The following is a 42,885-nucleotide window of genomic DNA, read 5'->3' as shown; positions in this document are numbered from 1 at the left end:
TCATCACCCACCGCATCGGCATCGACGAGTTCCGCGACGGCTTCGAGGCCATGCGCTCCGGCAACTCCGGCAAGGTCGTCATGGACTGGTAAGCGGGACGCTTCGGCGCAGTGCCGGAAACCACCAGGCCGCGCGTTCCACGGATGCGCGGCTTTTTCGTCAGCGTTTCCCGTTTAGACGGAATCGCAGAAACGCTATATCTCTTTGTTTTTGCGCATTTCCTGACGGAAAACCGCTGCGCACTTCTCCTGGAAATGCTCTAGTTGGCAAGGCCGAACTGGATCTCGATCTCGTGGTAGCGGGCGCCCGGGCCGGCCCAGCGATGATAAATCTCGCGGCTCTCGCCGGAGAAATTGTGTCTGCTCATCTCGATCTTTTCCACCAGCGGCGCATAGCCCTGGGTGAAGAGGCTTCGCATCGGGCCTTGATGCAGGGTCGAGGCTACCATGATCGGCTCGAGCTCGATCATATCCAGCGCGCCGCGATAGCCCTCGCCACGCTCGACGGGTCGGCAGATGCGCCAGTCAAAGACGGTTCTGGCGTTCTTCGGCAGGTTCTGCGCAATGAAGATCCAAGGCCCTGCGGGCTTGCGCCCCGCCCGGCCGATCTCCGCCTCGATCAGCGGTGCCAGCTCGGCGGCTGCATGCCTGACGTCCGGGATTGTGATCCTGCGCGCAATGCTGATGACGCGCATGGCGTCGGTTTCCTTGATGTTCATTCTGGCCTCCGTTTCCTGCAGCGCCGCGCGTCTTTTCAGACGCGCAAAGGTCGCTGTAGCGCTTTGAATTGCCGCATGTTTTTGTCCATAAATCGGGTACGATTTAAGGAAACATGCAGTAGGGCGGAAGGTCTTTCGAGATCGGGTCGCGGGCAAGCGAAAAACCGGAATAATGTTGCGAACTCTAAGACGAAGTCCGCCGTTTCAGGAATTGTTTTGCGTCTTGTTGATCCGGCTTGTTCGTCGGCTGCGGTGCACTATCTTTGCCGACGCTGCCGATGTCTGCGATCAGCGGTTGAGACGATCAGAGGAGCCCGTGCATGCGCTATGAGGGAAGCTGTCATTGTGGAAAGATTGCCTTCGAAGTTGAGGGGAACTTCGCCGAGGCGATCGATTGCAATTGTTCGATGTGTCGCCGGCGTGGCGGATTGCTGGCCTTCGTTTCGCGCGACAGTCTGAGGCTGAAGACGCCGGAAGCTGATCTCTCGACCTATGAATTCAACAGGCATGTCATCAAGCATCATTTCTGCAACCATTGTGGCATCGCACCCTTCGGCGAAGGGGCCGGTCCGAACGGACCCATGGCGGCCGTCAACCTGCGCTGTCTGCCGGAGTTCGACATTGAGGCAGTGAAGATCGTCAAATATGACGGGCTTTCGGTGTGAGGGTGCCAACGCGTATAGTCATGGTTGCGCCGTTGGCCAAGGCACAACGGAGCCTTGCCGATAAGCGGTATCGACCCTTGTCTTTTGACGGGCAGCGCCTACATGTTCAGCGGACGCTGATAAACACCAAAAAACATGAACTGAGGCGATTTTTGCCGAATCGGGCGGTTTTTCAGCGGAAATGCTTGACGGGATCGAAAATTCTGGGAATCACCATTTCCAAGCAAGAAATGGCGAAATGACACGGCGGTTAGGATATCATGCCAGTAGTGCTTCAGTGGCAGGACTGTCGGAGCTTGCCCGCTTTGCCACGATCGCTATCGTGGTTAATCAGGAATTAAACATCATCCCGTTACGTCAGGGGAAATGATTCGGTGGCGGGTGCGCGGCGCACCCGGACCTTCGAGCGGCATTTGCACCGGGCTCACGCCGGTTGCGACAAGGAAAGCGACGAACTAAATGGCAACCAAAGTCAAAGAAAACGAAGAAGCTGACGTTGAACGCGAAGGCGCTCCGGACGGCCCGCTTCTCGATCTTTCCGATGACGCTGTCAAGAAGATGATCAAGGCCGCCAAGAAGCGCGGCTATGTGACGATGGACGAATTGAACTCCGTCCTGCCGTCCGAAGAAGTCACCTCCGAGCAGATCGAAGACACGATGGCGATGCTCTCCGACATGGGCATCAACGTCATCGAAGACGAGGAAGCTGAGGAAGCCGCCGGCGGCAGCAGCGACGACGAAAGCAGCGACGACGACAACGACGGCGAAGGCGGCGAACTGGCCCCTTCCGGCGGCACGGCGCTTGCGGCGACGAAGAAGAAAGAGCCGACCGACAGAACCGATGACCCGGTGCGCATGTATCTGCGCGAAATGGGTTCGGTAGAGCTTCTGTCGCGCGAGGGCGAAATCGCGATTGCCAAGCGCATCGAGGCTGGCCGCGAGACGATGATCGCTGGTCTCTGTGAGAGCCCGTTGACGTTCCAGGCGCTGATCATCTGGCGCGACGAACTCAACGAAGGCCAGACGCTGCTGCGCGAGATCATCGATCTCGAAACCACCTATTCCGGTCCCGAGGCAAAGGCTGCTCCGCAGTTCCAGAGCCCGGAAAAGATCGAGGCTGACCGCAAGGCTGCCGAGGAAAAGGAAAAGACCCGCAAGGTTCGCGCCGCCAACGACGACGACATCACCAATGTCGGCGGCGATGTCATGCCGAGCGAGGAGGAAGAGGAAGACGACGACGAGTCGAACCTCTCGCTCGCCGCCATGGAAGCGGAACTGCGCCCGCAGGTCATGGAAACCCTCGACATCATCGCCGAGACCTACAAGAAGCTGCGCAAGCTGCAGGACCAGCAGGTGGAAGCCCGCCTGGCTGCCACTGGCACGCTGTCGCCTGCCCAGGAGCGCCGCTACAAGGAGCTCAAGGACGAGCTGATCAAGGCGGTCAAGTCGCTGTCGCTCAACCAGAACCGCGTCGACAGCCTCGTCGAGCAGCTCTACGACATCTCCAAGCGCCTGATGCAGAACGAAGGCCGCCTGTTGCGCCTGGCCGAATCCTACGGCGTCAAGCGTGACTCGTTCCTCGAGCAGTATTCCGGCGCCGAACTCGACCCGAACTGGATGAAGTCGATCAGCAACCTGGCCGGCAAGGGCTGGAAGGAATTCGCCAAGAGCGAAAACCAGACGATCCGCGACATCCGCCAGGAGATCCAGAACCTTGCGACCGAAACCGGCATCTCGATCGCCGAATTCCGCCGCATCGTCTCGATGGTGCAGAAGGGCGAGCGCGAAGCGCGCATCGCCAAGAAGGAAATGGTCGAAGCGAACCTGCGCCTCGTCATCTCCATCGCCAAGAAGTACACCAACCGCGGCCTGCAGTTCCTCGATCTCATTCAGGAAGGCAACATCGGCCTGATGAAGGCGGTCGACAAGTTCGAATACCGTCGCGGTTACAAGTTCTCGACCTATGCGACCTGGTGGATCCGTCAGGCGATCACCCGTTCGATCGCCGACCAGGCCCGCACGATCCGCATTCCGGTGCACATGATCGAAACGATCAACAAGATCGTTCGCACGTCGCGCCAGATGCTGCATGAAATCGGTCGCGAACCGACGCCGGAAGAATTGGCCGAGAAGCTCGCCATGCCGCTCGAAAAGGTCCGCAAGGTCCTGAAGATCGCCAAGGAGCCGATCTCGCTCGAAACCCCGGTGGGCGACGAAGAGGATTCGCATCTCGGCGATTTCATCGAGGACAAGAATGCGCTGCTGCCGATCGATGCCGCCATCCAGGCGAACCTGCGCGAAACGACGACCCGCGTTCTTGCCTCGCTGACGCCGCGCGAAGAGCGCGTCCTGCGCATGCGCTTCGGCATCGGCATGAACACCGACCATACGCTCGAAGAAGTCGGCCAGCAGTTCTCGGTTACCCGCGAACGTATCCGTCAGATCGAGGCGAAGGCGCTGCGCAAGCTCAAGCATCCGAGCCGCTCGCGCAAGCTGCGCTCGTTCCTCGACAGCTAAGCGGTCGAAGGTCGAACCATCAAGAAGCCGGGCGCTCAGCCCGGCTTTTTTGTTGTTCCGATGCTTTCTTGTAGGTGTCTCCGCACAGGACTATACTTCCCCTTTCGGAGCAATTGGGGCACCCGGCTTGAAGCACGGGCAGTCGCACCGTGGGCGTGAAGCGTGCCCTCATGGAGGTGTGAAATGACCACTTATGTCGTGCTCCTCAACTGGACAGAGCAGGGCGTTAAGAACGTGCGCGAGTCTCCCAAGCGGCTCGACGCGGCCAAGAAGATGCTCGCCGACATGGGCGGCTCCTTCAAACATTTCTTTCTGACCATGGGCGAGTACGACATGGTGGCTATCTGCGAGGCGCCTGACGATGCGGTGGCGGCGCGCTTTGCCATGACGCTCGGCATGGGTGGCAATGTGCGCACGCGGACGCTCAAGGCCTTCCCGGAAGCCGCCTATCGCGAGTTGGTCGCGTCCCTGGGCTGAGATCAGCAGGCGCTGAGCGCAACAATCGGCAATACGATGCTTATCTACGGCGCGCCGTTGCCGGAGAGTATGCGCGCGGCGCCGCGCATGGCATCCCGAAAGGCCTCGTCGAAGCTGACGCCGCGGATCTGCCAGCGATACTCCCTGCCGTTTTCGGTGATGCGCCAGTCGGCGATCCAGCCGCGGGCGGCATCGGACCATACGAGGGTGCCGGCGAGGGGCACTTCCGCGCCGATATCCGTTGCGAGCTGTTTGAGCTCGGCCGGCCGCTGGCGCGATAGATGGACGAAATCAAGGTCTTTGCTTGTAAGCGTTGCAGCATCGGGCAGCCGCACCGAGAGCGCCAGCGGTACTGCCGCGACGGCAAGCGAATCCGCCATATACGGGCTCTCGCTGCCGTCGCGCGTCAGCACGAAGCGGCGCCTCTGATCGTGAACGGCAAGCAGCACGGCGATTGTCGGCCGCGGCGACAGCCACGGCTTGCGCCCGAGCTTTGCCAGGAGCGGATCGATGGTGGTGGGATCGAAACGGCAGGTAAGGTCATGCGGGCGGTCATGCGTTCCCTGCTCGTCATGAATCGGGACGCCTTCCAGCCGGTCGCGGTAGGAGAACGAGGCGACGAACTCTGCGGCTTGCACCTGCAGGGCGGCAAGTGCCGTGCTCCCCGTGAGCGTGAAATCGCCGGAGACCTTGACGAGAACCTCGCTCAGGCATTCGCGAAAGCCGATCTGCCGGTTCTGCTCGCCGGTGCCTGTGACGATCGCATCGCTGACATAGAGCGCCGTCCGGTCGGCGGCTTGCGCGCCGGTCCACAACAGCCCGATGATCGCTGCGGTCATCACAAGCGTTTTGGCTAGCCTGCCCATCAGCCCGTCAGTTTACCGGCGGCAGCGGGCAGCTGAGGTCGCCTTCCTGACAGCTGAGATAGCCCTTGAAATCCTTGACGCGGTTCTGGGTCAGGTTATCGCGGCACAGAAGGACGATCATCGGATAGGCGGTGCCGCCCGTAACCCCGGCGGCGGAAAAATCGCATTCGGCATCACGGAAGGCGATCCATGCCTTTTGTGCGGCAATGAGCAGCTTGGTGGTGTCCTGGTCGTCCTTCAGGCGCGCCTCGATCTGCTTGTAGAGGGTGTTGAGTTCGGTGTCGGAGGCCTTGAGGGATTTATCAGCGCATTCGTTCATCGTCGCCTGGTCGCTGGCATTGGCGCAATCGTCGGCCCATGCGGCGGGTGCAAGGCCCACCAGTCCGACAAGGGTTGCAAACATCAAAGCAGGAAACCGCATGTCTTCGCTCTCCTCGTTTCGCGCCTGCCGCCGTCGACGCGCGCTCGCATGATCTTCGGAAACCTGCGGACGCGCAAAGGACGCCGTAGCACTTTGAACCTGCTGCATAATTTATCCTTAAATCGGATCCGACTTCAGGACGTATGCGGTAGCCCCGCAATCAATCGTATTCGATTCAAAACCGATCCTTAACGTTTACGTTTTATCAATCTCTCGGAAACGAGAGGTTCGAAGATGCGTTGCGTTTTTGTCGTCGTCCTCCTGTTGCTGGCCGGTTGCGCAACGGTGCCGAGAGACACCCGGAACGCGTGCGCGGTTTTCGAGCAGCGAGATGGCCTTTTCAACAATTGGCGCCGCGCCGCCTATCAGGCGGAGCGCGAATATGGCGTGCCCGTTCCGGTGCTGATGGCGACGATCTATACGGAATCCGGCTTCCGCCATAATGCCAAGCCGCCGCGCACAAAACTCTTCGGCTTCATTCCCTGGACGCGCGTTTCATCGGCCTATGGCTATTCGCAGGCGCTCGACGGCACCTGGGCGCGCTACCAGAGCGAAACCGGCCGCTGGACGGCGCGGCGTTCGGATTTCGGCGACGCCATCCGCTTCATTGCCTGGTATCACCGCGAAAGCAGCCAGAAGAACGGCATCGCGCTCAACGACGCCTATCGGCTCTACATCGCCTATTATCACGGGCATGCCGGTTATGCCCGCGGCAACTGGAGCGACACGGCCAAGACCGGCGCCAAACGCGCCTCTGGCATGGCCTCGCTCTATAGCCGCCAACTCAACGGTTGCGGAAGCTGATGTCATATCAGCAGCTGGCATAGGGCTCAGCCGGCGGCGGCCTTTTCAAGCCCGGCGACGTCGATCTTGACCATGCCCATCATCGCCTGCTGGGCGCGGCCGGCGCGGGCCGGATCAGGATCGCTCAGGTGCTGCATCAGCGCATCCGGTATGATCTGCCAGGCAAGGCCGAAGCGGTCCTTCAGCCAGCCGCAGTGCTGCGGCGTGCCGCCGTCGAGCAGGCGCTCCCAATAATAGTCGACCTCCGCCTGATCGGCACAGCGCACGAAGAACGAGACGGCTTCGGAAAACTTGAAATGCGGCCCGCCGTTGAGCCCCATGAACGCCTGTCCCTCAAGCTCGAACGAGGCGGTGAACGCCTTACCGTCAGGCCCTTTCTTGACGTCGGTGACGCGGGAATTGCGGAAGATGGAGGTATAGAACTGGATGGCGTCTTCGAGCTGGTTGTCGAACCAGAGAAAGGGCGTGATCTTCTGCATGACTGTTGCTCCCTTGGGCGGTGGTCTTCCCAAGGACGAACGAAAAGCGGATGTGCCGACAGGCGACCCGGATTTTTTCTCAAAGCCTTGAGTGGCCGCAACAGGCCGGCCGGCAAAGGCGGCGAGGGCACCCAAGCATTCATCATCTGAAAAAATCGCTGGTTTTGTCGGAACCTTTCCATCCCGTTCGTCCTTTGTTGGTCGAAGCAACCGAGGAGGATATCGACATGAGTTACGTGGATGGTTTCATCGTTGCCGTGCCCAAGGGCAATATCGAGGCCTACAAGGACATGGCGCGGCAGGCGGGCGATGTGTGGATGGAGCATGGCGCACTCTCCTATGCCGAATGCCTCGGCGACGACGTGCCCTATGGCGAGGTGACGTCCTTTCCCCGCGCCGTGCAGGCCAAGGACGACGAGACCGTGGTCTTTTCCTGGATCGTCTACAAGTCGCGCGCCGACCGTGACGCGATCGTTGCCAAGGTGATGGCGGATCCGCGGCTGCAAGGCGATGCCTGGAAGGATGTGTTCGATGGCAAGCGCATGATCTATGGCGGATTCGAGGCTTTTCTCGAGAAATAGACTTGGCGGGAGGCCTACAGCGCCGCGCGTCTTATTAAACGCGCAAAGGTCGCTGTAGCCCTTTGAATTGCTGCATGTTTTATCCTTAAATCGAATAGGATTTAAGGAGACCTGCAGTGGGCTTGACTTGGCAGCGGCTTTTGCCAAACCCGTTCAGGTGGCGGCGCGCTTGCCGCCGCCAGCCGAGGAGAACCAACGCCGATGCCGCAGACCACGATCGTCATTTCCACCCGCGGCCAGGGGCTCTACGAGTTCACCGACGAGGCGGCAGACTTCGTCAGCGCCAACGGCGCGGGCGAGGGGCTTTTGACCCTGTTCGTCCGCCACACCTCCTGCTCGCTGTTGATCCAGGAAAACGCCGATCCCGACGTGAAGCGGGACCTCCGCGAGTTCTTCGCCCGGCTGGTGCCGCCATCCTCCGATCCGTCGATGCGCTGGGTGGTGCACACGCAGGAGGGGCCAGACGATATGCCCGCTCACATCAAGGCGGCGCTGACGCAGGTGTCGATCGGCGTGCCCGTCAATGCGGGCCGCATGGCGCTCGGCACCTGGCAGGGGCTCTATCTCTTCGAACACCGCGACCGGCCGCACCGCCGCGAGATCGTGCTGCATCTGGGGCCATGACATCTGCCGATTGACCGCGGCAACGTCTTGAAGGGGACTGTCACCCCTCCATATTGGTTAGGGAACGGGGTGCGAACGAAATTTGCCGGCGCGTTCGTTCGATCGTCGTTTCCTCGTCTGCCGTCCGAAAGGCATGGCCATACGCAATCAGCATCGAGGTAGATATGACCGACGCGCAGACCATTGCCAGCCGCTTCATCGAGGCGCTCAACGACCGCGATTTCCACGCCTTGGCGCGGCTTGTCGACGAGGACGTGGCGCTTGATTCGCTGACCGGCCAGCGCACCGTCGGCGTCGAGCCGCTGCGGGCAAGCATCATGACCTATCTCCGGCATTTCGACGAAACCTATGGCGACATCGTGCTGATGCGCGACAATTTCGGCCAGCGGATTGCCGCCGATGTGACGGCGCGCGGCACCTATCGTGAGACGCTGGAGGGCTTTCCCGCCGCATCCGGCCAAACCTATTCGATCCCCACCGTCTTCGTATTCGAGATCGAGGACCAGTCGATCACCCGGCTCAGCCATTATCGCAACATGCGGGCTTTCGAAGCCGAACTTGCCGGCTGATCGGCAGCGACGCATCACGGCCGCCTCAAGGAAATCGTGGCGATCTTTTTATGCCGCCCGTCGCGCGCGGTATCGCAATCCTGCGTGCCGGGGATTCCATTAATCAACTGATATTTCTAGCGAAAATCCGGTTCTGGTGCGGCGGCACCGCGCCGTTGCGGCTCGCTTAAAAGTCGAACGAATCTTTGTCTCCCGCCGGTTTTCGTCAGGTGCCCGCAATCTGAACCCCGCATGAATGTGCAGTTCCGCTAGCGTTCAGTTTGGCGCCGCTATTGTCCGATCAATCGCTTGGGACGGTGATTGCAGATTGAACCCTTCAAGCCCTCGGAGAAAGACCATGAAGAATACCCTCATCAACGCAGCCGCCGCCGTCGTCATCGGTTTGACCGGCCTCGTGGGCGCCGCTTCCACCGCTTCCGCAGAAACCGTCGAATTCGGCTTCGGCTCGGGCGGTGGCGTCCAGGTCCAGTATCGCGACTACGACGGTGGTTATGGTGACGAGCGCGACTGGGGTCGCGAGCGCCGCGGTCCGGACCGTGGCTGGGATGGCGGTGGCCGCCGTAGCCGTTGCGCCCCCTGGATGGCCGTCGACAAGGCCCGTGACCATGGCCTGCGCCGCGCCCATGTCGCCGATGTCTCGCACCGCCGCGTCGTCGTCGAAGGCAGCCGCCGCGGCTATCGCCAGACGATCGCGTTCGCCAACGTTCGCGGCTGCCCCTTTATCGGCCGCTGGTAATCCAAGCCTTTTCCGTCCTGTCTCCCCCGGCCGGCGGAAATGCGCCCCCTCACGCCCCAGGCGTGAGGGGTTTTTCTTTGTCTGAGACACATCGCAGAAGAGCAGGGCTGGGCCGCACGCCACAAGTCTCTGGTCCACCTGGCGCTGTTGCGAAGCCGCGACCCACTTTGCGTTGTTTGGCGGGAGGGCTGCCTCAGTGGCCGGGCAAAGCGTGGCTCTGCCAATCAAAGCGCGCAGCAATTCCAAGTGCTACAGCGACTTTGCGCGTCTGATACGACGCGCGGCGCTGTCGTGCGTGGGACCGTATGCGCTCCATCCGGTGAGCAGCATACCGCAGAGCGATGCCTTGGCATCGGCCGCGACGCTGGTTAGCCGACAGAGGGTCCACCCGGAGGGGGTCGGTGCTTCTGGCCTCCAGACGGGGTCGATAATCCTCAGCGGCCGGGTTCTCTTGTTTTACCCATGTCGTTATCGCAAGCCTGCGGCACACTTTCGCGACATGCTTCAATCTCAAGCCGGACAGAAAAAGCCCCGCGCGGTTGTAACCGCACGGGGCTTTGCTATGCGACTGATGCCCGCCTAAGCGAAGCGTCGTACCGAGCCAACTGCAGGCCCGCAAAACCCGCCCGCACTTTCCGCGGGACGGGCCTCAGCGGTCGGTCTTACTGCTTGATCGCGAAGGTGACGTTGACGGTCACGTTGTAGCTGTTTTCGCCCGTTGCCATCGGCACGGAGTCGGCTGCGTATTCCTTGGCCATGCCGGCGCGCATCATCGGCACCGGCTCCGGGCGGAAGCCCTGTTCGGTGATCTCGACGATGTTGCCGAGCGAGACGCCGGCAGCTTCGGCCAGAACCTTGGCCTTCTCGATGGCGTCGGCAACGGCTGCCTTGCGCGCTTCGGTGATGGTGCCTTCCGGCTTGTCGTTGGTGAACTGGATGCCGCCGCCCTGGTTGACGCCCAATGTCACCGATTTGTCGACGATGTCACCGAGCTTGGCGAGGTCGCGCACGCGCACGCTGACGCCGTTGGCCACCTGGTAGCCGATCAGCTCCGGCGGGCGGTTGCCGCCGTCATTGTTGGGCGGGTAGTTGTATTGCGGGTTGACCGAAAAGCCGCTCGTCTGCAGGTCGCGCTCGGCAATGCCGCCGTCCTTCAGCGCAGCCAGAACCTCGGCCATCGTCTTGTTGTTGGCGTCGAGCGCCTCGCGGGCGGTCTTGGCGTCCTTGACGACGCTCAGCTGCAGGATGGCCATGTCAGGCGCGATCGATGAGCGGCCTTCGCCGGCCACGGTGATGATCGCTTCGCGCTTTTTGGCGGGATCTTGCGCGTGCGCGCCGGCAGCGGCAATACCCGCAAAGGCGGCGGCCAAGGCAGCAATGGAAAGCGTGCGGGCAGTGCGTGTGGAAGTCATGGTTCGTGTCTCTCCGGTTGTTTCTGTCCCTGCTGCTTTCATGCTTAGCGATTGTGTGGGCATTGCGGCAATGACTTGTCGTCAAAAAGGTTTTCGGCTAGAGCCATTGCCGATCACGAACTGCCATTGGTTCGCTGAGTCCCGGATCTTTGATCCGGCGTGGGCCTGTAGCTCAATGGTTAGAGCCGGCGGCTCATAACCGCTTGGTTGGGGGTTCGAGTCCCTCCGGGCCCACCATCCCATTCTTAGAGCGTTGTTTTCGCATCGCTTTTTCCTGTTTTTGTCTCATTTTGTTTTTTCGACTTCGAAAGTGAGACACTTTTGCGGTTCCGGTATTCGTCGAGGCGCGTGAAAGCGTTGTCCGCCATCTTCCGTTTTTGGGCTTTGCGGATGTAGGTTTCGGCAGTCTCAAGCTTCGACCATCCGAAGATTGCGCACAGTTCCGGGGCGGTCGCGCCGCTCTCCGCGAGCATTACGGCGGCCGCTTTTCTGAGGCCGTGCGCAGAGCAATGCGGCAGTCCTGCAGCATCACACCACTCACGCATCCGGTTACCGAGGCCATTGATTGTGAAGGCGGCGCCGTATTCCGACACCAGGTAAGTCAAATCGCCAGTCTCGGTCGCGCGGAGAGCCGATGTCAGATCTGATGTCATACGCACCTCAATGACGGTCGGGTGCTTGTTACGGTTCTTAAATGCGGTGAACCTCAACCAACCAGCGCTCTCATGCTGCCGGCCGATGCGAGAGGCGTCGGATAGGCGAGCGCCGATATTGAGCATGATTTCCAATGCCAGCCGGGGATTGGTCCCCAGCTTGTGGTGCGCACGATACCGCTCGACTTCCTCGACCGTCCAAGTGTGAAAGCCCTCGCTGCCGGCGTTGAGCTTCTCAATGGCAACGGCGGGGTTCGATGAGGCGAGCGGCGGACTTTGATTGATCGCCCAGTTAAACAGCGCGCGAATCACCTTGACCAGCTTATCAGCGGCCCCAGGCGTCGACTTGCGCTTGAGCTGGCTCGCCTCCATGTCCTGCCGACGGTACTTCCGGTAGGGCAGGGAGCCGGCGGTCTCACAGAAACGCGTCAGAACACTTCGCTTGTCGCGCTGTGTCGCTGCGTCGAATTTCTGAAATTTGGCTGACCGGAAATACTGGTCAACGAGCCAATCGAAGGTATCCTCGCGCGGCGTCTGTTTTTTCGGTTTTGCAGCAGCCTTATCCATAAGCTCCAAGGCCGCCCAATAGGCGGCCATGAAATCTTTGGTGATGTTGCCTTGCGCATCCTCGAATTTCTCGTGGATGCGGATCTTTTTGCGGCCATTCTTCCTGACATAGTAGCGATCGTTGCCACGCGGGTCCGGGTCATAAACGCAATATCGCAACCGGGTTTTGATCATGCCACCACCCTGTCATAGGGGTTATCGTCATCGTCAAGCTCGCCGTCTTCGTTGAGCCGGCTCCAAGCATGCCTCACAGCCTCGGTATCCCAAAGCATCACGCCGCCGATTTTTCGGCCCTTCGGCATGCGTCCTTCCTTGATCCAGATATCGAACAACGAAGGCGAGATCGCGAGCGAGGCGGCAGCCTCGTCGCGACGAAGGGCAAAGCGGGGCAGGGAAAGCTCTCGCAATGTTGCTCCCATCTCAGCCACCGCTCTTGTCCCGTTTCTCAAGATGACGTTTCAGATCGATGGAACGCATTTTGATGGGCGATGCGCCATCACCGATCCGAAAGGTCTTCAACTTACCGCTTGCGTGGTAGCGCCGCACTGTTTTGGTGCTGCAACCGAGTTCGTGGGCGATTTCCTTGATGCCCAACGGCCTGTCTTTTTTCATGTGGCGGAACCCTTGCGTTCGAGATCGTCGAGCGCATCGCCAACACGATCGAGGGCGATGCGCAGCCCGTTCTTGAGACGGGTAATCGCAGCGGCATCAGTGCCGCCGAAGCGTTTGCGTAGTTCGTCGCAGGTCTCGATTGCAGCCTGAAGTAGCTTCTGGGCGTCGCTAAGATCGGTTGCCGCGAGCGGGTGAGAAGATGAGATCATCAGCTACTAACGCCCCGCTTGGGAACAAACTGCCCTATGACAATCATGAGGTCACGCTTTGCGCTATCGAGGTTCTCGATAGCAGCATTGCACACACGGCCCATTGGCGACTGGTAATCTGTGTCCAGATCGGCGCAGGCCATCGACGCTACCTTGATGAAATCATAGGCAGTGGCCAAGCTGTCATAGGCCTCTATCAGAGCATCATGGTGGATGAGGCTTGTGTTCGTCGCCGCTACTGATGTAGGTTGCGTCTGCATTTCATTGTCCCTCTTTGGATGATGAGTTTCCGAAAGGGCGAAGCTGGTTTCCTAGGCCGTGGCTTCGCCTTTTTCGTTTTCAGCAAGTTCGGCAGCCAATGCTCTTTCGATCAGAAGCCTGACAGCGCTTGAACGTGTCCTGATTTTCTTTGAGAAACCCCATTCATCAATACGCTCGACTAAGTGCGGTCCCATCATGACCGGCATGCGAATTGTCTTTTTGTCCATCCTAACTCTCCATTAACGATACATGCTGCATCACATGTGCCGATTTCATGGACCATTGATCTTTTGCTCTGGTTAGTCAATAGATCTGTGCATCACATGTGCCGTTTTTTAGGATAGAGATATGGTCAAGCCGCGTGAAAACCGTATTCACATGTACCTGTCGGAAGACGAAGTCACCGCAATCGACGATTGGCGCTTCGCCAATCGGATACCAACGCGCTCCGACGCGATTAGGAGGCTGTGCAAAGTCGGTTTGATCACCGATGCCAAAGTGAGCCCATTGGCGGCGGATCTTGCGGCACATACAAAGGCCATCGAAGAAACCAACAGCGCGCTCTTCGAGTATTTTGGGGAACGAACGGAAGGCAAGGAACCTGATGCACGCAGGCTCGTCACGGGCGTTACATCAACACTGAAAACACTGATGAAGCTTGCCTATTCGATGCGCGAGCTTAATGGACAAACACACAATTTACGAGAAAGCAGAGACACCGGCGCGGTCATGGCCGATGTTGAAGAGGTTGCCCAGACGTTCCAGTCGCTTCTCAAGAAGATCGACACCTTGACGACCACGGATGACGATGCCGGTACTCCGAGCTAGCCAAACATTCGATCGAAGACCTCGGCAGTGATGACGCGTGGCCGATCGAACATGCGGTCAAACATCTCAGGCGTCAGGTAAATGACGTTGGCAACCGGGCGGCGTTTCCCTTCCCGGCAGTCCACAGAGCAATAGGTGACCCCTTTGCGGTGCGGCCTGAAGGCAGATTCGCAACAGGGGCAAACTTGCTCTGGTAGATCAATCCGGGCAACTCTTGGCTGGGCCTTGCTGGCGAGGTACGTGGCGCGGCGCACCTCCGGGCTTCGGCGGCAGGCCGTCGAGCAATAGACCTGTCCCGGCTTCGTCGTGCGGAATATGGAATGGCAAACCGCGCAAGATGTCTCCGGCGCATTGGCGCGGTACTCTCGATTTCGGTTCAAACCAGCGCACTTGAGGCTGCAGCATTTCTGCGCGGCATTCGTAGGGTGAAACATCTTCTGGCAGGATGGGCACTCGATATCCGGTAGGACGGTGATGGCCTCGTTTTTACAGGCCACCGAGCAGAACCGGCGAGTTTTGTCATATTCGCGGAATGTCTTTCCACATTGCTCACACGGCCTCGGCGGCGCATTCCTCGATTTGATCTCTTGCCAAGCTTTCCGGAACACCCAATCGTTCCATGACCGCTCCCCGCGATCTCGATGCGCGCGAGCCGCCTGCGCGCACATGTCGGAGCAGAAGCGGAGCCCTCTGGCCTGATCTTCCTCATCGATCTCAGCGTTGCATCTTAGGCAGTTCTCATGGGGTGCGGTGTAAGCCCATTGCCCTTCTAGCCAGGTTGGCCGCTTGAGCCCAAGATGCTGGAATGCCGCAGACAAGCAAACATCGGCTTCCTTGTCGGACGGATGCCAGCCATGCCCCTTACTGACAAAATACACGCGGATGGTCCTGCGAACCTCCGCTTCGTTCTCAAACTCGGAGTATCGCCAGTCTTTCAGCGCATCTATCACCGCCGAGACTGTCGCGGCCCTATCTTTGGGCTTTAGAATCGGGGCAACGGTTGGTGGCTTTTGCGTCCCATACCGATACTCGCGCCATCCGGAACACATTCCGTGTATTCTCATAGGTCACCCAAACATTGCGTCGAAGAGTTCCGGCGAGACGGCATGCTGCGAGGTTTGCGGCAAGGCCTTTGTGCTGCTGAGCAGCTTCCGGATCGAATAGTGTTGGTCGAGCCAAGCATCATCCATGGCGCGCAGGATCTCGACATGGCGGGGAGAGAGCGGCCAACGCTGCAGGCGGGCCATAGCCTCGATCTCGGCATAACTGATCGGGTTCGGCCCCGAGGCGTGATAGGTGCGCGTCCTGCAAAGATCGCGGAACCAAAGCCATAGCAAGTCACCACCTGCCGGCACCTTGGCGCGGCCGCCACCTGCCTGTATGCCGCGCCGCAGTTCATCACAGAGGAGTTTGGAGAGGTTCGCCATCACCAGTCTCCACCATTCTGCCGGATGTTCTGCCGAGCCGCCTCGTTCCGCTTAATCAACTGAACAGTGTGACTGTTCGATTGATCAATGATCGATCCGACAAGGCCTTCCGAGAGTTCGACACGCATCAGTGACGGCCGGTCCTCGGTCTGGGGTTTCTGCTTACCCTGATCGCGCAGGTCGACCGGGATACGGCGACCATCGGGCAACGGAACCGCAGCCTCCGGGCCTGCTTCAGCAAAGATGGAAGGTCTATCCGCAACACCACCATCTGCGTACTTCGGCAGCGAGGCACCCCGCATGCCAGCCCAGGGATCGGCTTTCGCACCGCCCCCAAAAATTCCGCCGAGGAAACTAAACAGGCCGCCACCCTGACCGCCCACCTGGTCAAAGGCGCCCACCAGGTCATCGAGCATCTTGTCAATGATCCGGTCGAGGGCATTCATGGCAACATCGGCAAACTCGTCCCATGAGAGCTTGCCGTCGTCGAGCGCGTTCTTCAGGTCGCCGAGCGCATCGCGGGATGCATCCATCGTGTATTGGACATCATCGCGCGCCTTCTGTTGCGCCTCGGTCAGCTTGTTGGCGCTGACTTCCGCCTGCGCGTAAGCCTCGGAGAGATGTTGGATCTCGGCCGCGAGTTCCGGCGTGATCTTTCGGCCGGCCTCTTTTGCCGCCGTCAGCAACTCATGCTGCGCCCGGGCGCGCTCGATCGCATAACCATAGTCTTCAATCGTCGGATTGAGCGCCTTTTGCGCTTCAGCCTCCGCAAGGGTTGCCGCCGTCGCCTCGGCGATGCGCCGCGCCATACGCTCGTAATCGTCGGCTTTCTGCGCAGCGCCTCCCTTGCCCGAACCGCCCGCAGCCCCAGCCCCACCTTTGCCGCCCGGTTTATCCGAGAACGTTGTGCCCAGCGCGTCGTTGAGCTTTTCGGTCGATAGTTCAGCCAGGTCGATCTCGGCCCGCAGCTTCTGGATCTCTGCCGTCAACGGACTGTTGGCGATCGTCTCGCGGGTCTTATCGAGGCCGGTGATGTCGTCGGGCAAGCGGACGAAATTGCCAACCCGAGGATCGGAGAAGCCGCCGCGCTCCGCTCGGCCGAGATCGATGTTGACCGCGCCGCCGACTTCCGCCTTCAGCGCTGCGCTTTTGTCGGCCAATGCAGCCCGACTGACCGCGACCAGCGCTTGCTGGCGTTTCATCTCAAGCTCGAGGAGTGATTTCTTCGCCTCGAACTCTTTCTTGGTATCGGCGACGATGCTGTTGGTTGCCGAGGTTTGCGCTCCGGCGGTGTTGGCGATGGCCGACTTGTAGGCCTCCTGCGCCTTCGAGACATCGGCAATCATGCCCTCGATCGCCGAGCCGCTCGCCGCCTGGTCTGCGAGGCTCCGCGTGGCATCATCGATCGAATCTCCCCACTTGCCGAAAGCGAGTGTCGCGGCCGCAGCTGCACCGGCTATGAGACCGAGAGGACCGAGCGCGGCACCAAGCCCCGCGGCGGTCAGCGTGCCGGCGCGGATCGCCGCGGTAAGGCTCATCACCAACCCGATCGCGTTCGGTATGGTGGCGACCATTGCGCCGATGCCGCGACCGACAAGAGCACCGGCAAGGATACCGGCCAGCTTCAGCGTAACATCCGCCGTCTGATCGAAGTTGTCAGCCAAGGCATTGAGACCCGCGACCAGGCGTTGCGACCCTTCAAGGCTTTCGTCGGTCTGGCCGATGTAGCGCATGAAGGCATTCGATACCTTCGTGAAACCCTGGTCGATGGTCTGTGTCGCGTTGGCCGCCATCTTCTGGATTTGCGGCAGGCCCCGCAGGAACGCTTGGAAGAACTCTTGCCCTGAAACCTTGCCGTCGTTGACAAGTTGCTTCAGCTTTGAGACCGAGCCGCCGGCGTCGTCGAGACCGGCAGCAACCGCCATCAGGATCGGCCGCGCGCCCTCATTGACCGAGTTGAACTCTTCGGCCTGGACACGGGCGGAGCCGAGAAGCTGGCCCAACTGTGTCAGCGCGCCGGATGCCTCGGTCGAGCTTGTGCCGGCGACGCGCAACGCGACCGCGACACCATCTGAGAACTTTAGCAATTCTTCCTGCGATGCCCCGAGGTTGTCGGACGCCTGCGCCGCCTTGCCGAACAGGTTCGCCATCGCCGAGAGCGGAGCAGCATTGGCCTGCGCCGACTGATAGAGCCGGTCGAGAATGTCAGCCTGCTTGTCACCGACGACACCCGCGACAGCGAGGCTGTTCTTTGCCGCCGTCCATGCGTCGGCGTAGGCGATGACTTCGCGGGTGGATAGCGCCGCGCCGATGCCGCCGAGGGAGGCGATGGCCGCCTTGCCATAGAGACCGATCCGGCCCGAGGTCGCCGCAAGCGCCTGGTTGATGCGCGCCGTCGCCCTGATCGTATCGTCTTCCATCTGGCGCGTGGCGCGCCGAGACCCTTGCGACATCTCGCGATAGGCCTTGGCAGTGATGCCCGAGGCCTTCGCCATCTGCTTTTCCAATGCGTTCAATTTGGCGATAACCTCGATCGCCAGTTGCTCTTCGCCGCCTTCAGCCATCATCACCCCCTAAAAATAAGCCATGTCGTCGGACCAATCGTCCGAATCGTAGATCGAAAGAGACGTTCCGCCGGCGGCGCATCGCGATACCGCCATTGCGGCAGCAACGGCGCCGTCGATGCGATCCTTGCTCTTGCCCTTGTGGAATGCCTTGTTGCCGGCGGTGTCGACGTGAACGACGATGTTCTCGAAATTCCATCTCAGGATGGGATGTCCACCATGACGGAAGCGCCGGCCGAGAATGGCGCGCTCAAGTTCCTTGATGGCCGGCGCCATGGTCACCCAGCCCTGCCGCATTTCAACTGCAGGAAAGTTATCCTCAAGCAAGCTATTCAGGATCGGCTTTGCCATATGCGGATCGAAGGCGATCTCGCGGACTTCGAAACGTGCGCAGAGTTCGCGGATGCGATCCTCGACAAACCGATAGTCAATGACGTTGCCGGGCGTCGGCGTGATGTATTCTTCTTCCGCCCAATCTGGATAAGGGACGCCATCGCGATCAGCGCGGCCGCGCAGATTGTCGGCGGGACAGAAGAACCAAGGGTGGACGATGTAGCCGTCTTCGCTGTTGCCCCAACAAGCGACGATAACAGTAAGGTCGTTGACCGAGGAAAGGTCGACCGCGAGCCAACAGGGTTGACCCTCCAGATCGTCGATGTCGACCGGGAAATTGCCCTCGTCATAGACCAGCATATCAACGAACGGATCGGCCGAGCCATCAAGCCACATGTTCAGGCAGAGCTGCTGAAACGTTGACCGCTCCGATGGTTGCTCCCGGGCTTCGCGGGCATACTCTCGTAGGCCTTCGAGATCTGGATAGCCGTATCTCAGGCCGGGGTTAACGCTATGCCACAAGTCTTCATCAAGCCAGTCCGCGTCCCTCGGTGTTTCAAACAGGATGGGGAGCCATGAAGGGTTATCGATCTCGCCGCGCTGGACCTTGCGCGCATAACCGAAGAAATCAAATGCCAGGTTCTGCTGGCCGCGCCCAGCAGTGCTAATCACCATCAAGAGCGAATTAGGAACTTTCACGAGACCGCTCTTGATGGCTTCCCAGAGGTCTCGTTTCGGCCAAGCATGGATCTCATCCATGAGGGCGAACGAAGGCGTGTAACCATGTGCGACCCTACCGTCGGCAGACATCGCCCGGAAATTTGCGCCGGTCTTGCGATTGCCAATGTGATTGTCGGAATCAGTTAGCTCTAGTCGCTTGCGGCTGTTTTTCTCGACCGTCGCCTCAATGATGCTGAAAGCCTCTTCGTAGGCGATGCGCGCCTGCTTGCGATCAACGGCCGCAACCATGTTTTGAGCGCCAGGCGTATTTTCCGGGCCGATCGTATGGAGCAGGCTCAGAGCAGCACCCAGCGAGGTTTTCCGGTTTCCTCGCGGAAGCATCATGGCAACGGTCCGCACGATCCTGCGCCCGTCAGGATGGCGCGGCCCATAGATGCGACGCACGATCCTCTCTTGCCAGTAGTCCAGCTGGAAGGCGTTCTCAGCTAGAGTTGACTTCGGATGTTTAAGGAGGCGCAGAAATTGCACGGCGCGCTCGCCGTAACCGAACGGATCATCGATCGGGCTATCGTCAAAAATCCATGAGATCATCAAACAAACTCTTCTGATCGTCGCTGCCTTCATCCCCGCCGCTCATCTGTCGTCGAGAGCGCGCCGCAGGTGTCAGCCCGAGTTCGGCAGCGAGCCGCGACATGGTCACCTGCGCCTTGCCCAGCAGTGTGACAGCCGGGTTTTTCTGCAGCGCGCCTTTGGCGGTGACGCTAACGGCCCCGTGAGTTTCAATGGCTTCCTGCGCCAGGCGCGTGTTGCGGAGTGCGAGAATGTAACTTTCGACGCTACCGAGCATCGCATCCGTCAGCACCTTGCGCGCCTTCAGGTCGTTGACGACATCGCGCCACTCGCCGTGCATGTCGGCGGGAATACTCTTCGGAATGTCCGGGTCGGCGGTGGTCTGGAAATTCTCATCCACGACACGCAATTCGGCTTTCCTTCCGCGAGTGCTCATGTTCCCGATACCGCCACGGTTCGAAGCTCAAGGCCCCGACGACGCCGGATTTCCTTCACTTCCTTGATGTTGTAGGTCTGGCCGCCATAGTTGACGCGATCGGCGTTCGTGATCGCCTCGATGAATCTGAGACGGAAGATCACCAGCGTTTCATCGCTAGCCCCGTATGCCCGGATAAATTCCTCGGTGCTGGCCTGCACGATCTCGGCGCGGACGGTGGCAACCGTTGTCCAGGTGTAGTCGGGCGTACCGGCAGGATCGACCACGTAGGTCGATCGCTCGATGACAATCGTTCGGTCGAGACGGCCGGCCCTCATTCGATCAACTCCGCGAGCGTTTCTATGGTCAGAATGCCATGGCTGGTCTCGCCATCCGGATCGCGCACATAGCGAACCGAGGACACCCGACAATCGGCGCAATGGAAGTCCGGGCCGAGTTCGAGCCGTGCCGGCCGGATCGCCGAGCGTATGGCCCAGGCGATGGCTCGCACGCCCGATAGCGACGGCTCTTTCTTCCAGAGGTGAAGTGTCGAAACCACGGTGAAACGGTTCCTTGCGATCGTATCTCCACCTTCAAGAGAGAAGCCCTCGCCAAGGATGATAGAGGGATCGATGATAGGCCGCTGGCTTCGGTCGAGAATGTTACCGGCAGGAACCAACGCGGTGACACCCGCCGTGGCGATCAGGCGCGAACGGATGCCAACCTGCACCGCCGTTTCGACGCTCATTTCTTCCCCCAGTTCTGCCGGATGGCATTGCGGATCGCGCGATTGATGCGACCGCTCACTTTCTTGCGGTTGAGGCGGACGGCGGGCCAGAAGAATGGCTGCGCGTCCACCTCGGTGGTTCCGTATTCGACCAGATGCGGATAGCGGACATCGCTGTTGCCGACGGTGACCTTGGCCGCGCCTTCCGGAACCAAGGTCGCGCCCCCGGGCTGAGAATAGGCCGGCGTCGTCTGGCCGGCGGGCGTGACGGTGATGCTCTCAATGAGCTCGCCGGTATCCTTCGACTGCAGCGCGATATGGCGCATGTCGTCGGCAACATCCTCGGCCGCCTTCAGGACTTCCGGATAAACGGCTTCCTTGATCTTCGCCGGGATGGCGTTCAAGCGCTGCTGGATCCTCGACAGGCCGCCGTCGTTCGCCATCAGAAGCTCCAGTTCCGATACTCGCGGACGATTTCCTGCACGCTGTAGGGGACACTGGCGATGCCAACCCCGACGATCGTCGCTTCGCGGTTTTCGTACCAATGCCCGACCAGGTGAGAGATCGCCTGTTTGAGATCCTCCGGAACGGTATTGGCCGGAAACTCCACCTCCATCTTGAAGCCCAGCAGCCGGTTGACATGGCTTTCGGCCGCCGCGATCAGGCGCGTGATCAACGCATCATCGGCCCCATCGGTGATGTTGAGGTTTTCTTTGACGTGATCGAGTTCGACGATCATGCATCAGGCTCCCGTGGTCGCCGCTATGCGGACGACGCTCGATTGAAGGATCAGTACGCAGGCCGTGCCGACGACGCGATTGGAGCTGTCCAGCACGTCATCCGTGGACGTCACTAGGGCGATGAACAGTCGCTTCGAAGGGGTTGGCGCTGGCCCGAGCGCCGGGGCGTCGGCGAAGTCAATGCGGAAAGCGAAAGGATGGAGGCTGTCAAAAGCCGCCTGCAGCGCGATCTGGCCGGGATCGGCGGCATTGAGTCCGAGGATCAACTGCATGGAGGTCGCCTTGCGGGTCACCTTCACATGAGCCTCATAGACCGGCCCGCCGGGGTCGCCAGCGGGCATTTTGGTCACATCCTCGGTGCCCCATTCGCCGCCAACGCGGCCAAGGTTTTCGGCGTTGTTGATGGCCGTCCACACATCGGCAGCAAAAGCACCAGCCTCGACCGGACCAGCTTGCCAGCCGGGCCGTGCGCTGCCGATGTAGAGTTTGCTGCCGGTAGTGGTCAGAAGCGACATTGTGCCCTCACGCCGCCGATGCGTTGACGCGAACGACGTTCGAATTGACGCCGAGCGTTGCGTTGAACTTCATGACGTTGTTGGCCTGCTCAAGAGCCTCGGCCGCGCTCATCACTTTTGCGATGAACAGGCGCTGCGAGTTCTTCGGGCTGGCGCCGGCTGCGGGCTTGTCGTTGAACTCGATCTTGAAAGCGTAATCGTGCGGCGTCTTTTCGGCCGCGATCAGCGCAATCTGGCCCGGGTCGGCGTAGTCGATGCCCATCACAAGCTCGCAGTTTCCGGCGTTGCGCGTGCCCTTGAGCTTCTGCGTGCGACCCTTGCCGATATCATCGAAGGTGACCTCGGCACTGGTGTCACCGACGGAACCGATGTTTTCCAGTCCACCGATCTCGGTCCAGTCGATGTCGGCGAAATCGGCCACTACGAAATCGGCGTTCTTGGCGGCAAGCGGCTCGCCGATGAAAACTTTGCTGTTCGCGGTTGTGAAAATCGGCATGTCAGTAATCCTTTGACTTGTTGCGCCGCTCTTCAGCGGCCTCTTTGGCGTTGCAGCGCTGGCAACCAGGCCGCCAGTTCGAGCGCTCCATTCGAAGATCCGGACGGGCGCGAATGCTCTTGATGTGCATGACGACGGTGGAAGGTTCGCCGCAGCGCGCACAGCGCTTGTTGACGGGGTCAGCGAGGAAGGCCTTTGCTTCCCTCTCCCATTCCGCCGAATAGCCACGCTCGCGGGCGGTAGGGCGTCTGGCGTCATGGCGCGCCTTCCGCTCGCGAGCGCGTCGGGTCTCGCATGCGCAAGCGGTTCCCGACGGCACCAGCCGCCCGCAACCGCATATGCGAGGACCCTTAACCGGCATGTCAGGCCACCGGCCGATCGGCAGCGTGGCCGAGGATGAAGTTCGCCCCGACGGTGACGCTCGTTCCAGAGTTCAGCGTGAGCACCGCCCGAAGGTAGCGCTTGAAGCCGCGATAGCCGATCTTGGCGGTGGAGTTCGCCACCAGGCTGGCCGGGAGGCTGCCGAGCAGATGGTCCGGATCAATGTCCGTGAAATCGCCGGCCGTGGTGGTATCGCTTTCCTGAAGCTTGGCCGTCATGTCGCCAGCCCCGGTTACGGCCCCGGTGCTGACGACAAGAGCAACGCTGCCAAACCCTTTCAGGTCGATGGCTGCGCCGTCGAAGCTGGCCCCACGTGCTGCCGGCGCGGCGGCTTGCACTACTTTGATGTTGTGGACGATGTCCCGCATGTTGGTGATCTCCGTTGAAAGGGATCAAGCCGCCGAGGCCGGCGGCCTGAAATCGCCCGTTAGTTGGCGCTCATCTTGAGCTTGCGAAGCGCCTCGCCGAGGACCGTTCCGCCACCGACGCGACGGCGGGCATGGAAGCGCACAAGACCCTTGGATGCCTGCGTGTAGGGATCGCGCAGGATGCTGAGTTGCACCCGGTCGTAGATCCGATAAGCGCGGCTGAAATCGCCGAAGGCGATCGGGAAGCCGTTCTCTGCGATATCGGGAAAATCAACGGCATCGACGACGGGACGGCCCAGCAGGGTCGAAGGTTGACCAGCCTGGTAGGATGGCTGCCAGAGGTAGTTACCCTGCCCATCCTTCAGCGTGCGAATGATCCCGAGCGTGGTGCCGTTCATCATCCAGGAGGCGCTGTTGCGGTAGGCCGCCGGCAGCGAATACATCATCTTGATCAGCGCATCGGGCTTGATCTCGGAAACGTGGCCGTTCTTGAACTCCGGAATGCCGGCCGCCGACATGAAGCCTTCCGGCTTTTTCACGCCGTCACCGCTGATGAACGCCGGCCCCTCCATCCTGCCGAACTCTTCGGACAGATCGGACGCGACTTCCGAATCGACGTTGATGGCGCTGTCCTCAAGCAGCCGCAGGCTCACATCGACATAGCAAGCGATTTCATGGACCGGGATTTCAAGCTGGCCGTAGGTCGAGCCGGTTTCCTTCCGATCTTCATCCTCGCCTACCCAGTGCGCGGTCGGGCGACCAGTGCGTTTCGGCAGGATGACGCCGCCGGCGGAGGTGCTGCCGACGCGTGCCGCTTGGCGAACTGGCGAGAGTTCGACGAGACCCTTGACGACTTCCGCAACGAACTCGGTCGGAGCCAGATAGCCGCCCTTGGTGTCGTCGCCGACAACGAGGGCGCGAACCTCGTCGGCCGCCATCGGCTCGCGGCCCATGCGCAGGAAGTTGGAAAATGCGCGGCACTCAAGCGAGGGATCGCCGTCGCCGCCACCATTGCCACCGGCGCCCGGGCGGTTCATCCGCGTTTCGATGTCGTCGAGGCGGGTGGTGATTGCGGCAATGCCGCCGAGTTGTTCTTCGGCGCGGGTCTGGAAACTTGTGAAGCCGGTACGCAGCTCCTCGACCGCAGCGGTTGCTGCTACCAAAGGATCATCGTTTTCGGCGCGTGTTTCGAGCGGCGACTGGCCGAACATCAGGCCCACGGCTGCGGCATCGAGGTGCAAGAGATTCTGTTTCATTGTCACTTCCTTGGCTGTAGAGAGCGCGTTGCCTCACGGCAGGCTTTGACGAAGGCCGCTGCGCTCTCGACAGAGCGGCCGGTGCTGCGAATGTCGGTGATCCGCGCGCCGCTGGCGCTTGGCAGGCCGACGATGGAGATTTCGGCGATGTCGATCGCGGTCAGGAGGCGCACGCCCCCAGGTCCACGCTTCTCACCGCCAGGCGGCACGCGGAAGCCGATCGACAGGCCATTGACCGCGCCTGCCTTTAGGCGGGCATGCGCCTTGCGGCCTTCGTCGATGTCGAGGATCAGATTTCCGCGCACAAAAAGCCCGACATCGTCTTCGAGGATCTCGTTCCAGACGCCGAGGATCTCAGACGGCTCGTGCGACCAGAGCATCAGCGGCTTGGTGCCGGCACGCTGGTGAGCCGCAAGCGACCGGGCAAACGCGCCGCGCTGGACGATCTCATTGTGGCCGTTGCGCTGGCCCCAGATGACCGCGTAGCCGGAAAACTCGCCGGCATCGCTCGGCGCTTGGTAGCGAGTGGAGAGGCCGAGGTGGTTCATCGTGCACCTGCCATGAAGTGGGCGCGGTTGCCGGCGAAGGCATCAACCTGTTCGCGCACCCATGCGACAGACAGGAACCGGACGATATTGCCGTGAGTGCAGGAAAGCGGCTGGCCCGCCTGGACGATCTCCCAGCGCAGAACGCAGCGAGCGAGCGAAGCGATTGACGCCTTTTCCCGCTCTTCGGCCGAGACCGTGCCGTCGGCGCGCGCGAGCTCGGCGAGTTCGTCGGACATCTGCAGCCGTGACCGGCGCTGTGTGAGAGAATCAGGACCGGCAAGGGTCAGCTTCAGACCGAGCGGTTCGCCGGTCGCCGGATTGCGAAGCTCCATTTCCGCGCCGCGATCCTGATCCTCGACGTTGGCAAGGATGTCGTCGAGATCCTTCATTCGTCCTCTCCGGTCGACGGGCCGTCGTTGCTGCCCGTGCTGATGTTGGGGTTTGAGTACTCATTCCCGCCCTCATAGGGCGGCAGGCCTTCCCACTTCCGCGCCTGATTGGGGTTGATGACGCGCGATGTAATCAGGCTGGAATAGGCCGTGGCGCGCTCGCCGAGATCGGCCCGCGTGAGGTCATCGCGATCGAAGACGATGCGGAACCGCTTGCGTTCAACGCGGGTAAGCAGCGCCCGGCCGAGCGCGCCTTCCAGCGCCCTCAACCACGGCTCAAGCGTGTAGGTCAGGAACTCGCGGCCCATCTGCTCGGAGTTCGACCAGGTGGCGCGCTCCAGTTCGAAGAGCATCGACGGCGGCACCCGGAAGGCGCGGGCAACTTCGAGGATCTGGAAGGTTCGCAACTCATGGAACTGCGCGTCCGTCGAATTCATGGTGATTGCGCGGAACTGCGCGCCATCCCAAAGAATGGCCGTCTTGCCGGCGTTCTGTGCGCCTTCGTGCGAAGCCCGCCAGGCCGCCTTCATTTTCTTGAGGCCTTCGTCGCCGAGGCCCTTCTGCATCTCGATGACGCCAGCCGGCCGCGCGCCGTTCTCAAAGAGCTTTCCGGCGTGCGTTTCCATGATCGCCAGCACGCCGATCGCCTTCGCCGCCAGTGTGACCGGGCAACTATCGAACGGGCTGCGAACGTGAACGATGCTGCTGGCGCTGATGCGCTGGCCGTTCAGCCGGTAAGTCGGTTGGCGCGTCAGCGGATCGTAATCGACGCTGATGGCGCTGCGCTGGTAGTGGATGACTTCGCGGAGATCATCGCCAACGCGATTGACCCAGGCGAGACCGCCTTCGTTCCGCACGAGGGCGTCGGCGACCAGGTCACGGATCAACTCGAAACCCGAGGTCCACTGGTTGGCATCGCCGCGCAGCAACCGGGAAACGGGATGATCGGGGCGGGCCTCTTCCGTTCCGTTTTCGAGGATCTCGACCACGCCGACATCGAGGGTCGCGGCAGCTTCGGAAATCACGCGGACGGCGGCCGATACGGCGGGAACCTTGAGCGCTGCAACACCCGATATCGCAAAGGCGTTGGGCGAGGTCCCTGTCCACAGAGCGACCATGATGTCGTCGGGGGATGCGGGCGAACTGTCGCGCGTTTCGAGATCGGCGGATTTTTTAGAGCGCTTTGCCATCCCGATTGTATGCCAGAGGGGAGGCCGATTTGGGAATTGGACAAAGCTGGACACGAAAATCCTGCTAAGGCTTTGTCTTTACACAAAAAAATCTCTAATTGGAAAAATTATAGAGCGAACCTCCCCCCGCCGGTCCCCGATATAGGCCGAAAGACTAGGACCACCCCCCGGCCGGGGTCTGGCCTGACCCGATGCTCGGGTGAACGGTATCGCGTTGAGGTGCAGATTGTTAAGGTATTGATATCGCGTCTTTAATCGGCCAACCACGGGATTTTCCCGTGATTATCGGGAGGTGCTCTTCAAACCTTCCGACAGTTTCTGACAGTAGTCAGACAGTCGATCTGATAGTTAAGTATATGAAATACGTAACTATTTACAGTTTCTGACAGTTATCCTCGTGCCATGTAGATCAAATTCATATCTCAACACCATGCCGCCGAAGTTATTTCTTATATGCGTAGGCGCGCGGAAACTGTCGGGAACTGCCTAAAGGTACTGATTTAATTGAGCTTTTGCCCTTATCAACTGTCGGAATGACTGTCAGAAACTGTCAGAAACTGTAAGGGAAGCACCTTTGAATTGCGATAGTCTGCGATAGTTTTGCGGTAGTTTTTGAGATAGTTTTATTTATATAAATCAATAGGAACGATAGTTTGCGATAGTTTTTACTATATATAGGCATTCAGAGATTTAGTGCTCAACATATTTCTTCATATATATATGCACGAGAAAACTATCGCAAACTATCGTTGTCATTGATTTTACACCCCTTTCACCCCCGGTGACTATCGCAAAACTACCGCAAAACTATCGCAACTATCGCAGATGCGAGCGCTACAGATAGTTGCCGCCCCTGCTGAGGGGGTACGGGGGAGCAGGGATGGCAGTGGACGCGGTCAAGCCTTAGCGCAGCCGCGTACCGAGGTAGTGCAGCCGAATACCGAGGTAGTAGTTAACCTGACATTTCACGCGCCGCAACCCCGCCGAGCGGGCGAGATGCCGCCCAAACATGCATTGGGTCATGATCGGAGATTTCTGCTCGGCCGACCATCGGCAGTACACATCGTAGAGCGCTGAAGATTTCTCCCTGCTAGCGATGTCTTCCAAAACGTTATCCCTGATGAACCGTTTGATTACCTCAGCTTCACTGCTTCCCCCTCCATCGGGCGGTGCGCTGTCTTTCACCGGCCCACCAGGCAAGCCAAGTTCGACCCAAACCGACTGCGCAAAGGCTCCTCCAAAAAGGGCTTTCGCTTCTTTGACAACATCGAGTTTGAGCCTTAAATCCCTCTCCGGCGATGAGACACTCGGAAAAAGCGTTAGTTGAGTTTCCTTGCCTTTTCCGATTGTCTCAACTTGTCCTAAGCAGCTGATTTCATTGCGGATATGTAGGGCCTCCGGGCCCACCATTGTAACCTACCGGCGAATGTTTGCGAGATCTGCGTCTCAAGCCTGTTAAATCATTGCGTTCGATGAAGCGTAAAGCGGGCGTGAGGTCTCTATCCTCGTGCAACGCGTAGGATGTGAGCGGAAATCCTGTAAAATGCTAACAACACGCGCTTGATTGCTGAAGCTATATGCAAGGCAGACGTGAAACGCCTAAAAATTGCAATGGCCGACAAAGCGAGCCTGATAAGGACGTCTCTCATGAAAGGCTCGCGCCGGCCCGGGACCTCGCGCCCACCAGGGTTCTTTCCGCGACCTAAAAATGGCTCAACAGCAGTCGCGCTGGAGAACCGCGCTCCTGGCTGCTCTACGGTTAGATACTTCTCATCTGTGAGATAACCGCCGAGCGGTCAAAAAAATGCCCGCCGGAGCGGGCAGTTTTGGAGTGGGCGCATACGCTCAAACATGTTGCGCCTGGAAGCCAAGGTGCGTCACAGAGGTCAACACTGTGTAAACAGCCGGCAGCCAGAAATGAGGGGGACTTTGGTCGGGCCCGGTTTTGCGCCGAGCGTCCCGCGGACGAACGGCTGTTGCGGCTTGACAGGTGATCGGCGCGCATGGCGGCGATGGCGGCTGGTGCGGCAGGCGCTGCGAAGGGAAGGAAGACAGGCGCGCAACTGGCGCATGGTCGACGTCGGTGTGCGGTTGAAATCGGTGCGCGTGGGTTGGCGGCCCGGCCTGATGATCTCACAGCGTTTCTTTGTTGCGGCCACGTATCGCGCCTTGGCTGGGCGGCGGCTGGCGAGGCGAAGGCCCGTGCCTGCCGCGCCGATTTCGGTCGTCCGTACGTGTGAAAAGACATCGCTAAGAAAGAAACTCTTAATTTTAGCTGTCAATAATAAGAAGTGGGGGTTGAACTTCTTGGGTGATTCCCGCTACTGCATGTTTCCTTAAATCCTATTCGATTTAAGGATCAAAACATGCAGCCATTCAAAGTGCTGCAGCGACCTTTGCGCGTCTAACAAGACGCGCGGCGCTGTAGGGAAGTTGCCAAGCGGCGCTGGCCGCTTCTTCGAAAGGATGCTTATGCGAAGCCTAACCGCCTTGGGCGGCGCACGCCGCACCACCGTTTCGGGTTTCAAGTATCTCGTACCTGCCTCGCTTCTCGGTCTTCTGCTTGTCTCATCCGGCTGTTCGTCGGCGAGTATGGCTGAAAGCCCGCTGTTTGCGTCTGCCGGCTCCAAGGCAGCCGTAAGCGCACCGAGCGCGGGCGCGAAGCAGGGCAAGCTGATCAAGGTTGCGGAAGAGGACGATATCGTCGAGCCGCTGCCGGCAAGACGGCGCGTTTCCGCCTATCTCGGCCGCGCGCCCTATATCTGCTCGCCGAGCGGTTTCGGCCATACGTCGCGCTGCTTCCTCAGAAGCTCGCTGTAAAGCCATTCCCATAGGGCGGAGCGCCACAGCACCCCGTTTCATTCCGAGTGCCGTTAGACCGTTTCCGCGTTGGATGCACGAACGGAAATACTCAAGCTCCTTGTGTTCCAGGCAACTCCGGGCGGAACCTTCCCGGGCTTTTCCTGGAAATGCTCAAAGTCCTCCTGCCGGAGACAGCTCTTGTCGATTGCGATGTTCAGATCGGTGTTTTTGGCCGGCCTCATGGCGCTTCTGCCGGTGGCGGGTGCCTCGCGGGTTGCGGCTGCCGATCTCGGCGGCACGGTCGATCGCGTGCTGACGACGGGCTCGATCAGCTCGGCGGCGCGGTCTGCCGGCACGCCCGGCGGCGAGGTCGCGATCGGCGTCTACGATCCGCATGACGCGGTCACGGGCAGCGCTGCGCTCACGATCGAGCATGTCTTCATCTATTGGCAGGCGCTCGACAAGGCGATGCTGAAGCGCAAGATCGCCATTGCCGAGGGCCAAGGGCGGGCGCTGATGATCTCCGTCGAGCCCTATACCCATGCGAGCAACTGGCGGGCGGGCGGCGAGCGGCTGTTTGCCGATATCGGCCGCGGTCGTTTCGACCGCGAGATCGGCGATATCTGCCGGCGTGCCGGCGCGGTTGCAGCGCCGGTCTACATGCGCTGGGGCCACGAGATGGAGGACCCTGACGGCCGCTATCCCTGGGCGCGGCGCGACATGGACGGCTATAAGAAGGCGTTTCGCTATTTCGTTAGAAGCTGCCGGGAGCTGGCGCCTGACGCTCGCTTCGTCTGGTCGCCCAAGGGCCATCGCAACCTTGCCGGCTACTATCCCGGCGACGATGTCGTCGATGCCATCGGCATTCCCGTGTGGGGTCTGCAGAAGATGGATGTGGACTATTGGGGGCGGGAGCGCAGCTTCGGCGAGACGCTTGGCGAAAAATACCGCCGCGTCGAAGGCTTTGGAAAGCCTGTGATGATTGCCGAGCTTGGGGTTGCCGGTTCAGCGGATTACAAGCGCGCCTGGTACGCAGAAATCTTCGATCGCAGGACTTATCGCGCGCGTTTCCCGCTGTTGACGGCCGTGGTGTTCTTCAACGACAGGGAGCCTTACAAGTGGCCGCTTGGCTATGGCTCGCCGGACTGGCGGCTGGACAAGGCCGCGCTGGCAGCACTTGTTTCCGACAAGGTCGAAATCGTCGGCCGGCCGACGCAATAGCGGCTGATGCATGTCGCGCAAAAGTGTGCAGCGGTTTTGCGAAAACGGCATGCGGTTTAAGAGCGGTGGACGCACCGGCCGTTCAGCCGGTGCGTGAATGTCGGAAAACTGGAGTTTTTCTCAGGCAAGCAGAAGGCCCGATTCACGGGCGGCCGCGGTGAAGCATTGGCTTGCCCTGTTGACGCTGGTCAGCCCGTCAAGCGCATCCAGGCAGCGCTGAAGGGCGGCACGATATTCCCGTCCACGTCTGCCCGGCCATTGCCGCAGCAGTTCGAGCGCCTCCCAGACCGTCCTGACGACGGTCTGCCGCTTGGACGACAGTTTCAGGTGGATCGGCGTTGCGAAGGTTTTTTCGCTCATCTTGCATTCCTCGTTCATAGTCTTTTGAGCGCGAGGCCAACGCCGGGGAGCGCCAATGGTTCCCTCCGCGGCTGCACTTTTTTAACCATGACGATGCCGACCCGATGTGTTCGGCCAGATGGGGGGCCGTCGGAAGCCCTGGAAGACAAGGCTTTCGGACGAGAGCCGGCACGCTTTCGCCGTGACAATTTTTGCGAAAGATTTTTTCGAATGATGGAGGCGTGGGGAGCGGCGAGGGGCCTGCGGCCGGGTGCAGGCCGTCTCCCTGAAACCGTTCAAGCGTTTTGGCTGTCAGCGATCAGAGATCGAGCGCGGCCCTGAGGTCGGTCGGCTTGCGCTCCCTGAGGTCGAGATCGGCCTCGATGTGATCGATATGGCGGATCATCAGCGCACAGGCGGTGTCGATGTCGCCGGTTTCGATCGCAGTCAGGATGTCGCCATGCTCGTCGTGGCCACAGGTCGAGACGCTCGATTGTCCATAAAGCGCGATGACGAGCGAGGAGCGCGCCACCAGCTCATCCATGAAGCGCCTGAGAATGACATTGCCGCTGAGATCGGCGAGCGCCAGGTGGAAATCACCCGAGGCCTTGATCTCGGCGCGGCGCGCCGACCGGCCGCGCTGTGCGGTCAGTTGATGTTCGGCGGCAAGCAGGCGGCGCAGCTCATCGATATCAGCCGCGCCAATGCGCGGCGCGGCGGCGCGCACGAGGCCCGGCTCGATCAGTCGGCGGGTCGCAAAAATCTGGCGGGCTTCATCCGGCGAGGGATGGGCGACGAAGGCGCCGCGGTTCTTCTCGACAGTGACCAGCCCCTCATAGGCGAGCGACTGCAGCGCGGCGCGCACCAGCGTACGGCTGACGTTGAACAGATCGCCGACATCGCTTTCGGACAGCTTGGTTCCGGGCGCAAGCCGTCGTTCGACGATCGCATCGCGCAGCTTGTCGCGGATCTGTCGGGTGCTGGTGTCGGTGGACGCGTCGGCCGCCGCAGGATGGGTGGTCAGGGACATGAAGGAAATCGATCCACGATTGAACGCGGCATCTTATCGACGCGCGCGCCCTACAGCGCCGCGCGTCTTATTAGACGCGCAAATGTCGCTGTAGCACTTTGAATGGCTGCCTGTTTTTATCCTTAAATCGAATAGGATTTAAGGAAACATGCAGTAAGGAAACGACAATCTGGCATGGCAAAGCGTCGTTGCCAATGTGGGCCGACTACTTGTCAAGTTCGGGATAGACGCGGTCGATGAAGCCTGGCCGGAGCTTCTCGCCGATCAGGCAGTCGGGCGCGGGCAAGGCATCGACGAGGCGCACACGCGGCGGTGGCGGCAGGCCGCTGACCTCCAGGATCAGCTTCTGGCGGATGGCGATGGCGAAATCTTCCGGCTCATGCACCGGCAGCACGAAGGAGCCCGGGCCGCCGACGACGCACTCGGCATAATACTGGTCGAGCGGCCCGGTCGAGACGGACGGTCTAATCAGGATCGCCAGGCCATTGATGATGATGCCGCGGGCAATGGCGATGTCGCGGGCGGGAATGACCGGTGGGCCGATATTGTTGGGTCCGTCGCCAGACACGTCGATGATGCGGCGCATGCCGGCAAAGGCGTTGGAGTCGATCAGCGCTGTGCCGTAAGTGAGCGCGTTGGAGATCGAGGTGCCGCGGCGGGTGCCGACGGGGCGGGCCTCGATCAGCGCGGCAAAGGCGTCCGCTTCGGCGGCGTTGGAGATCACCTGCCAGGCAACGACGGAGGATTCGTTGACGGTGCCGGCCCATTCGAAATAGCCAAGGGCGATCCGGCCATAGCGACCGCTCGTTACCGCATTGAGGAAGTCGGAATGGCGCAGCGCCTGCACGTAGCCGGCGCGCTGGACGCGGGCTTCGTCCAGATCCATCGAGCCGGACATGTCGACGGCCAGCACCAGTTCGACATCGACGTCGGTGTGCGCGGCGGTCGATTGGGTCGGGCCACCAGTCAGGGAAAGGATCAACGCCAGCATGGTTAACATCGCTTCAACCCGTCATTGCGAGCCGCGTCATCTCAGGAAATGTAGCACAGGATTGGCTTATCGCGACTGTTTGGGGTTGGCTGACCTTCAATAAAAGGTGATATCGACAGGGTTTACTGCCGATCGATACCGTGCCGACGGGCCTGCATGAGCTGAGGATATGCTTCAACAGACACGGAATACGGAGCGTTTTCAGGTCGATAGGCTGCAGTCCGCCGCTTTCGACTATTTCCTGCGCTATAGCGATGCCGGCACCGGGCTTGTCGCCGATACGTCGCTTCCCGACGCGCCCTCAAGCATCGCTGCCACCGGTTTCGGGCTTTCCTGCTACCCTGTTGGCGTCGAGCGCGGCTGGATCGGGCGCGGCGAAGCGGCCGGCCGGGTGCTGATGACCCTGCGGTTTCTGGCGCAAAGCCGGCAGGGGAGCGATGCGCTCGCCACCGGTTATCGCGGCTTCTACTATCACTTTCTCCACATGAAGACCGGCGAGCGGGTGTGGCAGTGCGAGCTTTCCACCATCGATACCGCGCTGCTGATTGCCGGCGTTTTGACCGCAGGCGCCTATTTCTCCGGCGACAGTGCGGGGGAGCGGGAAATCCGCGCGCTTGCGGATAAGCTCTATGCCCGGGTGGATTGGCGCTGGGCGCTCGGCCGTGGCGAGATACTGACGATGGGCTGGCGACCGCCCGGGCGGTTTCTTAAGTATCGATGGCAGGGCTACAGCGAGGCACTGCTGCTCTACGTGCTCGCGCTCGGCGCGCCGCACCATGCAATCGGCCCGGAGCACTACCGCGAATTCACGGCCGCCTATGCGTGGACCACGGTCGACGGTGCGCCGCATCTGCAGGCCGCGCCTTTGTTCGTCCATCTCTTTCCGCAAGCCTGGTTGGACCTTCGCGGCATTGGCGATGCGCCGATGCGTGACGAGGCGACTGATTATTTCGACAATACCTGCCGGGCGATCGCGCTGCAGCGAGCCCATGCCGAGCGCAATCCCGGCGATTTCGCCGGTTACGGCGGGGATATGTGGGGCCTCAGCGCCTGCGGTGGACCGGCGGGGCGGCAGCGGCTTGTCGATGGGCGTTGGCAGCGGATGCTCGGCTATGCGGCGCGCGGCGCGCCCGGTGGTCCTGACGATGGCACGCTGGCACCTTGGGCACCGGTTGCCTGTCTGCCTTTCGCTGCCGATGCGTCGCAGTCGGCACTCGCCGAGCTCGAGAACTGTTACCCGGACATTCTGTGCGAGAGCCGGTTTCCCGGCGGGTTCAATCCGAGCCTGCCCGGTGTGGGCCCGGAGGGTTGGGTCGACGACCGCGTGGTCGGGCTTGACCAGGGGCTTGTCGTGATGATGATCGAGAATGCCAGAAACGGTTTCGTCTGGGAGCTGACGCGCAGCATTCCGGCCATACGGCGCGGATTGCAGCGGGCGGATTTTCGCGGCGGCTGGCTTGAGACCAGGGAGACGGCATGAGCTTGGGCCACGAGCGGCAGGACGAGCGCCCGGCGGAGGACGAGGCGGACGCGGCGTTGCGCCAGAGCGCCCTTGGCGTTCTCGCGCACCTGCAGTCGTCTTTCCCCGAAGTGGGCTTTTCGCTCGGGGCCGCCGGCGACGTATTTCTTCCCGAGGCGCGGTTCTGGGTGGAGGAGGGCGTCGGGCTTGAAGACAGCCTTGCCTATCAGGATCGCTTTGCCGAGGGCATGGACGACAAGATCCGCGCCGCCCATCTGATTGCCTTTTACAGCAACCAGCTCACGCTCGCGCTTGGCGGCCTCTATCTCGGTGGGGGCATCGTGGCAGCCGTTCGCGGCCTTCGCTTCGAAGAATTTTCGCGGGCCTATGGCGAACGGCTTGTCGCGGCCAAGCGGTTTCATTTCAGCCTTGCCTTGCCCGCAGCCGGGGATCATGCCCCGGCGACTGCGGACGTCTTCGGCGAAACCTTCGCTGCGCATCTGGCGCCGATCGTCGTCATGTTGAAGCGTCGCACCGGCCTGTCCTCGGGCGCGCAATGGCGGCTTGCGGCGGATTCGCTTGCCGGTGGGTTCCTGGAGATCGGCCGCGTCCTCGGCGACGAGGAGACCGCGATGGCGAGGGCGCTGGCGATCGTCAAGCGCGCGGGTACGTCGCTATTTTCCGACAAGCTCCGTTACGAGGACATCGTGATCGAGATCGGCGGCAATCATGCGCTGTCGCGCACCTATCGCCTGCGCGGCGGCTGCTGTCTCTATTATCGAACGGAAGGTGGCAGCTTCTGCGACAGTTGCGTGATGCTGGCGCCGGACGACCGCCGCGCGCGGTTGCAGGCGCATCTGCTGGCATTGCAGGCGCGCTGAGACATCTCGACGACAAAGCCCCTGATATCGGCGATATCAGGGGCTCCGGGTTGATGGCGAAATCTGGCCGGTCTGTTACGCCTTGGCGAAACGATCGTTGATGAAGCCCGACACGACGCCGAGAACAATCCAGAACGCGAGCGTGGTGGCAAGGGCTGCCACGGCGAATTCAGCGCCGAGCACGGCCGGCACATTGCTGGAGATGTCCGACGGTTGCGGCGCGCCATAGACATGCGGTGCCGCGATCAGCACGAGGCCGATGATCTTGGCGGCGATCTCTTGCCGCAAGACCAGCAGATAGAGACCGGCGGCAGACAACAGCACGGTTGCACCCCACCAGACCTGGCGGTCGCCGAGTTCCGCGGCCGGGAAGCCCGGCAGTTCCGGCGGCAGACCGATTGCCGGCAGCATGTGCACGGCAAGCCAGCCGCAGGCGCCCCAGAGCGCGCCGTTCCTGAGCGTGATCGGGTAGCCGATGACGAGGCTGACGCCGGCGAGCAGCAGCGCGAAGCCGGAGCCGGTCACCAGATTGGCGATCAGCGTGCCGGAAAAGCGGCTCATGCCGAACATGATGCCGCCTTCCTCGTGTTCGCCCTCATGGGCGTAGGCAGGCGTGATCGGCGACAGGGCGTCAAGCAAAGCGCCAATCGGCGAAACCGCCTTCAGCGACGAATGCTGGTCGTGGTTTGCTGCGGCCGGATCGGCCGTTCCCGGCTGAACGGCTGGTTGTTCGCCGGCGGCCGGTGCCTCGCCTTCGAATTCTTCCGCGTGCAGGATCAGCGGTACGACGCGCAGTTCCTGGGCGCCGGTCATGAAGACACCGGCAATCAATCCAGCCACGATCGCGGCCAGAAGCGTTCTGACAATCATTTTCGATATCCCTCGATATCGGCGCGCCATGCATCTGGCAGGCAGCGCCGTGTCCCACTGGCAAATATGCGAACGGCTCCGTCCGGCAGATCTTCAATCTGCATCAGACGCGAGCAAACGCGTCCGGCTGTCTGCCGGAAGCGTTTTTGTCCGCAGCTATGTCGATGCGGAACGCAAGTCGCGTCCCGGAACATCGCTTAGTGGCAGGGGAAGCCATAGGAGTGGCGGGTGTCGTGCGCGGTATCGTGCAGCACGGCCGAGTTCGCCAGGCCTGCGCCGAAGACGAGGAAGCCGCCGATGAGGAGCGCGATGATACCTGCGGTCAGACGATCGCTGAGGGAGAGCGGAATGCTCGAAACTGTAGATGTAGCCATGACAACCTCCGTGATGGCGTCGGGATCTTTCCCGGTTTGGGCCCTATGCCCGCATCGACTGGCAGGTTTCCTGGCTCAGGACGTCGGGTGAGATCACCCTGGATTTGCCTCGCCTTCCCAGAGCAAGGGCCGCCCTCTCGCGGTCTTGTCTCCAGTGGCTTCTTCCGGATCGCTCCGGAACGGCGCATTCACGTCGCTCTACAGTCGCGGGGTCGGCCGTGATTTGAATGCCCAGCATGGGTCCATCCGTCACGTTCCCGTTTACTCCCGAAACGCGTTCGCGTTGCGGGAACCAATCGATCCACGATGATTAGGATCGCACCCCGGAGATGTCAATTAGACTTGCGCCGCCGCCCGGTCCATCCGCGACAAAATCACGAAGGATCATGCGTTTATAGGCTTCGACGATCTGGTCGCCCTCTGCTCTGGTGACGGAGACCGCAAGCCGCATCGTGCAATCGCCGAGATGCATGATCAAAAAGGCGGCGCTGTCGATCGTTTCGCGCGGCGTGTCGGGCGCAAACCGAGCCCAGACGTCGGCCAGAAGCTGGCCGCCGGCACGGCTTTGCAAAAGGTCGATCTCGCGCAGCGCCTTGTCGGCCTGCATCGCTGACCAGATGTCGCGCATCACAGGCTCGGCCAGGAACATATCGTAATAGATGTCGAACAGCATGGAGAAGGCGTCACGCAGTTCCGAGATCGACGTCACCTTGGCAAGCTCGGCCCCGATGCATTCATTGCAGACCGCATTGTAGCGCTCGGCCAGCGTGCGCACGATCGCCGCCTTGTCGGGGAAGTACTGGTAGAGGGAGCCGATCGAGATTCCAGCCTTTTCAGCGACTTCGCTCATGCGCATGGCGTCGCTGCCCTTCTCCTGGATGATCGCCGTGGCGCAGGAAAGGATGTGCTCGACGCGCTCGCGGCTGCGCTTCTGGCTGGGCGTGCGGCGCAGCGCCGGCTCGTCGTCAGCGGGGATTGTGGAAGGGCTTGCATCGGGAATCATGAGTAATGCTCACATTTTGACTTGACTCCTAAAATACGAGGATTTATCACATTTGCAAATGTGAGAGATGCTCATGTTTTGCAATCAACCTCAGGAGGAAGCGATGACTGACAAACTCACACTGGTTCTGGGCGGTACGGGCAAGACGGGGCGGCGGGTGGCGGCCCGCCTTGAGGAGCGGGGTATCGCGGTGCGCATCGGCGCCCGTTCGGCATCGCCTTCCTTCGACTGGACGGATGAGGCGACCTGGGCGCCCGTGCTTGAAAATGTCGAGCGCATCTATATCAGCTACCAGCCGGATCTGGCGGTGCCGGGCGCCGTCGAAACCATCCGCAAATTCTCGAGGCTTGCCGTTCGCTCGGGCATCAAGCGGCTGGTGCTTCTGTCGGGGCGCGGCGAGGACGAGGCGGAAGCGGCCGAGCGCGAACTGCAGGCCTCCGGCGCCGACTGGACGATCATCCGGGCAAGCTGGTTCTTCGAGAATTTCAGCGAGGATTTTTTGACCGATTCCGTTCGCAGCGGATCGGTGTTCCTGCCGCCGGATGAGATCACCGAACCCTTCATCAGCACCGACGACATCGCCGACGTGGCAGTTGCAGCCCTTCTGGACGAGGGGCATGTCGGCAAGGTCTATGAGCTGACAGGCCCGCGGCTGATGACCTTTGCCCAGGCCGTGGCCGAGATCGCGACGGCTGCCAACCGCCGGATCGGCTATCAGTCCGTGCCGGTTGCCGACTTCACGGTGCAGTTGCGGGCCGACGGATTGCCTGATGACTATGTCGAACTCATCCGCTATCTCTTCACGTCGGTGCTCGACGGGCGCAATTCGCAAGTGACGTCCGATGTCGAGCGCGTGCTTGGGCGCAAACCGCGCGACTTCGCCGACTATGCCCGGGAGACCGCTGCAACTGGTGTCTGGAGTATCGCCGCATGATCCCGCTGATCCCCGCTCTGGCGTTTGCCGCCGCAATCGGCTCCGGCCTGATGGCCGGGCTGTTCTTCATCTTCTCGGTCTGCATCATGCAGGCTTTGTCGCGGCTGCCGGCGGAGCAGGGGATCGCGGCGATGAACGCCATCAACGTGGTGATCCAGAATCCGCTGTTCCTCAGTACCTTCATGGGCACGGCGCTTCTGGGGCTCGCGCTGGTCGTCGCGGCCTTCATCTGGGGCGGTAACGGCAGCCTGCTGCTGGCGGCCGGCGGCATCGCCTACGTCGCCGGCGTGCTGATCGTCACCATTATCTTCAACGTGCCGATGAACGATGCGCTGGCGGCTGCCACGTCTGGGCAGGCTGCCACCGAAATCTGGCAGCAGCACTACCTGACCGACTGGGTCTGGTGGAACCATGTGCGCACGATTTCCTCGATCGGCGCTCTGGCGCTGTTCATTCTGGGTTTTGCGCGCAGCTGAAGAGAACGACCGACGCGACCCTGTGAAGGTCCGCCGGTCGTTCATTTCAATCAACCAGCGAGCCGCAGGTGAGGTTGGCGATCGCGCCGGTCATGGCGCCCGCCCGGTCCGAGGCGACGAAGGCGGCATAGTCGGCGACCTCGTCGAGCCTCGGGAAACGGCCGAGCAATGTGCCGGACTTTGCCCGACCGTCGAGCATCTCCTCCACAGTGGTATCGAACCGGTCGGCAAACCCTTGAAAGACGGCGCGCGCATGCGAAGCTGGCAGTGCCTCGGGAATGGCATCCGGCCGCAGGCAGATGACGCGGATGCCATGGCTGCCGAGTTCGCCGGCGAGAATGCGCGAGAAGGTCTCGATGGCGCCGCAGGTGGTGCCGTAGCCGAGGAAACCCGAGCCGGACATGCGCGAGCCGGGCGTCGAAAGCGTCAGGATGACACCGCTGCCGTTTCTTTCCATCTGCGCTGCTGCCGCCTTGGCGGTGATGAAGTTGGCGCGGGTATAGGCTGCAATCGGGTGCTCGAACTGTTCCAGCGTCAGCTCAGAAAGCGGCGGGCCCTGAATGTGGGCAAAGCCGACAGCGGTCAGGACCACGTCGATCCTGCCGGTTCGGTCGACAACCGATTGCGCATGCCGCTCGACGGCGGCTTGATCCATCACGTCGAGGACGTCGAACTCCGCCTTTCCACCCGCCGCCCGTATTGCCTTGGCCGTACGATCCAGGGTTTCGGCCGTTCGTCCAACGAGAAAGACACTCGCGCCTTCGCGGGCAAAGGCACGCGCCGCAGCACCGCCGATGGCGCCGCTGCCGCCATAAACAATCGCACTCTTATCCTGAAGCAACATTGTAGCCTCCCTTGATCCTGTTGGGGTGAATGGGCGTGCGGCATGGGCCCCTGGATCGATATCGATCCAAGGGAGAAAACCGTGCAGCAAGTATGATGTGTTAACGGGTACTAGCGCGCAGCGATCTGCCGCGCATATTCCTGTTCGAGCCTAGTATGCTTGTTCCAGAAGCCATGCGAGGTGCGGTCGGAAACCACATCGGCGAGAATGTCGAGATGGGTGTGCCAGCCGGCAGCCACGCTTGCCATCATCTCCTGTGTCGCGATGCGCGAATGGGTGACCACCAGCAGCACTTCTGAGCCCTTGGCCTCCAGATCGAAGCGCACCTGCGACGGCGTCGGCGTGCCTTCGCCCCAGGTATAGGCCAACAGGTACGGCGGCTTGCAGGCGATGATGCGGCCATGGATACGGCTTTCGCCGGCAAGGGCGGCATATTTGGTTGGCGGCTCACCGCAATCCGTGCCGAGGTCCTCATGGCGGAAGATATGTTCGACCGTCGATTCGGCTATAGCACCTATGGTGCCCGACGCCATCCACTGGCGGCGCTTGTCCTCCTCCGTCAGGTAGGCCCAGATGCGCTCGATCGGGCCGGGCAACAACCGCTCGATGCGTGCCGCATCCGGCGCGACGATCCGGGCATATCCGCCGTCGTCCATGCCGGCTTGCGGTGTCATCGCTTCTTCTCCGTTTGCTGCGGCGTCGTGGTCTGCCTGTCTGCGGCCTTCGCGGCGTCCTCGGCCAGAAGCAGTGCCTCCAACACATCGATGCGTTGACGCCAGAAGGCTTCGTAATGGCGCATCCATTCCATGCCGGCATGCATCGGCTCGGCGTCGAGCCGGCAGACATGCGCCCGGCCGCGCACTTCGCGCCGCACGAGACCGGCGCCTTCGAGCACCTTGATGTGTTTCGATGCGGCGGCAAGCGAGATCGAGAAGGGTGCGGCCAACTCGCCCACCAGCCGCTCACCCGCTGACAGATCCTGCAGCATCGCCCGCCGCGTCGGGTCGGACAGCGCATGGAATACGGCGTCAAGCCGATCGTTCATATATTCAACCATGTCGTTGAATATCGCCGATCTCGCGGTTATTGTCAACCGATTGGTTGAATATCTCTGTGCCGATCCTTCCAGGCGACCAACGCCTCTGTGAGGTCCGCGGTCGGCACCATGCGGGCAAATTGTTCGCTTTCCACCAGAAGCCCCTCTGATATCGACATGTTGAGGCCGCGGGTGACGGCGGTGATGATCGTCTGGACGACAAGCGGTGAATGTCGCAGGATGCGTCTGGCAAGCGCGCGGGCGGCAGGCATGAGCTCGTCGTGGGCAACGACGCTGTTGACCAGCCCCAGTTCGAGCGCGTGTTCGGCCGAAAAGTCGTCGCCGGTCAAAAGCAGTTCCAGCGCGCGTTTGCGGCCGGCAAGCCGGGGCAGGCGCTGGGTGCCGCCAAAGGTCGGCGGCATGCCCAGCCTGATCTCGGGCTTGGCGAAACGGGCGCGATCGCTGGCAACGGCAAGATGCACGGCCTCGGTGATTTCGCAGCCGCCGCCATAGGCGAGACCGTTGACGGCGGCGATGATGGGCTTGGGAAATGCCTCCAGCCTTGCGGTCAGGCGCTGGCCGCGGCGGACGAAATCACGCACGGCGGTGTTCGCCCCCTTGGCAACGCTCCCGGAAAACTCGGGAATGTCGCCGCCGGCGGAAAAGGCCCGTTCGCCAGCACCGGTGATGATCACCGCGCCGACGGTGTCGTTCACCTCGATCATGTCGAGCAGACCCAAAAGCCAATCGATCAGTTCGTAGTTCAGCGCATTGAGCTTGGCCGGTCGGTTCAGCGTCAGAAGCGCGATGCCATCGGAAATCTGCAGCAATACGGTGTCGGACATGGTGTTCTCCCTTCCTCGCGTCGAGCGAGGCATTGACGAAAGAAGGCTAGGTGAGGGAAGATCAAAAGTATATTCACTAGTCGGTATACATCGATATGGCAAAACCAGAGCGCACCACCCGGGAAGGCATCATCGATGCCGCCTCGAAACTCTTCTATGCCGAGGGCATTCGCGCCGTCAGCGTCGACGCGGTGGCTGAAGCTGCCGGGGTGACGAAACGCACGCTCTATTACCATTTCGGGAGCAAGGACGAGCTGATCGCCGCCTATCTCGAAGGGCGCGACCAGCCGAACCTGGCGCTCTTCCGCAGATGGTTCGATGCAGCAGACGGCTATCTTGCCGCGAAGGTCGAGGCGATCTTCGTCAATCTCGCCCGGGCAGCGCGGCATTCGAAATGGAAGGGGTGCGGCTTCCTGCGCACGTCGGCCGAGCTTGCGAACATGCCCGGCCATCCCGCCATCCGCATCGGTGCCGCCCACAAGAAGAAGTTCGAGGCCTGGCTGACGCAGATGTTTGCCGTGGCGGGCATCGATGATGCAGGCGAGCTGGCGCGCCAGATGCTGTTGCTGCTCGACGGCAGTTTTGCAGTCGTGCTCCTGCACCGGGATGCGAGCTATATGGAGAGTGCCGGCAAGGCGGCAGCGACCCTCGTGCGTGTGGCGACGGCTGCCCGCTGATCTCGGGTTTCTGTCGTCAGGTTTTTTCGTCAGCTTCGACCTTGATGGTGCCGCAGGGATCGAGCACGACGCCGTCTTCGAAAGTGCCGGAGACCAGCCCGCTGACATCGACCCGGTCTCCCGGCTTCAAGGCGCTGTTGTTGTATTCCAGGCAAACGACGCGGGTCCTGGTTTGTGGGCAAAGGGTGGTGACGGCGATCGGATCCTGAACCTCCAACGACACGACCTCGGCCGTCAGCTCGACATCGGGCCACTCCGGCGGTTGCTTCTGCCAGCCCGCAACCATATGGAAGATCGCTTCGCAGCTGGTAACGTGCGGGCCGCCATCTTCGGCGATGGATGGCGCCGGCAGCAACAGAAGCGGCAGCAAAGTGCTGCGGGCGATCCGTTTCAGGTCAAGCATTGAGGTCTCCAATGAAAGAACACAAGGGGCGAAACGCCTTCGATTGGCGGCTTTTCCTTGGGTTCGGTTGGTTATTGATCGGCATTTTCGCCGATCGGCTA

The 42,885-nt window shown here is 61.1% G+C and carries 55 protein-coding genes, 1 tRNA gene and 1 riboswitch; of the genes, 17 read left to right on the top strand and 39 right to left on the bottom strand.

What is annotated here, in order from left to right:
- Positions 1-259: 259 nt before the first annotated feature.
- Complete coding sequence (locus ASD00_RS27455) at positions 260-718, bottom strand: hypothetical protein (RefSeq protein WP_025427884.1); 459 nt, start codon at positions 716-718, stop codon at positions 260-262.
- Between the two features lie 320 nt (positions 719-1,038).
- Between ASD00_RS27455 and ASD00_RS27450 the strand changes: the two genes are divergently transcribed.
- From ASD00_RS27450 to ASD00_RS27440, 3 genes are all read left to right on the top strand, one after another.
- Positions 1,039-1,383, top strand: a complete 345-nt coding sequence (locus ASD00_RS27450) for a GFA family protein (protein ID WP_025427883.1) — start codon at positions 1,039-1,041, stop codon at positions 1,381-1,383.
- A 459-nt stretch (positions 1,384-1,842) separates the two neighbouring features.
- Positions 1,843-3,900, top strand: a complete 2,058-nt coding sequence (gene rpoD, locus ASD00_RS27445; protein WP_025427882.1) for an RNA polymerase sigma factor RpoD — start codon at positions 1,843-1,845, stop codon at positions 3,898-3,900.
- 183 nt (positions 3,901-4,083) lie between these two features.
- Positions 4,084-4,377, top strand: a complete 294-nt coding sequence (locus ASD00_RS27440) for a GYD domain-containing protein (protein WP_025427881.1) — start codon at positions 4,084-4,086, stop codon at positions 4,375-4,377.
- A 44-nt stretch (positions 4,378-4,421) separates the two neighbouring features.
- Here ASD00_RS27440 and ASD00_RS27435 read toward each other — a convergent pair whose 3' ends face one another.
- The gene (locus ASD00_RS27435; RefSeq protein ID WP_158268959.1) at positions 4,422-5,216 is read right to left on the bottom strand and encodes a DUF2066 domain-containing protein; all 795 of its coding nucleotides are present in this window, start codon (positions 5,214-5,216) and stop codon (positions 4,422-4,424) included.
- A 34-nt stretch (positions 5,217-5,250) separates the two neighbouring features.
- The gene (locus tag ASD00_RS27430; protein WP_025427879.1) at positions 5,251-5,664 is read right to left on the bottom strand and encodes a lysozyme inhibitor LprI family protein; all 414 of its coding nucleotides are present in this window, start codon (positions 5,662-5,664) and stop codon (positions 5,251-5,253) included.
- 234 nt (positions 5,665-5,898) lie between these two features.
- On the opposite strand from ASD00_RS27430, the gene ASD00_RS27425 reads away from it, so the two are divergent.
- Positions 5,899-6,468: a transglycosylase SLT domain-containing protein gene (locus tag ASD00_RS27425; RefSeq protein WP_025427878.1), complete on the top strand. Its 570-nt coding sequence runs from the start codon at positions 5,899-5,901 to the stop codon at positions 6,466-6,468.
- A 26-nt stretch (positions 6,469-6,494) separates the two neighbouring features.
- Here the strand turns inward: ASD00_RS27425 and ASD00_RS27420 are convergent, their stop codons facing one another.
- Positions 6,495-6,947 carry a VOC family protein gene (locus tag ASD00_RS27420; protein ID WP_025427877.1) on the bottom strand — a complete coding sequence of 151 codons (453 nt, stop codon included), beginning with the start codon at positions 6,945-6,947 and terminating at the stop codon, positions 6,495-6,497.
- Between the two features lie 227 nt (positions 6,948-7,174).
- On the opposite strand from ASD00_RS27420, the gene ASD00_RS27415 reads away from it, so the two are divergent.
- The 4 genes from ASD00_RS27415 (at position 7,175) to ASD00_RS27400 (ending at position 9,457) form a co-directional block, all read left to right on the top strand.
- Positions 7,175-7,528, top strand: coding sequence for a DUF1428 family protein (locus ASD00_RS27415; RefSeq protein WP_025427876.1), 354 nt, complete (start codon positions 7,175-7,177; stop codon positions 7,526-7,528).
- Positions 7,529-7,729: 201 nt separating this feature from the next.
- Complete coding sequence (locus ASD00_RS27410) at positions 7,730-8,152, top strand: secondary thiamine-phosphate synthase enzyme YjbQ (RefSeq protein WP_025427875.1); 423 nt, start codon at positions 7,730-7,732, stop codon at positions 8,150-8,152.
- 164 nt (positions 8,153-8,316) lie between these two features.
- Positions 8,317-8,721 (top strand): ketosteroid isomerase-related protein, encoded by a 405-nt coding sequence (locus ASD00_RS27405; RefSeq protein WP_025427874.1) that lies wholly within the window; start codon positions 8,317-8,319, stop codon positions 8,719-8,721.
- 337 nt (positions 8,722-9,058) lie between these two features.
- Positions 9,059-9,457 carry a hypothetical protein gene (locus tag ASD00_RS27400; RefSeq protein ID WP_025427873.1) on the top strand — a complete coding sequence of 133 codons (399 nt, stop codon included), beginning with the start codon at positions 9,059-9,061 and terminating at the stop codon, positions 9,455-9,457.
- 662 nt (positions 9,458-10,119) lie between these two features.
- Here ASD00_RS27400 and ASD00_RS27395 read toward each other — a convergent pair.
- Entirely contained in the window at positions 10,120-10,869 is a 750-nt protein-coding gene (locus ASD00_RS27395) for an SIMPL domain-containing protein (RefSeq protein ID WP_057210308.1), read from the bottom strand.
- A gap of 161 nt (positions 10,870-11,030) precedes the next feature.
- On the opposite strand from ASD00_RS27395, the gene ASD00_RS27390 reads away from it, so the two are divergent.
- A tRNA-Ile gene (locus tag ASD00_RS27390) sits at positions 11,031-11,106 on the top strand.
- A gap of 8 nt (positions 11,107-11,114) precedes the next feature.
- Here the strand turns inward: ASD00_RS27390 and ASD00_RS27385 are convergent.
- The 6 genes from ASD00_RS27385 to ASD00_RS40400 are packed head-to-tail and all read right to left on the bottom strand — an operon-like array spanning position 11,115 to position 13,398.
- Positions 11,115-12,263 (bottom strand): tyrosine-type recombinase/integrase, encoded by a 1,149-nt coding sequence (locus tag ASD00_RS27385; protein ID WP_057210307.1) that lies wholly within the window; start codon positions 12,261-12,263, stop codon positions 11,115-11,117.
- On the bottom strand, positions 12,260-12,508 hold the full coding sequence (locus ASD00_RS27380) for a hypothetical protein (RefSeq protein ID WP_057210306.1): 249 nt from the start codon (positions 12,506-12,508) through the stop codon (positions 12,260-12,262). Before ASD00_RS27380 ends, ASD00_RS27385 begins: the two co-directional genes overlap by 4 nt.
- A gap of 1 nt (position 12,509) precedes the next feature.
- Positions 12,510-12,701 (bottom strand): helix-turn-helix domain-containing protein, encoded by a 192-nt coding sequence (locus ASD00_RS41240; RefSeq protein WP_200951500.1) that lies wholly within the window; start codon positions 12,699-12,701, stop codon positions 12,510-12,512.
- Positions 12,698-12,910 (bottom strand): hypothetical protein, encoded by a 213-nt coding sequence (locus tag ASD00_RS27375; protein WP_057210305.1) that lies wholly within the window; start codon positions 12,908-12,910, stop codon positions 12,698-12,700. The genes ASD00_RS41240 and ASD00_RS27375 overlap by 4 nt, the downstream gene beginning before the upstream one ends.
- On the bottom strand, positions 12,910-13,170 hold the full coding sequence (locus ASD00_RS27370) for a hypothetical protein (RefSeq protein WP_057210304.1): 261 nt from the start codon (positions 13,168-13,170) through the stop codon (positions 12,910-12,912). The genes ASD00_RS27375 and ASD00_RS27370 overlap by 1 nt, the downstream gene beginning before the upstream one ends.
- Positions 13,171-13,221: 51 nt before the next feature.
- Positions 13,222-13,398, bottom strand: a complete 177-nt coding sequence (locus ASD00_RS40400; RefSeq protein ID WP_156585818.1) for a hypothetical protein — start codon at positions 13,396-13,398, stop codon at positions 13,222-13,224.
- Between the two features lie 121 nt (positions 13,399-13,519).
- Here ASD00_RS40400 and ASD00_RS27365 point away from each other — a divergent pair, with 121 nt between their 5' ends.
- Positions 13,520-13,999 carry a hypothetical protein gene (locus ASD00_RS27365; RefSeq protein WP_156585816.1) on the top strand — a complete coding sequence of 160 codons (480 nt, stop codon included), beginning with the start codon at positions 13,520-13,522 and terminating at the stop codon, positions 13,997-13,999.
- Here ASD00_RS27365 and ASD00_RS27360 read toward each other — a convergent pair.
- The 17 genes from ASD00_RS27360 to ASD00_RS27275 form a co-directional block, all read right to left on the bottom strand.
- Entirely contained in the window at positions 13,996-14,877 is an 882-nt protein-coding gene (locus tag ASD00_RS27360) for a hypothetical protein (protein WP_156585814.1), read from the bottom strand. The two genes, ASD00_RS27365 and ASD00_RS27360, sit on opposite strands and share 4 nt — an antisense overlap.
- Before the next feature lie 189 nt (positions 14,878-15,066).
- Entirely contained in the window at positions 15,067-15,426 is a 360-nt protein-coding gene (locus ASD00_RS27355) for a hypothetical protein (protein ID WP_057210300.1), read from the bottom strand.
- Positions 15,426-17,990 (bottom strand): tape measure protein, encoded by a 2,565-nt coding sequence (locus ASD00_RS39305; protein WP_082523745.1) that lies wholly within the window; start codon positions 17,988-17,990, stop codon positions 15,426-15,428. Before ASD00_RS39305 ends, ASD00_RS27355 begins: the two co-directional genes overlap by 1 nt.
- Before the next feature lie 9 nt (positions 17,991-17,999).
- A complete protein-coding gene (locus ASD00_RS27345; protein WP_057210296.1) occupies positions 18,000-19,595 on the bottom strand; it encodes a terminase TerL endonuclease subunit in 1,596 nt (531 codons plus the stop codon).
- Positions 19,576-19,974 (bottom strand): phage terminase small subunit P27 family, encoded by a 399-nt coding sequence (locus ASD00_RS27340; protein WP_244496141.1) that lies wholly within the window; start codon positions 19,972-19,974, stop codon positions 19,576-19,578. Before ASD00_RS27340 ends, ASD00_RS27345 begins: the two co-directional genes overlap by 20 nt.
- A 32-nt stretch (positions 19,975-20,006) precedes the next feature.
- On the bottom strand, positions 20,007-20,327 hold the full coding sequence (locus ASD00_RS27335) for a phage head closure protein (protein ID WP_057210292.1): 321 nt from the start codon (positions 20,325-20,327) through the stop codon (positions 20,007-20,009).
- Positions 20,324-20,737, bottom strand: a complete 414-nt coding sequence (locus tag ASD00_RS27330; RefSeq protein WP_057210291.1) for a DUF3168 domain-containing protein — start codon at positions 20,735-20,737, stop codon at positions 20,324-20,326. Before ASD00_RS27330 ends, ASD00_RS27335 begins: the two co-directional genes overlap by 4 nt.
- The gene (locus ASD00_RS27325; protein WP_057210289.1) at positions 20,734-21,159 is read right to left on the bottom strand and encodes an HK97-gp10 family putative phage morphogenesis protein; all 426 of its coding nucleotides are present in this window, start codon (positions 21,157-21,159) and stop codon (positions 20,734-20,736) included. The genes ASD00_RS27330 and ASD00_RS27325 overlap by 4 nt, the downstream gene beginning before the upstream one ends.
- The gene (locus ASD00_RS27320) at positions 21,159-21,455 is read right to left on the bottom strand and encodes a head-tail connector protein (protein WP_057210288.1); all 297 of its coding nucleotides are present in this window, start codon (positions 21,453-21,455) and stop codon (positions 21,159-21,161) included. Before ASD00_RS27320 ends, ASD00_RS27325 begins: the two co-directional genes overlap by 1 nt.
- Positions 21,456-21,458: 3 nt before the next feature.
- Positions 21,459-21,971, bottom strand: a complete 513-nt coding sequence (locus tag ASD00_RS27315) for a hypothetical protein (protein WP_057210287.1) — start codon at positions 21,969-21,971, stop codon at positions 21,459-21,461.
- Positions 21,972-21,978: 7 nt separating this feature from the next.
- The gene (locus ASD00_RS27310) at positions 21,979-22,467 is read right to left on the bottom strand and encodes a hypothetical protein (protein WP_057210284.1); all 489 of its coding nucleotides are present in this window, start codon (positions 22,465-22,467) and stop codon (positions 21,979-21,981) included.
- Positions 22,468-22,829: 362 nt separating this feature from the next.
- Positions 22,830-23,216, bottom strand: coding sequence for a hypothetical protein (locus tag ASD00_RS27300; protein ID WP_057210280.1), 387 nt, complete (start codon positions 23,214-23,216; stop codon positions 22,830-22,832).
- Positions 23,217-23,275: 59 nt separating this feature from the next.
- Positions 23,276-24,472 (bottom strand): phage major capsid protein, encoded by a 1,197-nt coding sequence (locus tag ASD00_RS27295; RefSeq protein WP_156585811.1) that lies wholly within the window; start codon positions 24,470-24,472, stop codon positions 23,276-23,278.
- A 2-nt stretch (positions 24,473-24,474) separates the two neighbouring features.
- A complete protein-coding gene (locus ASD00_RS27290) occupies positions 24,475-25,020 on the bottom strand; it encodes an HK97 family phage prohead protease (RefSeq protein WP_057210278.1) in 546 nt (181 codons plus the stop codon).
- Positions 25,017-25,409 carry a hypothetical protein gene (locus ASD00_RS27285; RefSeq protein ID WP_057210276.1) on the bottom strand — a complete coding sequence of 131 codons (393 nt, stop codon included), beginning with the start codon at positions 25,407-25,409 and terminating at the stop codon, positions 25,017-25,019. The genes ASD00_RS27290 and ASD00_RS27285 overlap by 4 nt, the downstream gene beginning before the upstream one ends.
- Positions 25,406-26,599: a phage portal protein gene (locus ASD00_RS27280; protein WP_057210274.1), complete on the bottom strand. Its 1,194-nt coding sequence runs from the start codon at positions 26,597-26,599 to the stop codon at positions 25,406-25,408. Before ASD00_RS27280 ends, ASD00_RS27285 begins: the two co-directional genes overlap by 4 nt.
- A gap of 903 nt (positions 26,600-27,502) precedes the next feature.
- A complete protein-coding gene (locus ASD00_RS27275; protein WP_057210272.1) occupies positions 27,503-28,009 on the bottom strand; it encodes a hypothetical protein in 507 nt (168 codons plus the stop codon).
- A 1,062-nt stretch (positions 28,010-29,071) separates the two neighbouring features.
- Here ASD00_RS27275 and ASD00_RS27265 point away from each other — a divergent pair.
- Positions 29,072-29,419 carry a hypothetical protein gene (locus ASD00_RS27265; RefSeq protein WP_038576297.1) on the top strand — a complete coding sequence of 116 codons (348 nt, stop codon included), beginning with the start codon at positions 29,072-29,074 and terminating at the stop codon, positions 29,417-29,419.
- 180 nt (positions 29,420-29,599) lie between these two features.
- Positions 29,600-30,622 carry a glycosyl hydrolase gene (locus ASD00_RS27260; protein ID WP_051509175.1) on the top strand — a complete coding sequence of 341 codons (1,023 nt, stop codon included), beginning with the start codon at positions 29,600-29,602 and terminating at the stop codon, positions 30,620-30,622.
- A gap of 120 nt (positions 30,623-30,742) precedes the next feature.
- On the opposite strand, the gene ASD00_RS27255 is transcribed toward ASD00_RS27260, so the two are convergent.
- The 3 genes from ASD00_RS27255 to ASD00_RS27245 form a co-directional block, all read right to left on the bottom strand.
- Positions 30,743-30,982 (bottom strand): DUF982 domain-containing protein, encoded by a 240-nt coding sequence (locus ASD00_RS27255; protein WP_025427868.1) that lies wholly within the window; start codon positions 30,980-30,982, stop codon positions 30,743-30,745.
- A 298-nt stretch (positions 30,983-31,280) separates the two neighbouring features.
- A complete protein-coding gene (locus ASD00_RS27250; RefSeq protein ID WP_025427867.1) occupies positions 31,281-31,991 on the bottom strand; it encodes a GntR family transcriptional regulator in 711 nt (236 codons plus the stop codon).
- A 205-nt stretch (positions 31,992-32,196) separates the two neighbouring features.
- The gene (locus tag ASD00_RS27245; RefSeq protein WP_025427866.1) at positions 32,197-32,991 is read right to left on the bottom strand and encodes a DUF1194 domain-containing protein; all 795 of its coding nucleotides are present in this window, start codon (positions 32,989-32,991) and stop codon (positions 32,197-32,199) included.
- Positions 32,992-33,151: 160 nt separating this feature from the next.
- Here ASD00_RS27245 and ASD00_RS27240 point away from each other — a divergent pair, with 160 nt between their 5' ends.
- On the top strand, positions 33,152-34,462 hold the full coding sequence (locus ASD00_RS27240) for a glucoamylase family protein (RefSeq protein WP_025427865.1): 1,311 nt from the start codon (positions 33,152-33,154) through the stop codon (positions 34,460-34,462).
- Positions 34,459-35,322 carry a (2Fe-2S)-binding protein gene (locus ASD00_RS27235; protein ID WP_025427864.1) on the top strand — a complete coding sequence of 288 codons (864 nt, stop codon included), beginning with the start codon at positions 34,459-34,461 and terminating at the stop codon, positions 35,320-35,322. The genes ASD00_RS27240 and ASD00_RS27235 overlap by 4 nt, the downstream gene beginning before the upstream one ends.
- A 75-nt stretch (positions 35,323-35,397) precedes the next feature.
- On the opposite strand, the gene ASD00_RS27230 is transcribed toward ASD00_RS27235, so the two are convergent.
- The 3 genes from ASD00_RS27230 to ASD00_RS27220 all read right to left on the bottom strand — a co-directional run bounded on the left by ASD00_RS27230 (position 35,398) and on the right by ASD00_RS27220 (position 37,569).
- Positions 35,398-36,192 (bottom strand): CbtA family protein, encoded by a 795-nt coding sequence (locus tag ASD00_RS27230; protein WP_025427863.1) that lies wholly within the window; start codon positions 36,190-36,192, stop codon positions 35,398-35,400.
- Between the two features lie 197 nt (positions 36,193-36,389).
- Entirely contained in the window at positions 36,390-36,566 is a 177-nt protein-coding gene (locus tag ASD00_RS27225; RefSeq protein WP_025427862.1) for a CbtB-domain containing protein, read from the bottom strand.
- 42 nt (positions 36,567-36,608) lie between these two features.
- Positions 36,609-36,878: riboswitch (cobalamin riboswitch) on the bottom strand.
- Complete coding sequence (locus ASD00_RS27220; RefSeq protein WP_025427861.1) at positions 36,877-37,569, bottom strand: TetR/AcrR family transcriptional regulator; 693 nt, start codon at positions 37,567-37,569, stop codon at positions 36,877-36,879. Its footprint overlaps the riboswitch before it by 2 nt.
- A 103-nt stretch (positions 37,570-37,672) precedes the next feature.
- Between ASD00_RS27220 and ASD00_RS27215 the strand changes: the two genes are divergently transcribed.
- The gene (locus ASD00_RS27215) at positions 37,673-38,503 is read left to right on the top strand and encodes an NAD(P)H-binding protein (RefSeq protein ID WP_025427860.1); all 831 of its coding nucleotides are present in this window, start codon (positions 37,673-37,675) and stop codon (positions 38,501-38,503) included.
- Positions 38,500-38,979, top strand: a complete 480-nt coding sequence (locus tag ASD00_RS27210; protein WP_025427859.1) for an anthrone oxygenase family protein — start codon at positions 38,500-38,502, stop codon at positions 38,977-38,979. Before ASD00_RS27215 ends, ASD00_RS27210 begins: the two co-directional genes overlap by 4 nt.
- A 46-nt stretch (positions 38,980-39,025) precedes the next feature.
- On the opposite strand, the gene ASD00_RS27205 is transcribed toward ASD00_RS27210, so the two are convergent.
- The 4 genes from ASD00_RS27205 to ASD00_RS27190 form a co-directional block, all read right to left on the bottom strand.
- The gene (locus ASD00_RS27205) at positions 39,026-39,823 is read right to left on the bottom strand and encodes an SDR family oxidoreductase (protein WP_025427858.1); all 798 of its coding nucleotides are present in this window, start codon (positions 39,821-39,823) and stop codon (positions 39,026-39,028) included.
- A gap of 110 nt (positions 39,824-39,933) precedes the next feature.
- Entirely contained in the window at positions 39,934-40,497 is a 564-nt protein-coding gene (locus ASD00_RS27200; RefSeq protein WP_057210270.1) for an SRPBCC family protein, read from the bottom strand.
- A complete protein-coding gene (locus ASD00_RS27195; protein ID WP_225906551.1) occupies positions 40,494-40,868 on the bottom strand; it encodes a metalloregulator ArsR/SmtB family transcription factor in 375 nt (124 codons plus the stop codon). Before ASD00_RS27195 ends, ASD00_RS27200 begins: the two co-directional genes overlap by 4 nt.
- A gap of 44 nt (positions 40,869-40,912) precedes the next feature.
- A complete protein-coding gene (locus tag ASD00_RS27190; protein WP_025427855.1) occupies positions 40,913-41,704 on the bottom strand; it encodes a crotonase/enoyl-CoA hydratase family protein in 792 nt (263 codons plus the stop codon).
- Positions 41,705-41,799: 95 nt separating this feature from the next.
- Between ASD00_RS27190 and ASD00_RS27185 the strand changes: the two genes are divergently transcribed.
- Positions 41,800-42,381, top strand: a complete 582-nt coding sequence (locus tag ASD00_RS27185) for a TetR/AcrR family transcriptional regulator (protein ID WP_057210268.1) — start codon at positions 41,800-41,802, stop codon at positions 42,379-42,381.
- A gap of 16 nt (positions 42,382-42,397) precedes the next feature.
- Here the strand turns inward: ASD00_RS27185 and ASD00_RS27180 are convergent, their stop codons facing one another.
- Positions 42,398-42,784, bottom strand: a complete 387-nt coding sequence (locus ASD00_RS27180; RefSeq protein ID WP_025427854.1) for a hypothetical protein — start codon at positions 42,782-42,784, stop codon at positions 42,398-42,400.
- Positions 42,785-42,885: the final 101 nt, after the last annotated feature.

This window comes from Ensifer sp. Root31 (assembly GCF_001424825.1).
In the GTDB taxonomy this organism is placed as follows: domain Bacteria; phylum Pseudomonadota; class Alphaproteobacteria; order Rhizobiales; family Rhizobiaceae; genus Ensifer; species Ensifer canadensis.
The sequence above is the reverse complement of the archived record's forward strand: the minus strand, read 5'-3'. Positions and strand labels throughout refer to the sequence as shown.

Bases quoted from the DNA above. Each gene is read 5' to 3' on its own strand.
- ASD00_RS27275 (WP_057210272.1), bottom strand. From the start codon at position 28,009: ATGGTGGGCCCGGAGGCCCTACATATCCGCAATGAAATCAGCTGCTTA.
- ASD00_RS27345 (WP_057210296.1), bottom strand. From the start codon at position 19,595: ATGATCTCATGGATTTTTGACGATAGCCCGATCGATGATCCGTTCGGT.
- ASD00_RS27250 (WP_025427867.1), bottom strand. From the start codon at position 31,991: ATGTCCCTGACCACCCATCCTGCGGCGGCCGACGCGTCCACCGACACC.
- ASD00_RS27455 (WP_025427884.1), bottom strand. From the start codon at position 718: ATGAACATCAAGGAAACCGACGCCATGCGCGTCATCAGCATTGCGCGC.
- ASD00_RS27195 (WP_225906551.1), bottom strand. From the start codon at position 40,868: ATGAACGATCGGCTTGACGCCGTATTCCATGCGCTGTCCGACCCGACG.
- ASD00_RS27415 (WP_025427876.1), top strand. From the start codon at position 7,175: ATGAGTTACGTGGATGGTTTCATCGTTGCCGTGCCCAAGGGCAATATC.
- ASD00_RS27325 (WP_057210289.1), bottom strand. From the start codon at position 21,159: ATGGCGAACGACGGCGGCCTGTCGAGGATCCAGCAGCGCTTGAACGCC.
- ASD00_RS27230 (WP_025427863.1), bottom strand. From the start codon at position 36,192: ATGATTGTCAGAACGCTTCTGGCCGCGATCGTGGCTGGATTGATTGCC.
- ASD00_RS27185 (WP_057210268.1), top strand. From the start codon at position 41,800: ATGGCAAAACCAGAGCGCACCACCCGGGAAGGCATCATCGATGCCGCC.
- ASD00_RS27245 (WP_025427866.1), bottom strand. From the start codon at position 32,991: ATGTTAACCATGCTGGCGTTGATCCTTTCCCTGACTGGTGGCCCGACC.
- ASD00_RS27285 (WP_057210276.1), bottom strand. From the start codon at position 25,409: ATGAAGGATCTCGACGACATCCTTGCCAACGTCGAGGATCAGGATCGC.
- ASD00_RS27385 (WP_057210307.1), bottom strand. From the start codon at position 12,263: ATGATCAAAACCCGGTTGCGATATTGCGTTTATGACCCGGACCCGCGT.
- ASD00_RS27400 (WP_025427873.1), top strand. From the start codon at position 9,059: ATGAAGAATACCCTCATCAACGCAGCCGCCGCCGTCGTCATCGGTTTG.
- ASD00_RS27335 (WP_057210292.1), bottom strand. From the start codon at position 20,327: ATGAGGGCCGGCCGTCTCGACCGAACGATTGTCATCGAGCGATCGACC.
- ASD00_RS39305 (WP_082523745.1), bottom strand. From the start codon at position 17,990: ATGGCTGAAGGCGGCGAAGAGCAACTGGCGATCGAGGTTATCGCCAAA.
- ASD00_RS27355 (WP_057210300.1), bottom strand. From the start codon at position 15,426: ATGGCGAACCTCTCCAAACTCCTCTGTGATGAACTGCGGCGCGGCATA.
- ASD00_RS27425 (WP_025427878.1), top strand. From the start codon at position 5,899: ATGCGTTGCGTTTTTGTCGTCGTCCTCCTGTTGCTGGCCGGTTGCGCA.
- ASD00_RS27205 (WP_025427858.1), bottom strand. From the start codon at position 39,823: ATGTTGCTTCAGGATAAGAGTGCGATTGTTTATGGCGGCAGCGGCGCC.
- ASD00_RS27315 (WP_057210287.1), bottom strand. From the start codon at position 21,971: ATGTCGCTTCTGACCACTACCGGCAGCAAACTCTACATCGGCAGCGCA.
- ASD00_RS27375 (WP_057210305.1), bottom strand. From the start codon at position 12,910: ATGATCTCATCTTCTCACCCGCTCGCGGCAACCGATCTTAGCGACGCC.
- ASD00_RS27300 (WP_057210280.1), bottom strand. From the start codon at position 23,216: ATGCGGGACATCGTCCACAACATCAAAGTAGTGCAAGCCGCCGCGCCG.
- ASD00_RS27430 (WP_025427879.1), bottom strand. From the start codon at position 5,664: ATGCGGTTTCCTGCTTTGATGTTTGCAACCCTTGTCGGACTGGTGGGC.
- ASD00_RS27295 (WP_156585811.1), bottom strand. From the start codon at position 24,472: ATGAAACAGAATCTCTTGCACCTCGATGCCGCAGCCGTGGGCCTGATG.
- ASD00_RS40400 (WP_156585818.1), bottom strand. From the start codon at position 13,398: ATGGACAAAAAGACAATTCGCATGCCGGTCATGATGGGACCGCACTTA.
- ASD00_RS27370 (WP_057210304.1), bottom strand. From the start codon at position 13,170: ATGCAGACGCAACCTACATCAGTAGCGGCGACGAACACAAGCCTCATC.
- ASD00_RS27200 (WP_057210270.1), bottom strand. From the start codon at position 40,497: ATGACACCGCAAGCCGGCATGGACGACGGCGGATATGCCCGGATCGTC.
- ASD00_RS27420 (WP_025427877.1), bottom strand. From the start codon at position 6,947: ATGCAGAAGATCACGCCCTTTCTCTGGTTCGACAACCAGCTCGAAGAC.
- ASD00_RS27255 (WP_025427868.1), bottom strand. From the start codon at position 30,982: ATGAGCGAAAAAACCTTCGCAACGCCGATCCACCTGAAACTGTCGTCC.
- ASD00_RS27180 (WP_025427854.1), bottom strand. From the start codon at position 42,784: ATGCTTGACCTGAAACGGATCGCCCGCAGCACTTTGCTGCCGCTTCTG.
- ASD00_RS27310 (WP_057210284.1), bottom strand. From the start codon at position 22,467: ATGCCGATTTTCACAACCGCGAACAGCAAAGTTTTCATCGGCGAGCCG.
- rpoD (WP_025427882.1), top strand. From the start codon at position 1,843: ATGGCAACCAAAGTCAAAGAAAACGAAGAAGCTGACGTTGAACGCGAA.
- ASD00_RS27395 (WP_057210308.1), bottom strand. From the start codon at position 10,869: ATGACTTCCACACGCACTGCCCGCACGCTTTCCATTGCTGCCTTGGCC.
- ASD00_RS41240 (WP_200951500.1), bottom strand. From the start codon at position 12,701: ATGAAAAAAGACAGGCCGTTGGGCATCAAGGAAATCGCCCACGAACTC.
- ASD00_RS27410 (WP_025427875.1), top strand. From the start codon at position 7,730: ATGCCGCAGACCACGATCGTCATTTCCACCCGCGGCCAGGGGCTCTAC.
- ASD00_RS27320 (WP_057210288.1), bottom strand. From the start codon at position 21,455: ATGATCGTCGAACTCGATCACGTCAAAGAAAACCTCAACATCACCGAT.
- ASD00_RS27265 (WP_038576297.1), top strand. From the start codon at position 29,072: ATGCGAAGCCTAACCGCCTTGGGCGGCGCACGCCGCACCACCGTTTCG.
- ASD00_RS27435 (WP_158268959.1), bottom strand. From the start codon at position 5,216: ATGACCGCAGCGATCATCGGGCTGTTGTGGACCGGCGCGCAAGCCGCC.
- ASD00_RS27405 (WP_025427874.1), top strand. From the start codon at position 8,317: ATGACCGACGCGCAGACCATTGCCAGCCGCTTCATCGAGGCGCTCAAC.
- ASD00_RS27450 (WP_025427883.1), top strand. From the start codon at position 1,039: ATGCGCTATGAGGGAAGCTGTCATTGTGGAAAGATTGCCTTCGAAGTT.
- ASD00_RS27280 (WP_057210274.1), bottom strand. From the start codon at position 26,599: ATGGCAAAGCGCTCTAAAAAATCCGCCGATCTCGAAACGCGCGACAGT.
- ASD00_RS27365 (WP_156585816.1), top strand. From the start codon at position 13,520: ATGGTCAAGCCGCGTGAAAACCGTATTCACATGTACCTGTCGGAAGAC.
- ASD00_RS27380 (WP_057210306.1), bottom strand. From the start codon at position 12,508: ATGGGAGCAACATTGCGAGAGCTTTCCCTGCCCCGCTTTGCCCTTCGT.
- ASD00_RS27225 (WP_025427862.1), bottom strand. From the start codon at position 36,566: ATGGCTACATCTACAGTTTCGAGCATTCCGCTCTCCCTCAGCGATCGT.
- ASD00_RS27190 (WP_025427855.1), bottom strand. From the start codon at position 41,704: ATGTCCGACACCGTATTGCTGCAGATTTCCGATGGCATCGCGCTTCTG.
- ASD00_RS27235 (WP_025427864.1), top strand. From the start codon at position 34,459: ATGAGCTTGGGCCACGAGCGGCAGGACGAGCGCCCGGCGGAGGACGAG.
- ASD00_RS27215 (WP_025427860.1), top strand. From the start codon at position 37,673: ATGACTGACAAACTCACACTGGTTCTGGGCGGTACGGGCAAGACGGGG.
- ASD00_RS27210 (WP_025427859.1), top strand. From the start codon at position 38,500: ATGATCCCGCTGATCCCCGCTCTGGCGTTTGCCGCCGCAATCGGCTCC.
- ASD00_RS27330 (WP_057210291.1), bottom strand. From the start codon at position 20,737: ATGAGCGTCGAAACGGCGGTGCAGGTTGGCATCCGTTCGCGCCTGATC.
- ASD00_RS27440 (WP_025427881.1), top strand. From the start codon at position 4,084: ATGACCACTTATGTCGTGCTCCTCAACTGGACAGAGCAGGGCGTTAAG.
- ASD00_RS27290 (WP_057210278.1), bottom strand. From the start codon at position 25,020: ATGAACCACCTCGGCCTCTCCACTCGCTACCAAGCGCCGAGCGATGCC.
- ASD00_RS27220 (WP_025427861.1), bottom strand. From the start codon at position 37,569: ATGATTCCCGATGCAAGCCCTTCCACAATCCCCGCTGACGACGAGCCG.
- ASD00_RS27240 (WP_025427865.1), top strand. From the start codon at position 33,152: ATGCTTCAACAGACACGGAATACGGAGCGTTTTCAGGTCGATAGGCTG.